This window comes from Bacteroidota bacterium, from assembly GCA_018266835.1.
Taxonomy (GTDB): Bacteria; Bacteroidota; Ignavibacteria; order Tepidaquicellales; family Tepidaquicellaceae; genus JAFDZO01.
Map to the genome: position 1 here is coordinate 1,580,204 of JAFDZP010000002.1, position 57,671 is coordinate 1,637,874.

General features: G+C 35.9%; 46 protein-coding genes (2 of these 46 running past the window's edge). 25 read left to right on the forward strand and 21 right to left on the reverse strand.

Going from position 1 to position 57,671, the window contains the following annotated elements:
* Positions 1–168, reverse strand: partial view of a tetratricopeptide repeat protein gene (locus tag JST55_08710; protein ID MBS1493578.1) — the start only. Its footprint begins 1,761 nt before the window's first position; 168 of the gene's 1,929 nt are visible here — the first part of the coding sequence; the start codon lies at positions 166–168; its stop codon lies off the left edge, out of view.
* 18 nt (positions 169–186) lie between these two features.
* On the reverse strand, positions 187–2,007 hold the full coding sequence (locus tag JST55_08715) for a hypothetical protein (protein ID MBS1493579.1): 1,821 nt from the start codon (positions 2,005–2,007) through the stop codon (positions 187–189).
* A gap of 59 nt (positions 2,008–2,066) precedes the next feature.
* Here JST55_08715 and JST55_08720 point away from each other — a divergent pair, with 59 nt between their 5' ends.
* Positions 2,067–3,230, forward strand: a complete 1,164-nt coding sequence (locus tag JST55_08720) for an NAD(P)/FAD-dependent oxidoreductase (GenBank protein MBS1493580.1) — start codon at positions 2,067–2,069, stop codon at positions 3,228–3,230.
* Positions 3,231–3,451: 221 nt separating this feature from the next.
* Here the strand turns inward: JST55_08720 and JST55_08725 are convergent, their stop codons facing one another.
* Positions 3,452–3,970, reverse strand: a complete 519-nt coding sequence (locus tag JST55_08725; protein MBS1493581.1) for an NADH-quinone oxidoreductase subunit J — start codon at positions 3,968–3,970, stop codon at positions 3,452–3,454.
* A 338-nt stretch (positions 3,971–4,308) separates the two neighbouring features.
* Here JST55_08725 and JST55_08730 point away from each other — a divergent pair, with 338 nt between their 5' ends.
* The 6 genes from JST55_08730 (at position 4,309) to JST55_08755 (ending at position 10,894) form a co-directional block, all read left to right on the forward strand.
* The gene (locus tag JST55_08730) at positions 4,309–5,982 is read left to right on the forward strand and encodes a tetratricopeptide repeat protein (GenBank protein ID MBS1493582.1); all 1,674 of its coding nucleotides are present in this window, start codon (positions 4,309–4,311) and stop codon (positions 5,980–5,982) included.
* Positions 5,983–6,019: 37 nt separating this feature from the next.
* Entirely contained in the window at positions 6,020–6,967 is a 948-nt protein-coding gene (trxB, locus tag JST55_08735) for a thioredoxin-disulfide reductase (protein MBS1493583.1), read from the forward strand.
* A gap of 2 nt (positions 6,968–6,969) precedes the next feature.
* A complete protein-coding gene (locus JST55_08740; protein ID MBS1493584.1) occupies positions 6,970–7,515 on the forward strand; it encodes a hypothetical protein in 546 nt (181 codons plus the stop codon).
* Complete coding sequence (locus tag JST55_08745; GenBank protein MBS1493585.1) at positions 7,508–7,765, forward strand: hypothetical protein; 258 nt, start codon at positions 7,508–7,510, stop codon at positions 7,763–7,765. Before JST55_08740 ends, JST55_08745 begins: the two co-directional genes overlap by 8 nt.
* A gap of 34 nt (positions 7,766–7,799) precedes the next feature.
* Complete coding sequence (locus JST55_08750; GenBank protein MBS1493586.1) at positions 7,800–8,987, forward strand: homogentisate 1,2-dioxygenase; 1,188 nt, start codon at positions 7,800–7,802, stop codon at positions 8,985–8,987.
* Between the two features lie 251 nt (positions 8,988–9,238).
* Positions 9,239–10,894 carry an SBBP repeat-containing protein gene (locus tag JST55_08755; GenBank protein ID MBS1493587.1) on the forward strand — a complete coding sequence of 552 codons (1,656 nt, stop codon included), beginning with the start codon at positions 9,239–9,241 and terminating at the stop codon, positions 10,892–10,894.
* A 61-nt stretch (positions 10,895–10,955) separates the two neighbouring features.
* Here the strand turns inward: JST55_08755 and JST55_08760 are convergent, their stop codons facing one another.
* From JST55_08760 to JST55_08775, 4 genes are read right to left on the reverse strand one after another with little or no spacing between them, the layout of a single operon-like run.
* Positions 10,956–11,255 (reverse strand): hypothetical protein, encoded by a 300-nt coding sequence (locus tag JST55_08760; GenBank protein MBS1493588.1) that lies wholly within the window; start codon positions 11,253–11,255, stop codon positions 10,956–10,958.
* Entirely contained in the window at positions 11,255–11,545 is a 291-nt protein-coding gene (locus JST55_08765) for a hypothetical protein (GenBank protein ID MBS1493589.1), read from the reverse strand. The genes JST55_08760 and JST55_08765 overlap by 1 nt, the downstream gene beginning before the upstream one ends.
* Before the next feature lie 50 nt (positions 11,546–11,595).
* On the reverse strand, positions 11,596–11,892 hold the full coding sequence (locus JST55_08770) for a hypothetical protein (protein MBS1493590.1): 297 nt from the start codon (positions 11,890–11,892) through the stop codon (positions 11,596–11,598).
* A gap of 12 nt (positions 11,893–11,904) precedes the next feature.
* Positions 11,905–12,270, reverse strand: coding sequence for a hypothetical protein (locus JST55_08775; protein ID MBS1493591.1), 366 nt, complete (start codon positions 12,268–12,270; stop codon positions 11,905–11,907).
* A gap of 475 nt (positions 12,271–12,745) precedes the next feature.
* Here JST55_08775 and JST55_08780 point away from each other — a divergent pair, with 475 nt between their 5' ends.
* Positions 12,746–14,380 (forward strand): (2Fe-2S)-binding protein, encoded by a 1,635-nt coding sequence (locus tag JST55_08780; GenBank protein ID MBS1493592.1) that lies wholly within the window; start codon positions 12,746–12,748, stop codon positions 14,378–14,380.
* A 61-nt stretch (positions 14,381–14,441) separates the two neighbouring features.
* Here JST55_08780 and JST55_08785 read toward each other — a convergent pair whose 3' ends face one another.
* The 4 genes from JST55_08785 to typA all read right to left on the reverse strand — a co-directional run bounded on the left by JST55_08785 (position 14,442) and on the right by typA (position 20,583).
* On the reverse strand, positions 14,442–14,873 hold the full coding sequence (locus JST55_08785) for an NUDIX hydrolase (GenBank protein MBS1493593.1): 432 nt from the start codon (positions 14,871–14,873) through the stop codon (positions 14,442–14,444).
* 10 nt (positions 14,874–14,883) lie between these two features.
* Positions 14,884–16,590: a M3 family oligoendopeptidase gene (locus JST55_08790; protein ID MBS1493594.1), complete on the reverse strand. Its 1,707-nt coding sequence runs from the start codon at positions 16,588–16,590 to the stop codon at positions 14,884–14,886.
* Positions 16,591–16,636: 46 nt separating this feature from the next.
* Positions 16,637–18,676, reverse strand: a complete 2,040-nt coding sequence (locus tag JST55_08795; protein MBS1493595.1) for an aminopeptidase — start codon at positions 18,674–18,676, stop codon at positions 16,637–16,639.
* A 62-nt stretch (positions 18,677–18,738) separates the two neighbouring features.
* On the reverse strand, positions 18,739–20,583 hold the full coding sequence (gene typA / locus JST55_08800; protein ID MBS1493596.1) for a translational GTPase TypA: 1,845 nt from the start codon (positions 20,581–20,583) through the stop codon (positions 18,739–18,741).
* Between the two features lie 957 nt (positions 20,584–21,540).
* Between typA and JST55_08805 the strand changes: the two genes are divergently transcribed.
* The 4 genes from JST55_08805 (at position 21,541) to rsgA (ending at position 27,328) form a co-directional block, all read left to right on the forward strand.
* Complete coding sequence (locus JST55_08805) at positions 21,541–23,460, forward strand: ABC transporter ATP-binding protein (GenBank protein MBS1493597.1); 1,920 nt, start codon at positions 21,541–21,543, stop codon at positions 23,458–23,460.
* A gap of 58 nt (positions 23,461–23,518) precedes the next feature.
* Positions 23,519–25,345 (forward strand): ABC transporter ATP-binding protein, encoded by a 1,827-nt coding sequence (locus JST55_08810; protein MBS1493598.1) that lies wholly within the window; start codon positions 23,519–23,521, stop codon positions 25,343–25,345.
* An 83-nt stretch (positions 25,346–25,428) separates the two neighbouring features.
* The gene (locus JST55_08815; protein ID MBS1493599.1) at positions 25,429–26,205 is read left to right on the forward strand and encodes a class I SAM-dependent methyltransferase; all 777 of its coding nucleotides are present in this window, start codon (positions 25,429–25,431) and stop codon (positions 26,203–26,205) included.
* A 31-nt stretch (positions 26,206–26,236) separates the two neighbouring features.
* The gene (gene rsgA / locus JST55_08820) at positions 26,237–27,328 is read left to right on the forward strand and encodes a ribosome small subunit-dependent GTPase A (GenBank protein ID MBS1493600.1); all 1,092 of its coding nucleotides are present in this window, start codon (positions 26,237–26,239) and stop codon (positions 27,326–27,328) included.
* Positions 27,329–27,334: 6 nt separating this feature from the next.
* On the opposite strand, the gene JST55_08825 is transcribed toward rsgA, so the two are convergent.
* Complete coding sequence (locus tag JST55_08825; protein ID MBS1493601.1) at positions 27,335–29,188, reverse strand: DNA primase; 1,854 nt, start codon at positions 29,186–29,188, stop codon at positions 27,335–27,337.
* A gap of 502 nt (positions 29,189–29,690) precedes the next feature.
* The gene (locus JST55_08830) at positions 29,691–31,004 is read right to left on the reverse strand and encodes a T9SS type A sorting domain-containing protein (protein MBS1493602.1); all 1,314 of its coding nucleotides are present in this window, start codon (positions 31,002–31,004) and stop codon (positions 29,691–29,693) included.
* A gap of 389 nt (positions 31,005–31,393) precedes the next feature.
* Here JST55_08830 and JST55_08835 point away from each other — a divergent pair, with 389 nt between their 5' ends.
* The 8 genes from JST55_08835 (at position 31,394) to JST55_08870 (ending at position 40,451) form a co-directional block, all read left to right on the forward strand.
* The gene (locus tag JST55_08835) at positions 31,394–32,410 is read left to right on the forward strand and encodes a CDP-glycerol glycerophosphotransferase family protein (protein MBS1493603.1); all 1,017 of its coding nucleotides are present in this window, start codon (positions 31,394–31,396) and stop codon (positions 32,408–32,410) included.
* A 129-nt stretch (positions 32,411–32,539) separates the two neighbouring features.
* Positions 32,540–33,361 (forward strand): glycosyltransferase family protein, encoded by an 822-nt coding sequence (locus JST55_08840; protein MBS1493604.1) that lies wholly within the window; start codon positions 32,540–32,542, stop codon positions 33,359–33,361.
* A gap of 14 nt (positions 33,362–33,375) precedes the next feature.
* A complete protein-coding gene (locus JST55_08845) occupies positions 33,376–34,233 on the forward strand; it encodes a transketolase (protein MBS1493605.1) in 858 nt (285 codons plus the stop codon).
* 15 nt (positions 34,234–34,248) lie between these two features.
* A complete protein-coding gene (locus JST55_08850; protein ID MBS1493606.1) occupies positions 34,249–36,381 on the forward strand; it encodes a tetratricopeptide repeat-containing sensor histidine kinase in 2,133 nt (710 codons plus the stop codon).
* A gap of 16 nt (positions 36,382–36,397) precedes the next feature.
* The gene (locus JST55_08855) at positions 36,398–37,294 is read left to right on the forward strand and encodes a transketolase (GenBank protein ID MBS1493607.1); all 897 of its coding nucleotides are present in this window, start codon (positions 36,398–36,400) and stop codon (positions 37,292–37,294) included.
* Positions 37,295–37,343: 49 nt separating this feature from the next.
* Positions 37,344–38,687 (forward strand): aminotransferase class III-fold pyridoxal phosphate-dependent enzyme, encoded by a 1,344-nt coding sequence (locus tag JST55_08860; protein ID MBS1493608.1) that lies wholly within the window; start codon positions 37,344–37,346, stop codon positions 38,685–38,687.
* Between the two features lies 1 nt (position 38,688).
* Positions 38,689–39,495, forward strand: a complete 807-nt coding sequence (locus JST55_08865) for an SDR family oxidoreductase (protein MBS1493609.1) — start codon at positions 38,689–38,691, stop codon at positions 39,493–39,495.
* An 83-nt stretch (positions 39,496–39,578) separates the two neighbouring features.
* Positions 39,579–40,451, forward strand: a complete 873-nt coding sequence (locus JST55_08870) for an N-acetylneuraminate synthase family protein (protein ID MBS1493610.1) — start codon at positions 39,579–39,581, stop codon at positions 40,449–40,451.
* A 12-nt stretch (positions 40,452–40,463) separates the two neighbouring features.
* On the opposite strand, the gene JST55_08875 is transcribed toward JST55_08870, so the two are convergent.
* Complete coding sequence (locus tag JST55_08875) at positions 40,464–41,915, reverse strand: hypothetical protein (GenBank protein ID MBS1493611.1); 1,452 nt, start codon at positions 41,913–41,915, stop codon at positions 40,464–40,466.
* Entirely contained in the window at positions 41,916–43,370 is a 1,455-nt protein-coding gene (locus JST55_08880) for a hypothetical protein (GenBank protein ID MBS1493612.1), read from the reverse strand.
* A 139-nt stretch (positions 43,371–43,509) separates the two neighbouring features.
* On the opposite strand from JST55_08880, the gene JST55_08885 reads away from it, so the two are divergent.
* The 3 genes from JST55_08885 (at position 43,510) to JST55_08895 (ending at position 46,062) form a co-directional block, all read left to right on the forward strand.
* Positions 43,510–44,037 (forward strand): GNAT family N-acetyltransferase, encoded by a 528-nt coding sequence (locus JST55_08885; GenBank protein MBS1493613.1) that lies wholly within the window; start codon positions 43,510–43,512, stop codon positions 44,035–44,037.
* A gap of 72 nt (positions 44,038–44,109) precedes the next feature.
* Positions 44,110–45,033 (forward strand): hypothetical protein, encoded by a 924-nt coding sequence (locus tag JST55_08890; protein ID MBS1493614.1) that lies wholly within the window; start codon positions 44,110–44,112, stop codon positions 45,031–45,033.
* A gap of 63 nt (positions 45,034–45,096) precedes the next feature.
* Positions 45,097–46,062, forward strand: a complete 966-nt coding sequence (locus tag JST55_08895) for a sterol desaturase family protein (protein MBS1493615.1) — start codon at positions 45,097–45,099, stop codon at positions 46,060–46,062.
* Between the two features lie 12 nt (positions 46,063–46,074).
* Here the strand turns inward: JST55_08895 and JST55_08900 are convergent, their stop codons facing one another.
* From JST55_08900 to glgB, 6 genes are all read right to left on the reverse strand, one after another.
* Positions 46,075–47,484, reverse strand: coding sequence for an NAD(P)(+) transhydrogenase (Re/Si-specific) subunit beta (locus tag JST55_08900; GenBank protein MBS1493616.1), 1,410 nt, complete (start codon positions 47,482–47,484; stop codon positions 46,075–46,077).
* Entirely contained in the window at positions 47,485–47,799 is a 315-nt protein-coding gene (locus tag JST55_08905) for an NAD(P) transhydrogenase subunit alpha (GenBank protein MBS1493617.1), read from the reverse strand.
* Between the two features lie 28 nt (positions 47,800–47,827).
* A complete protein-coding gene (locus JST55_08910) occupies positions 47,828–48,931 on the reverse strand; it encodes a Re/Si-specific NAD(P)(+) transhydrogenase subunit alpha (GenBank protein MBS1493618.1) in 1,104 nt (367 codons plus the stop codon).
* Positions 48,932–49,008: 77 nt separating this feature from the next.
* Complete coding sequence (gene malQ / locus JST55_08915; GenBank protein ID MBS1493619.1) at positions 49,009–50,841, reverse strand: 4-alpha-glucanotransferase; 1,833 nt, start codon at positions 50,839–50,841, stop codon at positions 49,009–49,011.
* A gap of 21 nt (positions 50,842–50,862) precedes the next feature.
* Positions 50,863–52,416: a DUF3536 domain-containing protein gene (locus JST55_08920; protein ID MBS1493620.1), complete on the reverse strand. Its 1,554-nt coding sequence runs from the start codon at positions 52,414–52,416 to the stop codon at positions 50,863–50,865.
* A 30-nt stretch (positions 52,417–52,446) separates the two neighbouring features.
* On the reverse strand, positions 52,447–54,930 hold the full coding sequence (glgB, locus tag JST55_08925; GenBank protein ID MBS1493621.1) for a 1,4-alpha-glucan branching protein GlgB: 2,484 nt from the start codon (positions 54,928–54,930) through the stop codon (positions 52,447–52,449).
* A gap of 347 nt (positions 54,931–55,277) precedes the next feature.
* On the opposite strand from glgB, the gene JST55_08930 reads away from it, so the two are divergent.
* Both JST55_08930 and JST55_08935 read left to right on the forward strand, forming a co-directional pair.
* The gene (locus tag JST55_08930; GenBank protein ID MBS1493622.1) at positions 55,278–55,814 is read left to right on the forward strand and encodes a TIGR00730 family Rossman fold protein; all 537 of its coding nucleotides are present in this window, start codon (positions 55,278–55,280) and stop codon (positions 55,812–55,814) included.
* Between the two features lie 1,168 nt (positions 55,815–56,982).
* On the forward strand, positions 56,983–57,671 hold the beginning of the coding sequence (locus JST55_08935) for a hypothetical protein (protein MBS1493623.1). 748 nt of this gene lie beyond the right edge of the window; the window shows 689 of its 1,437 coding nt (coding positions 1–689); its start codon is at positions 56,983–56,985; its stop codon lies off the right edge, out of view.

Sequence of the window (57,671 nt, forward strand, 5' to 3'; positions counted from 1 at the left end):
TTTTATCCTTCCTTCATCGAAGTCATTTTTATTCGCAAGGTCATAAGTATCCTGAGCCGAAACCAGGGCCTTCCTTGGATTCGATTTCGTCAAATCCTTGTACGAATCTATTAAATTTGAAACTTCGTTATTATTCATGTATGAAATGTTTCCCGCTAAAACTTCCATCTCGGTAAAATACGAATTTTATAATTCAATATTAAGTCCGCCAAGTTTCATTATCCTCAGGGCGTTAGTGGTCGGACAGGGGCCTGAGTAAATTTTGTAATCAAAAACCATCATATTACCAACAATTTCCTCTTTAAAATGCATATTCCTGATAACATCAAATTCCTTGCCAAGATTTACCAGCTCAAGGTCGTGTGTAGAAATTGCCCCGCAGCCGTTTTTGCCGATAAGCGACTTAATATACTCCCTGCTTCCGATTAACCTTTCACGATTGTTTGTCCCTTTAAAAATTTCATCTACAAGAAAAAACAAAGGCGGCTCGTCGTATTTTAAGATGTTATCATAAATTGATTTAAGACGCTGAACCTCCGAGTAAAAATAAGAAAGACCTTCGTTGAGACTATCGCTTATTTTTATGCATGTGAAAATTCTGTAGATGGAAGTGGAAAAATATTCACAACAAACGGGGGCTCCGCTGAATGCCAGACACAGATTAATGCCGAGTGTTTTCAGAAAAGTGCTTTTACCGGACATATTTGAACCTGTTATTATTATAATCTCATTATTTATGATTGAAAAGTCATTAGAAATTCTTTTCTCATAAGAAAGCAGCGGATGACCTAAGCTTTTTGCTTCAAGTTTTGAATTCTTCTCTTTTGAAATTTCAGGGAAAGAAAATTCAGGATTTGTATATCCGTACTCTGCCAGTGAAATCAATCCTTCAAATTCGTAAAGTTTTTCTAACCATACAGGCAGAACAGTTTTTAATACTTCTTTCTGCTTTGCAAGCTGATTTGAAAGAAAAACATCGTAAGGAATAATTGAGTTTGCAAGGAAACGGAATATTGCATTCTCCCTGAAGCTCAGTAAATTTATTAAGCGGTTTATTTTTTTAGAGAACGTTACAGGATTCGTTTCTTTATTATGAAACGGCTCGAGAAATTTTTGCAGCTCGGGACTGTTGCTGAAATCGGTTTTGGAGATAATTTCGAAAACATTGTACGCTTTCAGATATTCGTCAAAAATAATTTCCGAGGGTCCTATTATCAGTTTAATATTTTTTTCCTGTAACCCGTAGATAATTAATACGAGCAGATACCCTCCCACCCAGTAAGATGGAGTTATATTGTAAAAGTTTAATATGAAGAAAACTATATTGAACAACGAAACGAGTGAATAAAAGAACAGAACGAAATTAGAAATTTTTAAAGTGGAATCTTTCTCAAGCCAGTTGATAAGCTGCGTGCCTTCAAATTCGTTTTGCTTTAAGTAAGAAAATCTGAGAAATAATTTTTCGCGGAAGCTTTTGAAAGGAATTAACTCACGAACAATGCTTTGTCTGAAAGTCAGCTCGTTAAAATCTTTTAAAGGATTAAGCAGCCATGATTTTAATTTTATGTAGCCTTCTTTTGAAAAAGTGCTGTTTAAGATTCTTAGCAATGAATACTGCCCGGTGATATCTAAGTCAATCTCGAAAGGATGATGCGAGTCGCGGTATTCTTTTTTTGCTTCGGGAATATTCTCCCATTGTAAATTCATCTTTGCAAGTCGTACACTCTTTATCTTAATCCATTTTTTTGCTTTATCTATAGAGTGAATTACTTTGCTCTGCCGCGCTGCCAGGATTGAGAATAGAGCCAAATCAAGAATAATAACAACCCAGCCTGTAAGAGTGCTGATATAATTGAATGCAACAAATGCCAGCGCAACGCCTGCAATAATTGTGATGAGACGGTAGTAAGAAAGAGAATTACTTTTCTTATTTAAAAAGTTTATTCTTTCCGTTAGTTTGTTGATTATCTTTTCTTCGTGAACAAGAATTTCATTTCGTGTTGTCATTGCGGAAAATTACCTATTTCTTTAAAAAATTATAATAGTAATATAATTGCTGGAAAACATTGAATAGTTATGATGTAATAATTATCGGCGGCGGGGCAGCGGGACTTTTCTGTGCTTCTGAAGCAGGCAAAAGAAAAAAACGCGTATTAGTAATAGAGCACGAAGAGAAAGTCGGCAAGAAAATCCTCATCTCCGGAGGTGGCAGATGTAACTTTACAAATATGTACGCCTCACCTGAAAATTATATTTCACAAAATCCTCACTTCTGCAAATCTGCACTTGCAAGATACACTCAGCACGATTTTATTGAGTTAGTTGAAAGTTATAAAATATCTTATCACGAAAAAAAGTTAGGACAGCTTTTTTGTGACAGCACCTCGCGTCAGATTGTCGAAATGTTACTTGAGGAATGCAGCAAGTCAGACGTTCATGTAAAAGTAAACTGCAGCGTAAAATCACTCGATAAGAAAAATAACTTTATAGTTAAGACAAACCTTGGTGATTTTGAATCGGGAAGTGTGGTAATTGCATCAGGCGGACTATCAATCCCCAAGATGGGAGCGACATCATTCGGATATAAAATTGCTAAACAGTTTGGAATAAATTTAACAGAAACAAAACCGGCGCTCGTTCCGCTTTTGCTATCAAAAGAAGATTTGAACAAGTTCAGATTTTTAAGCGGAGTTTCGATTGATACGATTGTTTCAAACAATGAAATAAGCTTCAGGGAAAATATTTTGTTTACTCATAAAGGGCTCAGCGGTCCCGCTATTCTGCAAATATCTTCTTATCTGAAGGAGAATGAAGAAATAAAAATTGATTTAATTCCGGATAGAAATCTTGATGAAATTAAAAATTCAAAAGAGAAAATAGAATTAAAAACGTATTTGAAAAATTTCTTTGCCGAGAGATTTACTCAAGTGTTGAACGAAAATTATATTCCATCTAAACCTTTGTATCAGCTTAACGAAAAAGAAATTGATAACATAAATCATTTACTCAAAAATTTTGTGTTGAAGCCTGTGGGAGATGAAGGATACGAGAAAGCGGAAGTAACATTGGGGGGAGTAGATACAAATGAGCTTTCCTCAAAGACCATGATGGCAAAGAAGGCAGAAGGATTGTTTTTTATTGGGGAAGTCGTGGATGTAACAGGCTGGCTCGGTGGATATAATTTCCAATGGGCGTGGTCAAGCGGGTATGCAGCCGCAACAAATATTTAGATAATTACTATTTATTTTACCGCTAAGATGCAAAGTTCTGATACAATGAACGCAAAGATATTTTAAAATATTATAAATTTTATCTTCATTTGTTCTGCGTTTCTTTGCAGAAATTTTTCGCTTATTTGCGGTTAAATTCAGAATAAAGTTTTCAGTAAACAAAAAAGCCTGTCAGAAAAATCTAACAGGCTTTTATACTTATAAAATTATTTTAAAACCTTTTATTCAAATTTCTTTTTAGCAAGCACCACTGCTCCGATAATTCCTACAATAAGCAGGAATGAGGCGAGCTCAAAAGGAAGCGAGTAAGTGGTGGTCAGCTCTTTTCCAAGAGATTCTGCTGTACCGAGACCGAGTGCGCTTTCGCTTATCTTGTCAAATTTTCCGTAAAATCCTGCAAACACCGTAAATCCAAGCAAACACATTAATAATAAAGAAAGCAGAATAGCAGTCAGTTTTTTGAATCCAAGCACTTCCGACATTTTTCTTTCGTCACCCAGGTTCAGAAGCATAATTACGAACAGAAATAAAACCATGATGGCGCCCATGTATACAAGCACCTGAATAATGGCAATAAACTGAGCTCTGAGCAGTAGATAAATTCCTGATGTGGTGAAGAAATTTAAAATTAAAAACAGCGCGCTGTTAATCGGGCTTTTGCGGGTTATCATCATAACAGCTGAAAAAACAGCAAGTATTCCGAGTCCCCAAAACAGAAAAGTTTCTAATGTAAATGGCATAAAGAATAGTAAAGTGTAAATATACTCTTTCTAAAATAAAATTGTAATTACAAATTTTGGGTGAATTTTTATGAGAAATTTATTTGTTTAAACGCAAAGAGCGCAAAAATTATCGCAAAGTCCGCGAAGAGAATAAATAATTTGAAGAGTATTAATAATTTAAAAAGCGTTATTTTTGATTCTGTATTACTTTGCGTGCTTAGCGTAAACTTTGCGTTCTTCGCGTTTAAACCTGAGTGCGGGTTACCAAAGGAATTTTACCGCAATAAAATCCGTTGTAATTACTGCAATTCATTATTCGTTGAATATGCCAATCATTAAAAGTATTTTTATTTCGTATGCCTAAAAAACTCGCCCTTATTTTTTTATTTCTTCTTGCAGTTACAGATGTTTTCGCTGTGAATGTTTCCGGAGATACTACAAACGGAAAAAGAAAAGCTGAAGCCCTCTTTATAGAAGGAAAGACCCTCGAGCTTAAAAATAATTATCTCGGCGCAATTGAGGATTATAAAACAGCTCTTCAATATGATAAAGCCCCCGGAATATATTATGCTCTGGGAAATCTGTATTATTTTCTCGGAAAATATGAAGACGCTTTGACTTATACAAAGAAAGCAGTTGATATAGACCCGAATGAAACTGAGTATCTTGAGCGGCTCTCTTCTATATATATAGGCTTAAGCGACTATCCGAAGGCAGCTGAAATATTTGAAAAAATAATTACTGTTGATTCGAATTATACATACGGACTTTATACTCTTGCGCGGTTGTATCAGGAAATGAAGATGCCATCAAAGGCGATAACGATTTACGAAAGAATAACCGATAAGATCGGCTACGACTACGAAGTGCTGAGAAAGATGTACGATATTTATGTCGGATTTAAGGAGATGGATAAGGCAACTGAAACACTTGAGGCAATTTTAAAATTAAATCCGTTTAACTCGGAAATAAAGGGATTACTTGCTGCGCATTACAGGGAAATTGGCAGACTTGATGAAGCGGAAAAATTATATGAAGAAGTATTTGCTATAAGCCCCAAAGATAAAAATATTCAGGCAGAGCTTATAAAAATTTATTTTCAGAAGAATGATAACGATAAAGGATTTCAGAAATTCAGCCAGCTTCTCGGAAAGGATTCATTAGACTTCTATGAAAAGGTACAGGTCGGCGAAGTTTATTACAGACTGATCAACAACGATAAAGGCGCATTAGATATTACGACAAACATTTTTACAAGTCTGAACAATGAATATCCCGGCGAGTGGATTCCTTATTACTACCTCGGCGCAATTGATTTAATAAATCAGAATGAAGGCGCTTATCAGGAGAAGTTCAATAAGGCTATGCAGTACGGCGATACTGCAAGACAGGTTTTTTTACTCGTGGGTGTTTCATATTTTCAGAAGAACAAAATGCAGGATGCAAAAACTGCACTGGTAAAAGGACTTGAGAGATTCCCGAACGATTTTGATTTTTTAAATCTGCTTGGCAATATAGAGCAGACTTTAGGCAATGCATCAAATGCATTAACATATTATGAGAAGGCGAACGAACAAAATCCGGAAGATGTAAATAACTTAGTCGCTCTTGCAGGATTGTATGAGACATTCAAGCGATACAAAGAATCAAACGCTGCCTACGAAAAAGTTTTAAGTATTGATCCTGATAACGCATTGGCTTTAAACAACTATGCTTATTATTTATCAGTAAGAGGCGAGAGACTCGATTACGCAATGAAGATGTCTAAGAAGTCACTGGAAAATAATGGTGACAACGCTTCATACCTTGATACATACGGATGGATATTGTTTAAGCTCGGAAAAAATGAAGAGGCAAGAGATTATATACTGAAGTCACTGAAGGTAAACGGCAACTCAGCAGTTGTGAATGACCACCTGGGTGACATCTACGATGCACTTGGCGACAGGCCAAATGCAATGAAGTACTGGAAGAAGGCGTACGAACTTGCGCCGGATAATCAGGAATTCAAAAATAAGATTTCAAAATAATTTTTATAAATATAAAATATTCAAAATAATTTAACCTATGTCTAACCACCACAAAGTAATAATAATAGGTTCGGGACCGGCAGGATTTACTGCCGCATTATATACAGCACGGGCAAATTTAAATCCTATAATATTCGAAGGTCATCAGCCGGGCGGGCAACTGATGATAACAACTGAAGTTGAAAATTTTCCGGGTTTTGAACACGGAATACAGGGACCGGAACTGATGGATGTAATGAGAAAACAAGTACACAGGTTCGGAGCGAAATCGATTTATAAATTTATTACTAAAGTAGATTTTAATGTAAGGCCGTTTGTGCTTACAACAGATGATAACGATACTTATACAGCAGATACAGTGATTGTTGCTACAGGTGCTACAGCAAAATTGCTTGGACTTGAAAGCGAACATAAATTCATGGGATACGGAGTTTCTGCATGCGCTACGTGTGACGGATTCTTTTTCAGAAATCAAAGAGTGATAGTTGTCGGCGCAGGTGATACTGCAATGGAAGAAGCAAACTATCTTACAAGGCATGCATCGGAAGTCACAATTATTCACAGAAGCCAGAATTTCCGCGCATCAAAGATTATGCTTGATAGAGTAAAAGAAAATCCGAAAGTAAAATTTATCACCGATACAGTTATAGATGAAGTTGTAGGAACGGAAGAAGATTTTAAGAAAACAGTAACGGGAGTAAAATTAAAAAATGTTGTTACAGGCGAGATAACTGATTATCCCGTAGAGGGAGTGTTTATTGCAATCGGTCATAAGCCGAACACAGATATCTTCAAAGGAATTTTAGATATGGATGATGTAGGTTATCTGATTACAAAGAAGACAAGCTCAGAGACAAATATTCCCGGAGTGTTTGCATGCGGCGATGCGCAGGACAGCATTTACAGACAGGCAGTTACCGCCGCAGGCACAGGCTGCATGGCAGCAATTGATGCTGAAAGATATTTAGAAGCGAACCATAAGTAGAAATGGAAACTTCTCAGCTAATAGTATTACAGGATGTCGCTGATAAGTTAACTTCTATTGGAGTCGATTATATGCTGACCGGTTCTATGGCAGGATTTATTTATGCAATGCCAAGAATGACCAGAGATATAGATATTGTTATTAAAATTTTTCATACAAATAAGGAAAAAATAATCAACGCCTTTAAGAATGATTATGGAGTCTCCGAGGAAGATATTGATTTTGCTCTTCAACATAATCTGATGTTCAATTTTTTTCATAAGGGTACAAAAGCAAAAGTTGATTTTATTGTTCAAAAAAGAACTGAGTACAGATTGAATGAGTTTGACAGAAGAAAGTTCTTTGAGTCTGAAACCTATAAGGGGTATGTTGTTTCTAAGGAAGATTTGATTATTTCTAAGGTTGAATGGGCTAAAGATTCATTTTCTGAGCAGCAAAAAATTGATATTAAATATTTGCTGCAAACAGGTGTTGATGAACAATACCTTCGCCATTGGTTAAGTGAATTAAACTTATCAGAAATTTTTAATAAGTTAGCATATGAATGACACATTACCGCACATACAGAAACGATATGAGGATATGATCATGGAATTACCATGGGAAAAGCGACTTGAAATGGGAGCAGAAATGTTCGATACAGGTTTAGCTTTATTGAGAATGGGTTTACCAGATGGACTTACTGAAAAAGAAAAAGAATTAGAGATTTTTAAAAGAATGTATCAGCCGGATTTCAATTCTGAAAAACTTGAAAAATGGATGAAGATGTACAAAGAATATTTAGATTCAATCGAATAAGTTATTATTAATTACAAATTATTAATTATATAAAATGCCTTTCTATCATAAGCTGGGAAAATTCCCGCAAAAAAGACATACACAGTTCCGTCAGCCCGACGGCTCTTTGTATAAAGAAGAATTGTTTTCTACTATAGGCTTTGATAGCATTTACTCAAATGCTTATCACATAAATTCTCCCGCTAAAATAAACGGTGTAGAAGATAAAGTAGAAGTGTTTCATATTGAAGAATGGGAAAACGCTCCGCTAAAACCGTATCACTTCAAAACAAAACCGCTTACACCAGAAAGCGATATCATCTATGGCAGAAAGCCCGTGATGTATAACAACGATGTTATAATGAGCATGTGTCTTCCTGCATCGCAGCCCGATGCATTTTTTAAAAATGCATTGTATGATGAAGTTTATTTTGTGCATGAAGGCGAAGGAACACTTGAAACTCAGTTAGGATTTATGAAATTCAGAAGAGGAGATTATATTGTTATTCCAAGAGGAATAATTTATAAATTTAATTATACAACTCAGCCGAGACTTTTAATATTTGAATCTAACGGACCGGTTGAAACTCCGCGCAGATACAGAAATCATTTCGGACAGCTTCTTGAACACTCTCCTTATTGCGAGAGAGATATCAGAGTTCCCGAAGAGATGGTTACAATAGATGAGAAGGGTGACTTTGTAATTAAGATTAAAAAAGGAAAACAGATGACGGCTATTCATTATGATTTCCATCCTTTCGATGTTGTCGGTTATGACGGATATTACTTCCCTTGGATTTTCAACATAGAAGATTTTATGCCTATCACAGGTAAAATTCATATGCCGCCGCCTATTCATCAGACTTTCCATGCGCCGGGATTTGTAATCTGTTCGTTCTGCCCGCGACTTCTTGATTATCATCCGCTTGCTGTACCGATTCCTTACAATCACAGTAACATTGATTCAGATGAAATGCTTTATTATGTTGACGGAAATTTTTCAAGCAGAAAAGGTGTTGAGTATGCTTCAATAAGTCTGCACCCCAACGGTATTCCGCACGGCCCGCATCCCGGAACTGTTGATGCTGCATTGGGCAAAACAGAAACTCTTGAAACTGCTGTTATGATGGATACGTTCAGACCGTTAAAGCTTACAAACTTTGCAAAAGACTGGAGCGCTGAAGAATATTACTTAAGCTGGAGAGAAGCAGAGCCGAGTGAACTGATTAACGAAGGACAGTAAATATAATTTTCATATTATTATACTAAAGGCGGTTTCATTTAATGATGCCGCCTTTTTTGTTGTCATATATTTTAAAACCCCATTCTATTATACTAAAATATTAATACTTATTTAAGTTGACAATGTAGTTTTATTTAATTAAGTTATAATAAGAAAAAAAACATTATTCATATCTCTACAATTCTTCTAAACAACTCCGGAATCTTGAACAAATAATATACCTCCTTCAAATTAAACTACAAGGAGTAACTATGTTGTCAAAAAAATGTTTCAAGTATTTTTTACTGTACATTCAAAAAATTCTTATAAGCCTTTCATTCTTAATTACACTTACTCAAATTGTCTGTGCTCAGGTTAACCAGGAATGGGTCAGTCTTTATGACAGAACCGGAAACGGAAACTTAGGAATTATTGCAATGAAAACTGATAACGCCGGAAATATTTACATTACCGGAGCAACTTATTTTACTCAATTCAGTCCGGACTATGTAACTATAAAATATAATTCTGCAGGTGTTCAACAGTGGACTGCTACGTATAACGGCCCGGGAAATTTCAATGATGAACCGTCCTCTATAGCTATTGACTTAGCAGGTAATGTATATGTTACGGGTGGAAGTTATGGGAATAACTCTAATTATGATTATGCAACTATTAAATATAATTCAAGCGGCGTTGAACAATGGGTTGCAAGATACAACGGATCCGGCAATAATATAGATGAGGCAACCTCGATAGCTGTGGATAATAGCGGAAGTGTTTATGTTACAGGTTGGAGCAGGGGAAGTAATTCTAATGATGATTATGTTACAATTAAATATAATTCTTCAGGTGTTCAGCAATGGGTCGCCTTATATAATGGTCCTGCTAATAGTAGTGATCAGGCGTCAAGTCTTATAGTAGATCAATCAGGAAATATATATGTTACAGGAGGAAGTGTTACTTCGGGAAAATTTGTAGATTGTGTGACCATTAAATATAACTCAGCGGGTGTTCAGCAATGGAGAGCTGTTTATGATGGAGCAGTAAATCAACCGGAAACGGGAAAATTTGTAGGACTGGACATAGCAGGAAATGTGTATGTAACGGGTTCAAGTTTTGATACAACTACCGGTCCAGATATTTTAACTATTAAATACAATAGTTCAGGAATTGAACAATGGGTAAGAAAATATAATAGAACCGGAAATATGATAGACGAAGCTGCGGGGATGGTAGTTGATGGCTTGGGAAATACCTATATTACAGGAAATAGCGTTGATGATTACATTACTCTCAAATATAATTCGGCAGGCGTTCAGCAATGGGCTTCATTTTATAATGGAACCGGAAACTTTATAGATGAAGCTAAGTCGATAGCTACTGATAAAATCGGGAATGTATATGTTACGGGCGAAAGCCTGTTAACAGGCTCAACATCAGAGTTTGCTACACTTAAATATAATTCCAACGGAACTCAGCAATGGATTAAAAAATATTCAGGAACAGGAATGTTTTTTAATAGAGTGCCCATCCTAAGTGCTGATACCTCCGGAAATGTAGTGATTTCAGGAATAAGTAATGGAATAAATAATAGCTCATATTATACGACCATAAAGTATTCTCAGTTTGTAGGGATATCGCCGGTTTCGTCGAATCTACCTTCCGGATTCTCATTATCGCAAAACTATCCTAACCCGTTCAATCCTTCAACTAAAATAAATTTTTCGTTACCGTTCAAGACATTAGTTAAATTATCTGTCTTTAATTCACTTGGTAAGGAAGTAAGTTCTTTGGTAAACGAAAATCTACCCGCAGGAAATTATGAATATCAGTTTAATGCAGAAAATTATCCCAGTGGAATATTTTTTTACAAGCTTGAAACTGAAAGTTTTACAGAAACAAGGAAAATGATTTTGTTAAAATAATTTAATATCGGGGTGTAAATCAAAATCTAACCTGAGAGGATTAAAATCCTTTCAGGTTTTTTTATTTATCAGAGGCAAAAGCAAGTCCTACACCTTTAAGTGCATTTTCAAGTTTGGGAATTGTGCTTGGTCCGAAACCGTGAAGCTTTAACAAATCTTTCTTAGAGTATTTTGAAAGTATTTTAAGAGTTGTAATCTTCTCTCTTTCAAGTGCTCTTCTTGCAGGCGCACTGATAGTAGATAAAAATCCTTCCTTAGGCTTCTTTTCTTTTTCACATATGGGGCAAACAGGGCAGTCACTGCTTTTATAATAAGTGTGTCCTTTACTGCATATTCTTTTATTCTTTGATTCCTGTTTCATTATTTTCGGAAAAAAGTTACTCTGTAATTTTTTATTTCAACCGAAATTATTCCTGCTTTTACGGCGGGGTCGCTATAAATCATTTCTTCAGCTTCTTCACGTGTATCGGCTTCCCATACACTTACTCCCATACTGCGGTCTTCGCAGGGACCTGCAATTAAAACTTTTCCTTCGTTAAATTTCTGCTCAAGATAAAGAAAATGATCGCTCATTAACTCCTGCTCGCGTTCAGTCATTTCGTTGATGGTCCAGTCATTGAGGGGTCTGATAATTCTCAGAAAGTGCGGCATGTTTGTAAATTAAATTTTATGCGGCTGTACAGGAATATGTGAAAGAATATTTATTTTGAATTACGCCACAATGAAACTCTGTAATCTTTTATTTCAAGAGTTACAATTCCTGCTTTTACTGCGGGGTCATTGTTTCCGATTTCCTCGGCTTCTTCGGGTGTATCCGTCTCAAGTATTCCTATGCCCATGGTAGTATCAACGCAGGGACCGACCATCATAACTTTTCCTTCATCAAATTTTTGCTTGAGGTAAGCGAAATGCTCTCCCATAAGTCTTCCTTCTTCTTCCGTGAAGTTGCCTGTGCTCCAGTCGTTTACAGGTTTTATTAAATATAAAAAGTGGGGCATGATGTTTTTCAATTAAAATTGAAGAATGTTTGAAACAACTCTTTTGAACTCTGATGCTTCCATTATACTATCACAGCCAGCCTTAAAAACTTCATCACGGTTTATCTCTCTGCTATAAAAGCAGAGTATTTTTTTCTTTTTAGAGAGCTCATTGCTTCTCACATTTCTGATAAGCCCAAGCGGCTCAGTTTTTGTAAAATCCAGGTCTAAAAAAATTGTATCTAAGTTCTGGTCAGTTGAGTTTTTTTCTATAACTGCTAAGTTATCGGAGATTATTAACTCTACCTGTACATTCAGTTTTGTAAGTGTGAGAGCGGAGATGCGCACGTATTCGGATATCTCTCTGTTATCCGTTACGAGTAAAATTTTTCTTGTCATATTCATAGCATGAATTTACCTATATTTCATCCCTATAAAAATAAAAATATATTTCCCAATTCGCGGCAAAAGCAGAATGTATTGTGTCAAGAAATATTTTTTTTGCAGCCACTACTAATAGGGAGGATATTCTTTGAAAAAAGTTTTTAACTTTGTATTTTGTGTAAGTTCTTTCTTATAGAATAAAATTTTTTCTCAGCAAAATTTACCGACTGGATCTATTCTAAATTATATAAATTAAACGAAATATCCGGTATTAATAAATCAATAATTTGACTCAGAACTTACGAGGGGGCGTAAGTTTCACCTTATGTTTTTACATTATTTATAACTCACAAAATTTTTTTATAAATATCTGAACAGGATTAAAAAAGTGGAAAATAATGACGGGAATTCTGAATTGAAAAACCCTCTAAATAATACTAACTTAAAACCACTAAAAAATCGATAAAATTTTCTTCATTTTTATACCAATATGCCTAAATTAACAATTGATAATCAGGAAATAGAGTTTAAACCGGGACAGACTATAATAGAAGCTGCGCGTCAGGCCGCAATTGATATTCCACATTTTTGCTGGCACCCTGCGCTTTCGGTTTCAGGAAACTGCCGTATTTGTTTAGTTGAAGTTGAAAAAATGCCGAAGCTTGTGATTGCATGCTCTACTCCCGCCACTGACGGAATGGTTGTGCACACAAAATCAGAAAAAACTATTCACGGACAAAATGCCGTAATGGAATTTCTTCTGATAAACCATCCGCTTGATTGTCCTATCTGTGATGAGGCAGGCGAGTGTAAGCTTCAGGATTATGCTTATAAATATTCTGTAGGAACCTCACGCTATGATGAAGAAAAAAATCATAAAGAGAAAAGAGTTTCACTAGGACCGAATGTAATGTTCGATGCAGAAAGATGTATATCATGCTCACGCTGCATAAGATACTGCGATGAAGTTGTAAAAAATCCACAGCTCACTTTTGTTCAAAGAGGCGAGCACGTTACGATTGAAACTTTCCCCGGAAAAGAGCTTGATAATCCTTACTCAATGAATGTGATTGAGATCTGTCCTGTAGGAGCGTTGACTTCAAAGGAATTCAGATTCAAAGCAAGAGTATGGGATATGTCGTTCACAGATACAGTATGCCCGGGCTGCGCAAGAGGATGTAACACAAGAATGGGTGTAAGAAATAATCAGGTGCTCAGAATTGAGCCGCGCGAAAATTTAGGAGTGAATGACTACTGGTTATGCGATTACGGAAGACTTGAAACAATAAAAGATATAAACAACAAAGATTTAAGAGTTAACTCTCCAATGTTAAGAACCGATTCCGCCAATGAATTACTTGCTGTTGACTGGGATGAAGCAGTTTCACATTCGCTATCAGAATTAAAAAAATATCAGAGTTCAGAGATTTTATTCTTAGCTTCTCCGTACTCAACACTTGAAGATAATTATGCATTAAAGAAATTTGCAAAGGACGTATTTGGTTCAGAAAATATTTTTTACATTCCGAACATTGATGAAAAATTCGGGGATGATATGCTGAAGAAATCAGATATGACTCCGAACTCAAACGGATTAAAGTTACTCGGAATAAATCCTATAGGCGGCAATGCTTCATCTGCAAAAGCAGTTGTAGTTTTAAATGATGATTTAAAAAGATTAGCGGGAGCTGCAAACTTTGAAACAATAATTGAACTGGCTTCTTATAAATCAGAACAGGCGAATACAAAAGTAGTAATGCCTGTCTCGACCTATGCAGAAATTAACGGAACGTTTGTAAACTTCCAGAACAGAGTTCAGAGAATAAGACCTGCAGTTGCTTCACTTGAGCAGGAAAGACTGCCGGGTGAATTCTCTATGTCACGCTTAGATAAATTCGGCGCGCATAACGACAGATGGACTCACGGCACAAGATTCAATTCAAGACCGGGATGGAAAGTAATTAAGCAGCTTGCAAAGGCATTCGGCAGCAGCTTCGCTTTTGAAAATTCAGAGGAAGTATTTATGGAGCTTGCCAATACAATAGAAGGTATGAACGGTTATGATTATGATTCAGTAGGTCATGAAGGTGTGGTAGTCGGTTCAACTCCGCTTGTAACAGCATAAGATTTTTTATTAAAGTTATATAGATGTATAAAAGAAAAGGCGGGTGATTAACCCGCCTTCTTTATTTTCTGTTTGAAAGTATTGTCTGAAGCGTCCACTTAGCCCATCCGTGATGGGAGATTTCCTTGTCAGGGGGCAAAACATTTACATCGAACCAATTAAGTTCGGCAATATTATCTCCTGGCTTAAAATCATAATTCTCACCTGTATAAACATAATGAAAAATCACATGCCAGCTTTTATCCATACCTGTGAATGATTCGACGTGGTCAATCTTAACGGATTCAGTTTCAATTCCCAGCTGCTCTTTCAAGATTCGAATTGCAGCATCATCGGGGTGTTCACCTGTGTTAATCAAATCATCGGGAATAAACCATCCCTGCTGTCCATTGTAGTTATCTGAGTTTTTGTATTGTACCAGTACAGTTTTGTTGTTAGATGACTCTCCCGATAAAATTGTAACGTCGGCAACAAGTTTGATTTTTTGCTCCATAGAAATTTATTTATAATGCTGTATCATCCACTGAATCAAGATAAGCAATGATTGGCTTGATAGCTTTCTTCACTGTATCTTTTTTGAATGGTGATTCAAGGTTTGCATATTTTAATAAATCTAAAAAGGACTGGCTTCCGCCTGCTTTGCAAAGCTTAATGTAATCTTTAAGCGCAGCTGTGTTTTCTTTTTTTGAACCTGCGTTAACTTTTTTCCAGAACTGAAATGCGCATACCTGAGCTAAACCGTAATCAATGTAGTAAAAAGGTTTTTCGTAGATATGTCTTTGCTGCTGCCAGTATCTTCCTTCTTCAAGGAAAGCATTATCATCGTAATCTTTGTTCGGTAAATATTTGCGCTCAATCTCTCTCCACTTTGCATTACGCTCTGCAGGAGTTACGTTAACGTTTTCATAAACCCAGTGCTGGAATTCATCCACTGAAACACAGTAAGGTAAAAATTCAAGCGACCTGACCAAATGAAAATATTTGAATTTATCTGTATCTTCTTTAAAGAATAAATCCATCCAGTCCCATGTAATAAACTCCATACTCATAGAATGGATTTCACATGCTTCTAAAGTTGGATTTAAGTATTCGGGTATTTCAAAGTCCCTGCTTGAGTATGCCTGAAATGCATGACCGGCTTCATGGGTAAGAACTCTTATATCGTCTTCAGTTCCATTGAAATTTGAAAATATGAACGGGCTGCCGAACAACTTTAAGAATGTACAATATCCACCAACTGCTTTACCTTTTTTGTTTTCAAGGTCCATCAATTCACTTGAGTACATCAGCTGAAAAAATTCTCCGGTCTCAGGTGAAAGTTCTTCATACATCTTTAAAGTACTATCAAGAGTTTCCTGTAATGTTCCTTTTGGAGTAGCGTTACCGGTCGGGAAGTGAATGCTCTCATCGTAATAATGAAGTTTATCCAGTCCAAGTCTTTTCTCCTGTTTTTCTCTGAGCTTCTGAGTTACAGGAACAATTGTTTCCAGAATTTGTTTTCTGTATGCTGCAACATCGTCTGCATTGTAATCAGTTCTTCTGAGATTTGTATACGCCAGCTCTATATAATTTTTATAACCGAGCTTCTTTGCCATAGCATCACGGACTTTTACTAAATCGTCATATATTCTGTCGAACTTCTCCGTATTATCTTTAAAGAAACTCCATTTAGCTTCAGAGGCTTTTTTTCTCATGGCTCTATCTTTAGATGTTGTGAAAGGTCCGAATCCTGATAGGTTCCTTTCTTCACCTTCAAACATAATTTTTGCAGAAGCCATCAGCTGTTTGTATTCAGTGGTAAGGTCGCTGGCTTTTATCATATCACTCTGAATTTCAGGAGAGAATGTTTTAATTGCTGCTTCGGCGAGATTAAATAAGTGCTTGCCGATTTTCTCTTCGAGTTTCTTTCTGAACTTGGAATTTAAAAGAATTTTATAAAATCTTGTATCGTAATCTTTAAGTAACGGCATCACAGAGTCCAGAAATTTTCTTTCATTCTGATAAAATTCATCGTTGGTATTAATTGTATATCTTACATTCGCAAGTCTTCCCATTGTATCGAATTCATCTCGCAAAATATTTATTTCATGTAATGCTTCTACCTGTGCTTCGAGGTTCATTGCATTTTCAAGTTTTATCAGCTGGTTGTCAAAATGCTCTTTGTATTTTTCTATATCCGGTCTCTGGTAAGTAAAGTCTTTAAATTTCATAGGTAAATGTAATTAGAATAGATTCTGTTATTAAATATTATTTAGATTAATTTAAAAGCGCATGGTTTAATTCTTCCGTGCCCTCTACGACAAATATTCCGTCTTTAATTATATAATTTCTTGTTCCGTCTTTTTGAACTGATGCAATGTACTCAATGCTTTCATAAGGTAACGTCATATCGGTGTGAACGTTAGTATATGCCTGCATGATATCTTCTTTTCTCAAGATAGATTTTTCATTATCTTTTGCAATCATTTCTTTATGATCAATAACGTTGTAAACTTTGTGGTCTTCCTGCCACATGAAGCATGTATCACCAATGGCAAAGTGCGGTCCCATTTTTTCAATGATAAGAATAGGAAGGATATTAAGTATATCAAATTCTTTAGCAAGTTTGTAAGCTACAGTATTAGTTCCGATAGCAAATTCTCCTATAGGAAGTGTTTTATGCGGGAAGAGTAAATTCTCTTCAACAAATTTTTTGTTCTCTTCTTCGTTATCAAAATTTGTGCAGCTGTATTCTTCGATGAATCCGTCTTTGAATTTTAATCTTAAGTTTTCAAACTTCAGACTTCTTAAGAAGATTTCTTCAAAGTGAAGTATTCCATTTGTTCCGCTGAGTTTAGGAGATGTGAAAACTTCTCCAACCGGAATATTCTTATCGGCTCCGATATTTAAGAAGTTTGTTTCCTTCTCAGGATTTTTTAATTCATGCATGCTTACGCGAATAAACGTCTCATTGTTATCTTTTCCTTTTACTTCTACATATTCAGCAGTATCAAGAACATCTATAATATTTTTCTGAATTCTTTCCTGGTGGTCTGTATCCATCATGTTGATTTCTACAATGCCGTCGAATATCTTTTCAAAATCTTTACCGATTTCAGGAGAAGGCAGCGAAACAGCTGTAAAGCTTGTTTCGTTTGACCTCACATATTTATCCATGCTTGCTCTGAAATTCGTAACGAAAGTTCTGAACAACTTTGTCTTTTCTCCGTCAAGTTTTATTGTAGAAGGTTTGTTTACAGGTGCAAATGGTTTCTCACCGAACCTGTCGAACATAATTACACCTGAAAATTCGCTCAGCAAATCCTTAACGGATTCTGATGCGCTTTCATATGCTCTTTTATTGTTCTCTATATATTCTTCAGTGAGATATAGTGCAATATCAAATCTGTGATCATAACGGTACTGTTTATTTGAAGATGTTGTCTGTATACTTGAAAGAAGAGCAGTCAGGTTATTTTTCTCCAGCTCTTTAATTATTTCAACAGATAGTCTTTCCATTCCGATATTTGAAATGTAGTTGACAGTCTTCTTCTTTGATAAATCTTTTTCTTCGAGTTCAAATCCGCGCAGGTAAGCTTTTACAATTGAATGCGCCTGAGCTTTTATCTTTTCATCGGGATATTCTAATAAGTGCTGAGCAGTTTTTATTTCGTTATCCGTAATGTGTTTGCCGTATCTGAATAAATATCTTAAGTCAGAAAAATCACTCTGAGAAAAAATATCTCTCAAAGGATTCATTTCCGGGTCGTATTCCTGATTCAAATTGAATTTATAATTCTCAGTCTTATCGTTTGTTTCGGGTGAAGTCATCACAGCATATAATTCATCATAAGAGAAATTATCTTTTAATAAAATTTCTGCTGCCTTTATAAATACTGAGTTGTATTTGTGAAGCTGAAGCAGCCTGTGCTCAAATGCGTACTCTATGTATAATTTGAAATAGGTAGAAAAGAAAGTAATAAGCTGTCCTGTCTTCACACCGAAAGTATTAACTGCAAACTGAGGATTAACATAGCTGCACACGTAATTATCAGGGTGAAGATCCGAATACAGGTCTTTATTTATTTCGTAAAGTTCATCGAAGCTTTTTTCTGTAAAATATTTTTCGTCTTTTATGTCTTCCTCAAGCTTTGCTATTTTTAATATCCAGCTGCTTATAGTATTAACATAAGCTTCATATTCATTTTTTCTTCCGGAAGTTTTTGAGTTTAGTCCGGAAATCTTATCTAATGTTTCAAGATAGCCGCCCCTTATTGCTTCGTTTTTTTTAGTATATTCTTCTTTGTATTCAGACATATGTTAATTTCTTTTGATTACCTTATTTTTGTTTACCGTATTAAATTTGTTTTTGTTGCGTTTTACTCTATAGGATTTGCAAATGCTTTTCCTCTCATTGTGTGTCTCTTCTGAGATGATAAAACAAGTTTTCTCAATCTTATATTTTCAGGTGTAACTTCAATAATCTCATCGTCTTTAATGAACTCAATTGCTTTTTCAAGGGACATTGGAATTACCGGAGTAAGGATCATGCTTTCATCTTTTCCCGATGCTCTCATATTTGAAAGCTTCTTTCCTTTTGTTGCATTCACGTCTAAATCGTTATCTCTGTTATGTTCACCGACAATCATACCTTCGTAAACCTGAGCATTCGGAACTACGAATAATGTTCCGCGCGGCTCAAGATTGTACAGTGAGTATGAAAGCGCAACTCCGTCTCTGTCTGAAACGAGTGAACCTGTTAATCTTGTCTGGAAATCTCCTCTGTATTCTTCGTATCCCTGCAGATAAGAATTCATTAATCCCGTACCTTTTGTATCGGTAAGGAATTCGTTTCTGTATCCGATAAGTGAACGTGAAGGGATAGAGAATTCAATTCTCACTCTACCTGTTCCGTGATTAACTAAGTTAATCATTCTTCCTTTTTTGCGAGAAAGCTTTTCGGAAACTATTCCGATAAACTCTTCATCGCAGTCGATGAATAAATGTTCGATTGGCTCTAGAGTTTTTCCATCCTGTTTTCTGAAAATAACCTGAGGTCTTCCAACGCTAAGCTCATATCCTTCTCTTCTCATAGTTTCGATTAAGATAACCATCTGAAACTCGCCTCTTCCTTTTACGATAAAGCTTTCGCCGTCTTCGGAATCTTCGACTTTTAATGCAACGTTTCTTAATGTTTCTTTATGAAGTCTTTCTTTAATTTTATTTCCCTGTACAATTTTTCCTTCTCTTCCAGAGAGAGGTGAAGTGTTCAATGAGAATTTCATTGAGATAGTCGGCTCATCTATTGCAATTCTTTTTAATGCCTTCGGACTTTCCTTTGTACAAATCGTATCGCCGATATGAACATCTTCAATACCCGCTATGATAATAATATCACCCGGATCTGCCTGCTGAATATCGCCGTACTTCACGCCTTCATAAGCCTGAATTTTTGTAACTCTTAAATTCTTTGCTTCACCCGCTTCATTGAGACATACCATTTCCTGATTTCCTTTTACTGTACCGTTAACAACTTTACCAATAGCAAGTCTTCCCAGAAATTCCGAGTAACTTAAGTCAGCAACCAACATCTGGAACGGCTCATTTTCATCGTACATAGGTCCGGGAATCTGGTCAATGATAGTCTCAAACAAAACTGAAAGGTCTTTGCCCGGTTCTTCCAAAGTTTTCTGAGCAATTCCTTCTCTTCCGATTGCATACAAAACAGGAAATTCAATCTGCTCTTCAGTTGCGTCAAGGTCGATGAATAAGTCGTAAACTTCGTTCAATACTTCCTGCGGACGCGCATCTTTTCTATCGATTTTGTTTACTACAACTATAATCTTTAATCCGCCTTCGAGGGCTTTTTTCAATACGAATCTTGTCTGCGGCAATGGACCTTCTGATGAATCGACAAGAAGCACTACTCCGTCAACCATCATAAGAGCTCTTTCAACTTCGCCCCCGAAGTCTGCGTGGCCCGGAGTATCAAGAATGTTGATTTTTGTATCTCCCCATTTTACAGAGCAGTTTTTTGCAGCAATAGTAATACCTCTTTCTCTTTCGAGGTCCATATTATCCATAAGTCTGTCTTCAACTTCCTGGTTTTCTCTGAACATACCGCTTTGTCTGAACATATGGTCAACAAGCGTAGTCTTTCCGTGGTCAACGTGAGCTATAATAGCTATATTTCTAAGGTTTTTGTTTTGTGTTAAGTTTTTCATTAAATGAATTTATTTATATAAAAGTCTGATTGTTGTTCGCAAGATGCTCCCTGAATTTCCAACTTTACCAACGGGGGTATAAAAGCGGTAATATTTATAACGGGGAAAAAATGGATATTTAAGTTACCTAATTTATGCCTTAACATAAATGTAATTTCTTCCCCTTTTCACTGCAAATTAAGAGGGAAAATGGGTCTTTTTTGAATACAAAATGTTATTGTTTAGGAACACAGATAATTATGATTTTTATGATGACACAGATTTTTTAATATTATTCGGTTTGAATTAACCCCATCCTTCAGGATGGGGACCAGTACACAAACAAATAGAGCCCCCTCCTTACTAAGGAGGGGGAAGGGGGTGGTTAACAATTAAATTTAGCGCAATCATTTTGGTTATCAAGTGCCGATACTCATGCGTCAGAATTTACACCTAAATTTTATGATTCAAACCGCCCCCTCAGTCCCCCTCCTTCGTAAGGAGGGGGAAGCAGTATAAGAAAATTTTCTGTGACACCATAAAAATCATAGCTATCTGTGTTCCTTATAATCATAAAAAATTAAGGTCATTTTGCAACTTTTACCTATGAAATTCGTTCATATAAAATGAAAGTCTCGCGCTAAAATCTCCTGCTGTTTGACATTACCAAAAAAAATTTATATTTTTGTAAACCATGAAAATCTAAATCACGGAGATATTACTTTTCAAAAATGACAAAAAATAATTTACATATTATCTCAATGTTTGTAGCAGTCGCCCCGCAAGGATGCGATAGAGCGCAAAGTCCGTGGTTTAAGAGGAGGAATTTAGTCAGCTAAATTCAGAACATACCCAACAAGTTTAAACCGCGGCATTTGAAAAAAGTGACCGCGGTTTTTTTTTACCCTCCGCGGCACAACAAGACAAAATACGATTTCTAACTATATTTTATAACAGTAGTTTAAATTCATAAGTTTTATGGAAAACCTGAAAAGACTTTTCGGAATTCTTGGCAAATGGAAGGGATATTATATTCTTTCAGGGCTGCTTCTTATTCTTTCAACACTCATAAGAATGCTCGAACCCAAAGTTTTGCAAATCACAGTTGATAAGCTCGTGCTTTTATTGCAAGGGGCAAACGGAAACATAAAGGTCTCCGGAGATTCAATTTCAAAATATTTATTTGATCTGCTTCCGAAAATGACCGGCAATAATGTTGTGAACGTTCTGATGACTATTGCCGGAATATTTTTAATTCTTTCTTTTTTCCGCGCAGCGTTCTGGTTTATATCAAGCACGATAACGGCTTCTTCAACTGAGAATGCAATTAAAGAGCTGAAGGATAAATTGTTCACGCACATTCAGTTTCTGCCGATGACTTATCATTCGCAGATATCAACAGGACAGCTTATTCAGCGATGTACCGGTGACGTGGAAACAATCAGAAAATTTGCCTCGATGCAGGTAGTTGAAGCTTTAAGAATGGCAGTGTTGTTTATCGGGGCGTTTGTAATGATGCTTTATATCAACGTTCCTTTTGCATTCATAGCAATAGCGCTTTGCCCCCTGATAATTATAGGCGCAATTTTCTTCTTCAAAAAAGAAATGTTCATCTGGGATGAACACGAAAAAAGGCAGGACAAGCTTGCAGTAACTGTGCAGGAAAATTTATCAGGCATCAGAGTTGTAAAAGCATTTGCTAAAGAAAAATTTGAGATTGATAAATTCACTGAGCAGAACGAAGAGAAAAGACAATGGGGATTTAAGCTGCTTAAGCTTCACTCCTACTTCTGGCCTTATTCAGATATTGTAATGTACACTCAGCTTGCAATATGTATTTTCATGGGGGGATATTACACTCTTAACGGAATTATTTCAGTCGGTGAGCTTACGGCATTCTACACTTATTCAATGTTTGTTATCTGGCCTTTAAGAAGACTCGGCCAGCTTGTTAGTGAAATGGGAATGACATCGGTTGCAATCGACAGAATTTATTCGATACTCGGAAGCATCCGTGAAGAAGATAACGGTGAAATAAAAGAAGCTGAAAAATTAAAAGGCGAGATAGTTTTTGAGAACGTTACTTTTAATTATGAAGGGCACGATAAGAGTGCGCTCGAAAATATTTCGTTTACTGTGAAACCCGGAGAGAAAGTTGCGTTGCTCGGTCCTACGGGAGCAGGGAAATCAACAATAATCTCACTGCTTGTAAGATTCTTTGATATTCAGAAGGGAAAAATTCTTTTAGACGGCAAAGATATTAAAAGCTATACGAAAGAATTACTTAGAAAAAGAATCGGAGTTGTGTTACAAAAGCCGTTCTTGTTCTCGACTTCGATAAAAGAGAACATTGCATACGGCAACAGAGATGCAGAGACAGAGGACATTATTGACTCTGCAAAAACTGCAAGCATACATGAAATTATCAACGATATTTTTCCTGATGCTTATAAGACTGTCATAGGAGAAAAAGGAATAAATCTCTCCGGCGGTCAGAAGCAGAGAGTGACGATTGCGAGAACATTGCTAACTAAACCTGATATACTTGTGCTTGACGATTCTACTTCAGCAGTTGATACTGAAACTGAATATGAAATCCGCCATGCGCTTGATAAAAAAATGAAAGGCAAAACAACTTTCGTTATCACACACAGGATTAACGCAGCAATGGACTGCGATAAAATAATCGTTCTGAACAAAGGTCATATTGTTGAGATGGGAAATCACGAAGAGCTGATAAAAAATAACGGCTTCTATAAAAAGATACATGATATACAAATCACACTTGAAGAAGATATCACAGATGAAATAGAAGCAATAAAAGAAGACAAAGATGACGATAATGATATTGATGAATTTGACGGACGACAGGAAAAACTTGAAACAGAATTAGTATAAAATTATTTATTACTTGTCCTGCTTTAGCAGGATTCTTTACTAATTATTAATTGATAAAATGAGTAAGCTTAAAGAAGTTAAGTTTGAGAAAAAGGAATCGATATTTCCTTTTCTATTCAGGATGTTAAAATACAGCATGCGCTACAGGAAGAATCTGTATTTATTTATTTTCTTCGTTATGTTAGTAGCAGGCATTGAGGCGCTTTTTCCTATAGTATGGATGAAATTTCTGGACACTGTAATAGTGCCGGGGATTGAAAGTCACAACGGCGGGAATCCGTTTGATAACTCAGGCCTCGTAAAATTTTTTGGGATATATATGCTTTTAGCATTATGCTTATCTACCTTCGTTCATTTATTTATAAAGAACTGTGGGAAGATACAGGAAAATGTTATGTTCGATATAAGACAGGATATATTCAGAAAATTTCAGGAGCTTTCATTTTCATACTACGATAAATCTGCCGTAGGCTGGCTGATGACGAGAATTACCTCCGATACTATCAAAGTAACGGAACTTATCTCATGGAACTTCATCGAAGTTGTCTGGGGAACATTTATGATAATCTTCTGCCTTACTGCAATGTTCATTTACAACTGGAAACTTGCAATGATAGTAGCAGTTACAATTCCCGTGCTTGTACTGGTATCTACTAAGATAAGAGAGCTGATATTAAAATATTCCAGAGAGTCAAGAATGTATAACTCTATCATCACAGCCGCATACAATGAGCACATTAACGGAGTAGAAGTAAATAAATCTCTTGTGCAGGAAGAAGTAGCAAGCAGGGAGTTTGAAAAGCTTTCACAAAAAATGAAAGTTGCTTCATACAAATCTGCTTACTACAATGCAATGTTTCTGCCATTGGTAATATTTATCGGTTCGATAGCAGCTGCGCTGATAATTTACTATGGAGGATTCATGGTTCTAACTCCTGAGTCAGGCGTAACGGTTGGTATACTTGCAGCATTCTTCGGATATGCTACATTAATATACGAGCCGATTACAGACCTCTCAAGATTTTATTCACAGGCGCAGGCATGTATGTCTGCAGGTGAAAGAATTTTCACTTTGCTTGATACAAAGCCGGAGATTCTTGACAGAAAAGATTCGAAAGAATTTGAAAGAATTAACGGTGAGATTGAATTTGAGAACGTTACTTTCTACTATGAAAAAGATAAGCCGGTTCTTGAAAGCATCGATTTAAAAATCAAAGCCGGACAGTCAGTCGCACTTGTCGGTGAAACAGGAGGAGGAAAATCTACATTCATTAATCTGATATGCAGATTTTACGAGCCTAAAGGTGGTAAAATAAAAATTGACGGAATAGATTATATGGATATGACTGTGGAAAGTCTGCGAAGCCAGCTTGGTGTAGTATTGCAAACTCCGCATTTATTCTCAGGCACAATTCGCGAGAATATTCAATACGGAAGAGAACTTGCAAGCGAAGCAGAAATAATCGAAGCATTGCGCTTAGCAGGCGGAGAGGAATTTGCAGATAAGCTTGATGAAGATGTCGGCGAAGCAGGCGAGAATTTATCACTCGGTGAAAAGCAGCTGATATCTTTTGCAAGGGCAATACTTGCCAATCCGAGAATTTTTATAATGGATGAAGCGACATCATCGGTTGATACTTTGACGGAAGCAAAAATCCAGAACGGTATTCACGGAATTATGGAAGGCAGAACGTCGCTTATAATTGCTCACAGACTTTCCACAATTAAGAACTGCGATAGAATTCTCGTGGTGAAAAAAGGAAAGATAGTAGAAGACGGAACGCATAGAGAGCTAATGAAAAAGAAAGGTTATTACTATCAGCTTTATACAAAGCAATTGCGTGATGAAAAGGAAAAGGAATTTGAAATGCAGGAACAACAATAATACACATCTACAATAAACTAATTCGCACCCTTCCTGCTATAGTTTTGCAGGGAGGGATTTTATAAACAACTAAATAAAAGCTTATGCTGGAAAACTACAACGAAAGAAATTACAATGAGTACCCTGAGACGATGGCTAAGTTTTATGATATAGTTTATGCAGGAATAAGAGACGGCGTGGATAAAAAATTTTACGTAGATAGAATTCTATCTGCTGAGGGACCTGTGCTTGAAGTCGGTGTGGGTACCGGAAGACTATTCCTTGAAGCGCTTAACAAAGGCGCAGATGTTTATGGAATAGATATCAGCGATAATATGTTGAATGTATTGAAGAGTAAGCTTGAAGAGCATGAGCATTACAGGGTTACCCGCGCAGATATGAGGGATTTTGAGCTGGATAAAAAATTTAAGTTAATTATTTCTCCGTTCAGAGTTTTCTCACATATGTACACAGTTGAAGATCAGCTTGCTGCTTTGCAATGCATTAAAAACCATTTAGATGATGACGGCATTTTTATTTTTGATTTGTTTGTTCCGAACCCTTATATGATTTCAAAAGACATTGATGAGTTTCTTGATTTTGAGGGTGAATACGAGCAAGGAAAAATGCTTCAGCGATTAGCTTCAGTGAAAACGGATTATATTAACCAGACAAATCACATCACCATGAAATTAAAATGGGAAGATGATAATGGTTATAACATTGTAGATAATAAATTCAGCATGAGGTACTACTTCCGCTATGAACTTGAGCATTTAATTAAGGAAAGCGGAATGAAAATAAAAAATATGTACGGAGATTATAATTACTCTCCACTGACAAATAAATCAAATGATTTTGTTACTGAATGTACAAAATAGTTGATTTAATTTTACAAACTTAATTCATTGAATGAATTTAAACAAACTTGGTTACAATTCTTTTTTTGAAGCTTACTTTAACGAATATGCTTCAGAGGGACAAATTCCCGGAAGAATAGCTATACAGAATTTATCAAACTTCATAGTCTATACGGAGCTTGGCGAACTTCTCGGAGAGGTATCCGGCAAGTTCCGTTTTGAAGTGGAGAACGGTACGGCAGAAGTAAACGGTTTCCCCGCTGTAGGTGACTGGGTATTGCTTCGCGCTTTCCCTGAAGAAAATAAAGCTATCATAGATAAAATTCTTCCTCGTAAAAATAAATTTTCGCGAAAGGAAGCGGGCGAGAAAACTGTTGAGCAAATCGTTGCTGCTAATATTGATATTGTATTCATTGTGAATGCTCTGAATCATGATTTTAATCTCCGTCGACTTGAGCGTTATCTTACAACTGTAATGGATAATGAAATAAGACCTGTTATTATTTTAAGCAAGGCTGATCTGGCTTCTGACTTGGACACAAAGATTGAAGAAGTAAAAGATGTTGTTGGCGTAATTCCTATTCACGCAATCAGCGTAAAAGAAAATTTCGGACTTGAAGAGCTTGAACAATACTTTGTTAACAATAACACCGTGGCAGTACTTGGTTCATCAGGTGTCGGTAAGTCTACTCTGATAAACACTCTAGCCGGCGAAGAAAAATTCTTTGTTCAGGAAGTGAGTGACTTCTCCAATAAAGGAAAGCATACAACTACTCACAGGGAAATGATAATTCTTGCAAACGGCGGACTTATAATCGACACGCCCGGAATGCGTGAGTTGCAGCTTTGGGACGGCGGCGAAGGTGTTGCCGAAACATTCGATGACCTGGAAGAGCTTGCGCTCCAATGTAAATTTTCAAACTGCCTTCATGCAGATGAGCCCGGGTGCGCAATCCGTGCTGCAATAAATAACGGGGAAATAGATGAAACAAGATTAAAAAGTTATTTAAAGCTTATGCGTGAAGTAAAGTATATCGAATCAAAGCAGAATGTAAAAACGGCAATTGAAAATAAAAAGAAGTGGAAACAGGTTCACAAATCGTTGAAGGATTTTGATAAGAAGAATAAGGGAAAGCGTGGTTAAAAGAAATTAATGAACGGTCTCTAACTTTATCATCTGATCAAGTTTTCTTTTTAGGTCAACATATTCCTGCAGGCGTTCTTTATCTTTTTTAATTTCATCAAGTTCGCGTTCGATTTGTTTGATCTTAAATTTACGTATTACTCCCATAGCTTTCTCCATGAAATTAATTTTCATGTTTGAGTTGCGGGCAATAAGACTGTTCTTATCCGCCTTTACTAAAGGACTTATCTCGTCCTTCTCTAAAACGGCAAGAGTTATTATATATTGTACCTCTTCATCTTCAATATCGTTAAGCGCTTTTGAAGGATTGATTTTCCCTTCCTGAATAAATTCATCAAGGAAGTAATGCACTGCCTTCATTATCTGCTGCGTTGTAATAAAATCAATTTCAAGATTCGATTCAAGATATCCTATAACATCATCGCCGCCTCTTACAAAAATTTCAATAAGTTCAAGTTCTTCCTGCGGAATTCTTTTTCTCTCAACATCATTTTTTATTTTTGCTCTTTCGGGCAGTACAATCGATGACTGAGGAAATGAAGGCTTCTTATCGTTCTTTAAAAATTTGTTAAGCTCGACTTGCAAATCACTTTCACGAAGCTCATACAATGAGGCAATTTCTTTTAAATATAATGAGCGTTTAATAGCATCTGGAATCTTTCCTATGTATGTAATAATCTCTTTTATAAAATCCGTCTTCTGCGCAATTGTGTTCAGCTTATTCTCTTTGGTATATAATTCTCCTATAAAATTTATAATCGACTTCTTTTCAAATATTACATTCTTAAACTCTTCGACACCTTTCTTAGTTATAAAGCTATCGGGGTCATCTCCTTCGGGAAGGGTAACAATATCTACATCAAGTCCGCCTTCAAGAATTAATTCTATACCACGCTTTGCTGCTTTTATTCCTGCAGCGTCAGCATCAAATAAGAATATAATATTTTTTGTATAGCGTGAAATTAATTTTACTTGTTCTTCAGTCATTGCAGTGCCACTTGTTGCAACAACGTTTTCCACTCCTGCCTGGAAGAGTGAAATCATATCCATGTAACCTTCTACAAACAGCGCATAGTTGTTTGCTATAATGCTGTCCTTAGCAAAATTCAATCCGTAAAGGACTTTGCTCTTGCTGTATATTTTTGTCTCAGGTGAGTTAAGATACTTTCCTGTCTTATCGTCTTCAAATAATTGTCTTCCGCCGAAGCCTACAACTTTCCCTGACTCGTTAAAAATCGGAAACATAAGTCTGCCTCGGAATCTGTCATAAACTCTGTTCTCATCGTTATCACTTTTGCGGACTAGCCCCGCATTCTCAAGATCTTCATTGGTAAATAAGTCCTCTTCTCTGAAGTAACTGAGCAGACCGTCCCAGCGATTATAAGCGTAGCCGATACCAAATCTTGTAAGTGTGCCCGGTTTGAGTTTTCTTTTCTTTATATAATCATGAACAACTTTGCCTTCGTTGCCGCTCACATCTTTAAGCGCTTCTACATAAAATCTTGCTGCCTTAACATTTATATCGTAAAGCTTTGCGTACTCATCGTAATTGGCAATTTCTTTTTTATTGTACTGAATATCTATACCTGCGCGTGATGCAAGTTTTTGAGCAGATTCGAAGAAGGAGATTTTTTCAAAATCCTGAATGAAGCGAAACATATTGCCGCTGGCTCCGCAGGAAAAGCAATGATATACTTTTTTTTCCTGTGAGATATTCATTGACGGATTTTTATCGGGATGGAAAGGGCAGAGCGCAAGGAAATTTTTCCCGCGTCTTTTAACGTTTATGTATGTTGAAATAACATCTACTATATCGTTAGCATTATTAATTTCGTCAATCTTTTCGGGTGGTATTCGCATTATTCAATTTAACGTTTCTAAGAAATATTATTAATATATAAAAAATCCCATTGTGTTTACTTTAATGTTACGAAGCCGGAGCATCGTAATGAGTTATGGAAATTTAATTTTCGGTCAAATATATGAGCAATTTTTAACAGCTATAAGTTCTGAAAAAACATATACCGAAACTTACGCCCTCTCGTAAGTTATGAGCTAAAAGATTGTTTTTACAGTTATGATTTTTTGCGAAACGAGGAGTTATATCTTGTCAAAAGCTATTCATATTTCTTAAAATCAACCAAGATTTTTCATATAAAAGAACCTATACAAGATAGTAAGTAATAAACTTTTTTCAAACAGAAGTTTTATTATTTCCCTATATGTGAGTACAATTTTTATTATTGGCTTGACAGAATTTTCCTGTTATAAAAATATTTTTAAAGAAGGAAGGACATAATTCCGGCGAAAGAATTATGTCCTTTAGCAGATGCTTAAGCAAGGCAGGGTATAAAATACACTTTTATTTTACAAGTACCATTGATTTTGTAATTGTTGTGCCGTTAGTCATAAGTTTATAGAAATAAATTCCGCTGTTTAGACTTGCACCATCGAATTTTAGCTGATAGCTTCCGGCTTCTTTTACTCCATTGAATAAATTTTGAACTTCTTTTCCTGTCATATCATAGACCTTCAGAGAAATATATCCTGATTTAGTTAAATCGAATTTAATTGTTGTTTCAGGATTGAAAGGATTAGGATAATTCTGATATAAATTTATTGAAGATGGTACTGTTGTGCTGATTTGAGTGACTGCAACTATGTTGTCTTTTTTGTAGATGACTCCGTTTGCCCCAACGGCAAAACCTTTCAGGTTACTGTTTTTAATATCTGAAAGGGGAATAGACGCAGGAATATTCTCATTGTTCCAGGTAACACCTCCATTAGTTGTTTTAATAATGAACCCACGGTTTTGAGATGAAGGAGCACCATTAACTGAACCGCTTGCATAAATTACCGATTCGTTTACAACCGTGATAGAATTAATCATTGTTGCGGAATTATCATTTAAAATATAATTCCAGTTTGCTCCTGAATTAGTTGTCTTTATCACAAATCTATTCTTGTTAAGAGTATCAAGATAATATCCTCCTGCGGCAAAACCTGTAACTCCATTTATAAAGACAATATCAGAAACTACATTGTAATAACTTCCTAAATTCTGATAAACAAGATTCCAGTTATTTCCGCCGTTTGGAGTTTTATATATACAATTCATAACACCTATATATCCGATTTCATAGTTGATAAATTTCTGTGAGGTAATAGAGCCATTTATACCGGTCGGAATTTCCACCCAGGAGTTTCCGTCATTTGTAGATTTAAAGAATTTATTCGGACCAACAGAATAAAGTCCGCCCGACATATAACCCACTCCGTCTGCAAACTCAATATTTTTTAAAAAAACATTATTAATCCGTGGATTATCAACAAACCAGTTATTTCCGCCGTTTGTAGTTTTATAAATTTTTGAATATAGAGTGTCATCCGGGATAGGACTGTTTGCTAAAATAAATCCTGTTGACTGGTCCTTGAAGTAAATTTTTTTAAATGTAAAGGTAGGATTATTAAGATCTATGTTCTGCCAGCTTGCTCCCGTATTCCGTGTTATTAAAAGTGTTCCTCCGGTACCCGTACTAAACCCTGTATTAAGGTTTGTAAAAAAAACAGATGTCAGTAAATTACTTGTTCCTGAATTCACCTGATACCACCCTGTTTGGGAAAAGCACAGATTTGAGAATAGAAAAATGAAGAGAATTACCCTGATATTTTTCATTTTAATTTTATTTAGGTTAATAAATAAGAGACTAAAGAATAAAACTAAAATGTAGAGTTATTTCGTATATTATGTGTATTTGATAAAGTAGAGTGTGGAGTTATAGTGTGTTTTTTACGTAGAAAACGTGTATGGGCTTATGATTTTTATAAACTTACATAAAGTTTGCCTGCACATTAAAGGTAAAATTCCGTCCCCATCAAAAACAGGAACATTTTTCAGCCCCGATTGTTTATAAATACTGAAAGTGGATTATTTGGTATATAATTGAAATTCTTGAAAACTATTATTAAGTTCTAAACGTAGAGATTTTTAGCTGAAATACAATACTTGTTAACATTTATTTAACGTCTTTTTCGTATTGTTGTAAAACCCTCAATATTGAGCCAATGAAGAAAAAAATTTTGTTTATCTGCGGGTCAATCAATCAGACATCTATGATGTACAAGATTTCCAAACAGCTGCCTGAATACGACCAATATTTCACTCCTTATTATGCCGACGGTTTTTTAAAAATGCTTTTAAAAGCAGGCCTGGTTGAATACACCGTGCTGGGCGGCAAATTCAGAAAAAATACAGAAAAATTTCTTTCCGAACATAATTTAAAAATGGATTACGAAGGCAAACAGAATGATTACGATTACGTCTTCACCTGCAGTGATTTGTATATTCAAAAAAATATAAAAAAGAAAAAAATAGTACTGGTTCAGGAAGGGATGACTGACCCTGAAAAACTTAATTATTATATAGTAAGATATCTCGGCTTGCCCCGCTATCTGGGCGCAACTTCACTTACGGGACTCTCACATGCTTATGATTTATTCTGCGTTGCCTCAGAGGGATACAAAGACTTTTTTGTAAAGAAAGGCTGCAATCCCGATAAAATTGTTGTGACGGGAATACCTAACTTCGATAACTGCAAAGAAAGTCTTAACAACAACTTCCCCCATAAAAATTATGTATTAGTCTGCACATCCGATGCCCGCGAGACTATCAGCTATGAGAACAGAAAGAAAACGATTCTTGATGCTGTGAAAATTGCAGACGGCAGACCAATGATTTTCAAGCTTCACCCGAATGAAAAAGTCGAACGCGCAACAGAAGAAATAAATAAATATGCTCCGGGAGCATTGGTGTTCGATTCCGGAAATACTAATGAAATGATTGCAAACTGCGATGTGCTTATTACAAGATATTCAACGGTAGTTTACGTAGGCCTTGCGCTCGGTAAAGAATGTTATTCATATTTTGATATTAATATGCTGAAGCGTTTAACTCCTATGCAAAACGGAGGAAACTCGCACAGGAATATTGCAGATGCATTCCGAAAAAGAATTGTGCAGGAAGAACATGGAGATTTCGTACCTGATTATGCAGGAGATTATGAAACTGCCGGTACCATGTAATAAAATTCTGATTTTACCTGTTTTTACCTCCGAATGCAGATATATTCAGTTATCTCTTTGGATTTTTAATATCAATAGAAATCATTAATTTGTGTGCTTAGTTCGTTTATTATTTTAGATAATTTTTAATTGGATTCCGACGGTAGTTTAAATATATTGATTGTTGTACAGGCACGAACAGGTTCATCCAGACTGCCTGATAAAGTTATGCTCCCCCTTTCCGGCGAACCTCTCCTGGTCAGAATGATGGAAAGAGTAAAGGCTTCTAAAGCTGCTACAAATTTCGTTGTTGCAACTTCAACCGATGATGAAGATGATATTATTGAAGAGCTTTGCGATGATTATGATTTTAATTGTTTCAGAGGCAGCCTCGAAAATCTTCTCGAAAGACATTACCTTGCAGGGCTTAAATACAATGCAGACGTTGTTGTAAAAATTCCATCTGATTGTCCTTTAATAGACCCTGCTATAATAGATAAAGTAATTAATTTTTATGTCCGTAATAAAGATAAGTATGACTTTGTAAGTAATTTACATCCGCCTACATATCCTGACGGAAATGATGTTGAAGTTATTCCGATGCCGGTACTTAAAATCACCTATGAAAATGCGCTGCTGAACATGGAGCTTGAACATACAACGCCTTACATATGGGAGCGTCCCGATGAATTCAGAATAGGGAATGTTCTCTGGGAAACAGGGCTGGATTATTCCATGACATACAGATTTACAATTGACTACAGGGAGGATTACGAATTTATAAAAGCTGTTTACGATGAGCTGTATGAGGAAAATCCTTTGTTCGGGCTTGATGATATTTTAAAACTGCTTGAAGAAAAACCTGAGTTAAAAAAAATAAATGAGAAATACGTAGGTGTTAACTGGTACAGAAATCATTTAGACGATCTGAAAACAATTTCACCTGATGATACAAAACATATAGAATTTTAAAGTTCAAAAATTTAATGGATTCAAAAAAACTTAACGAATTAAAACAACGCGCTTACAATGTCCGTGAACATATAATAAGAATGTCCACAGACGGCGGATGTTTCATAGGAGCATCGCTTTCATGCGCAGACCTAATTGTGTATTTATATGATTCATATCTTAATGTTACTAAAGATACTTTAAAAGACCCGAACAGAGATTATTTTTTCTTATCAAAAGGGCATGACGTTCCTGCGCTTTACGGAACGTTTGCTGAAATAGGATGGATTGAAAAAGACCGATTAAAAAATCATCTTAAGCCTAACGATTTCATTTACTGGCATCCGAACAGAAATATTCCCGGTATTGAATTTCATTCAGGTTCACTCGGACACTTATTAAGCGTTGCCATAGGTGTAGCTCTTGATTGTAAGATGAGAAAGCAGACTAACAAAGTTGTAGTAGTATTGGGAGACGGTGAGCTTAATGAAGGCACAATATGGGAAGGCGCTTTAGTCGCCGCGGCAAAAAAACTTGATAACTTAGTTGCAGTTGTAGACAGGAATCAGTTTCAGGCAAATATAAGAACGGAAGAACTGATACCGCTGGAATCCATCGAAAAGAAATTTGAAGCTTTCGGATGGAATGCGCACAGAGTTGACGGACATGATTTTGAAGCAATGGATAGCGCTTTCAAATCAGTAAAACAAGGCGAAGGTAAACCAAACGTAGTTATCGCAGATACAGTAAGGGGCAAAGGTCTTCCTAGCATTGAAGCGAGAGCTGACAGATGGTTTGTAAATTTCAAGCATGATGAAATTGATATGCTTTTAAAAGAGTTACACGGGGAAGAGGCAGCAAAGCTGACTTCCGAAACCATTGTGGCGAGATAATACCAACAAAAAAATTTGATTCAAAACCCCCTGAATATTGAAACTGATGATGGTGCAGTCACCATTGAAAAAATCTATGCTCTGAATAAATCGGCATGGGATTTAAAAAACAGTGACGTACGCCTTGCAATGGATAATGCTCAAAAAGCTGTGCGTATGGCATTGGGTTTAAAAGCTGATGATGATATTTATACTGCAATTATTAAGAATACAATTTCTCCTATAGAAAACAAAAAACTGCTGGGAGATTGTCTGCACATTTTAGCATGGCTCGATGTAGAGTTTTCTAAATTTGATAACGCGATTGTTTCTCTTTTATTTGCAAAAAAATTATTTGAAGAGATTGATGATAAAGATGCCTTGTGTAGAGTACATGTAATACTTGGAAGTGTTTATGTTTTAAAGGGAGAATTTAAAACTGCAATACAATATAATCTTGAAGGGTTAAAAATAGCTGAAGAAGATAATAATAAGGAAAATGCTACTGTCCTTTTAAGCAATGCAGGACTTACATACTGGAACCTTGGAGATAATAAAAAAGCATTTGAATTTATTTCAAAGAGTCTCAGAAATAAACGTGAGAAGGGTGATAAACTTGATATAGCAAAATCTCTTAATAACATCGGACTAGTTTATAATGCGATGGGAGATTACTATAAGGCGCTTGAGGCATACAATGAAGCATATAGAATTGTTGAAGAGCTGGATGAAAAAAAAGGAGTCGGTATTCTTTATATGAATATCGGTCTTATATATGAAAGACTTGGCGAGCCGGATAAAGCAGAAAGTTTTCTTTATAAAGCGCTTGAATCATACAAGGCTGTTGATTACAAAAAAGGAATAGGCGAGTGTCTTGTAAATTTAGCTCTTGTAACGCGCATTGCCGGCAGAACTGAAACAGCATTAAGATATGCGTATGAAAGTTTTGAAGTCGCAATCGCTATAGGAGATAAGAAAGTAATTGCATTCACTTATCAGGAGATAATGAATGTCTTCAAAGATAAAAAAGATTACAAAAAAGCTTTAGATTTTGCACTGAAATGTTATGACTTACGAAGAGATATTGAGCATAAGGCAGGAGTAATGGGTATCTGCGGAGATATTGGTGAGATTTTAATTGAGATGAATGAAATTGAAAAAGCGCTGAAATATTTAGACGAAGGAATTACTTTAGGAAATGAAGTCGGTTCAAAAGCAGAGTTGTTAAATCTTTATAAAAATATTTCAAAGTGCTATGAACTTACAGGAAATTTTGAAAAAGCTGTTGAGTCTTTAAAAAAACACATCGAGCTAAGGGATATTGTTTCCAACGAGGAAACGAAAAGAAGGATACAGAATGTACAGGCACAGTTTGAAGTTGTACAGGCGCAAAGGGAATCGGAAATTTACAAACTAAAAAACATTGATTTAGCCGAAGCGAATAAGAAGCTTGAGGATATGAATCAGGAGAAGAATGAATTTTTAAATTTAGTCTCTCACGATTTAAAAAATCCTCTGAATTCCATTTACGGTTTTTCAAATCTTCTTGTTGAAGATATTAATACTTTATCGATGGAAGAAATTTCGGATTTTGCTTCGAACATTAATATAAGTTCGATGGCAATGCTTGACCTTGTGAATGAAATTCTTAATTCTGAAATGATGGACTCAGGCAGATATGAACTGAACAACGAGCTGATCGATTTAAACGTGCTGATAAAATCTCTTATAAGTATGAATAAATTTCAGCTAAGACAAAAAGAGATTAAAATTATTTTTGACGAGAAGATTGTTTCTCATGTGTTTAACGATTCAAATGTAATAAAGCAGATTATTAGCAATCTGCTTTCAAATGCTATAAAGTTTTCACCCGAAGGCAAAAGCATTTTTATAACAGTAGCTCATAACAAATCTGATTCTTCTACATGGGTTGGAATTCAGGATGAAGGACCAGGGCTAACTGAAGAAGACAGAAAAAAATTGTTTACGAAATTTGCAAGACTTTCGGCAAAGCCCACTGCAGGGGAATCGTCAACGGGACTCGGGCTTTCAATCGTAAAAAAACTTGCAGATATAATCGGCGCAAAAGTTGTATGCGAATCTGAACCGGGCAAAGGCGCAAAGTTTATTTTACAAATACCTACTACACCATTAAAAATTAAAAAATAATTTATTAAATATATTAATGACTTACGAAGAAATACTTAAAAAACTTGTTGACGAAGACGAACGGTTTATAGTAATGACTGCTGAAAACAGAGCAGCAATAAGAAATCTTCCAAATCAGATAGGTGACAGATTTATAGATACAGGAATTACAGAGCAGACGTTAGTCGGTTCTGCTGCGGGGCTTGCGTTTAGAGGAAGAATTCCTGTGATACACGCGCTTGCAACATTTTTAACAATGCGCGCTTTTGAATTTATAAGAACAGATGTGGGTATAGGCAATTTACCTGTGAAAATAGTAGGCGGTTTTTCGGGATTTATGTCCGACGGTAACGGAGCAACACACCAGTCACTCGAAGATGTATCTTTAATGCGATGCATTCCAAATGTAAATGTATGGTGTCCTTCAGATGAAGAAGATATGCTTATCGGACTGGAGACAGTTTTAAAAAGTGAATCACCCTTTTATATCCGTTATAATAATACCAAGCCTTCAGTTTCTCATAATAAAAATTTTGAGATAGGGAAAGCCGAAGTGATTTCAGAAGGGACTGATGTTGCAATATTAGTTTACGGATTTTTACTCGGTGAAGCAGTTAAAGCAAAAGAAATACTTGAATCTCAGGGAAAATCTGTAAGACTTATAAATCTCAGAACAGTAAAACCTATTGATGAAGAGGCAATTTTAAAAGCAGCAAAAGAATGTAAAATGATTCTCACGCTTGAAGACCATTTTTTAACAGGAGGATTGTATTCTATTGTTGCTGAGATATTTTTGCGAAATCAAATCACAGCTAAAGTCGTTCCTGTAGCTATGGATAATAAGTGGTTCAAACCGGTACTTGGCCAGGACTTGCTTGAATACGAAGGCTTTACAGGAAAACAGATTGCAGAGAAAGTTTTAAAAAATTTATAAAAATTTTAACATTAACTAAACATACGATTCTCATATTTATTTTATTAATATGCCAAACAAAGTAGAATTTAATAACAGCTATCCCGATATATCTAAATCAAACGAAATTTTTTCACGAAGCGAAGGATTGATTCCTGCACATACACAGACACTTGCTAAAGGTCCCGGACAATGGATAAAAGGCGTTGCCCCCAAATATCTTGTGAAAGGTAAAGGCTCGCATGTATGGGATGCTGACGGCAATGAGTATATAGATTACAACATGGGCATTGGTCCTATTTCATTGGGATATTGCTACGATAAAGTTGACGAAGCGATTAAGAAGCAGCTTGAAGACGGAATAACATTTTCATTAATGCATCCGCTTGAAGTTGAAGTTGCCGAGCTTGTGAAGTCAGTTGTTCCCAATACAGAATCAGTCCGTTACTCAAAAACAGGATGCGATATTACAACAGCGGCTGTTCGCTTAGCGAGAGCATTTACGGGAAGAGAAAAAGTTTTATGCTGTGGTTATCACGGCTGGCATGACTGGTATATTTCAGTTACCGATAGAAATAAAGGAATCCCTGAAGCAGTGAAAGATTTAACATACACAATAAGCTACAATGATATTCAGTCCGTTATAGATTCTATTGATAAAGATACTGCATGCGTAATACTAGAACCGTTTGTATTTGAAGAAGAGAAAGATAACTTTTTGCAGGATTTAAGAAAAGTCTGCGATGAACACGGAACACTTCTGATCTTCGATGAAATGTGGACGGGATTCAGAATTGCAAAAGGAGGCGCGCAGGAATATTTCAATGTGAAAGCTGACTTAGCATGCTTCTCAAAAGCAGTCGCCAACGGTATGCCGATTTCAATATTAACAGGAAGAGCAGATGTTATGAAGTTACTCGAAAAAGATGTTTTCTTTTTCACAACTTTCGGAGGGGAAGCATTATCACTTGCCGCAACAAAAGCGACTCTGAATGAAATTGTTGAAAAAAATCTTCCCGATGTTTTAGACAGACAGGGAAAGAAATTAAAAGACGGATATAATAAAATTGCTTTAGAGCTTGGAATGAATTACACATCATGTTCAGGATATAACTGCAGAACGATAATGACTTTCAACGGAGATTTATCAGGATGCAATCCACTTGAAATGAAATCACTCGTTCAGCAGGAAATGATTAAGCGGGGAGTATTATGGGGAGGATTTCACAACATGTGCCTTTCACACACAGATGAAGATATTGAATATACATTGAAGGCTTATAAAGAAGTTCTTCCAATTCTGAAAAAAGCCGTAGATGAAAAAAATGTTAAAGGGTATCTGAAAGGCGAAGCAGTTGAACCGGTATTCAGAAAGACAACGAACTTCAATATGAAACCAAAAAAGGCAAGCTAAGATGTCAGATTTATTTTCATTAAACGATAAAGTTGCGATTGTAACAGGCGCGCTGGGGCTCATAGGGAAAAATCATTGCTTTGCGCTTGCCGAAGCGGGCGCAAATGTTGTTGCGTGCGATCTGAACGGAGAGATGTGTGACGAGTTTGCAAAAAATTTACAGAATGATTCCATTGGTGTTGGAGTAGATATAACATCACCTGACTCTTTAAAAAATTTACGTGATGAAGTTTTAAACAAATTCGGAAAGATAGATGTGCTTGTAAATAATGCTGCGATAAACGACATGTTTGAAAATCCTTTGGCTGCACTTGAACAATCAAAGTTTGAAAATTATCCGCTTGAGATGTGGAAGAAATCTTTAGAGGTAAATGTTACCGGAATGTTTTTATGCTCGCAGATAATAGGAACTGAAATGGCTATGAGGAAATACGGAAGCATTATTAATGTTGCTTCCACTTACGGAATAGTTGCCCCTGACCAGTCACTTTACAAAAACGAAGAGGGTGAGCAGACGTTTTATAAATCGCCTGCATACCCAGCTACAAAAGGCGCAGTGATTTCATTCACAAAATTTCTCGCTGCCTATTGGGGAAATGTTGGTGTACGGGTGAATACATTATCTCCCGGCGGAGTAGAAAATTCACAAAATGAGTTTTTCATTAAAAATTATTCTAAACGAACTCCACTTGGAAGAATGGCTGCTCCCACAGATTATAAAGGTGCAGTAGTGTATCTTGCGTCAGATGCGTCAGCATACATGACAGGAGCAAATTTAGTTATTGACGGCGGCTGGACTGCCTGGTAACAATTTGTTAATGCGAATTTAATGAAACATTATTTGTATTTTTGCAGTTTAAGTTATAGGTTATTTTAAATAAGGAGAATATCATGGCGAAAGTTAAAATAGCAGAGAGATATATCGGTGACGGCGAAAAAGTTTTTGTGATTGCCGAGATAGGCATAAACCATAACGGCTCATTGGAAAATGCTCTGAAGTTAATTGACGGAGCAAAATATGCGGGATGCGATGCTGTGAAGTTTCAGAAAAGAACTCCCGAGCTATGTGTACCTAAAGACCAATGGCTTATAGAGCGAGAAACTCCATGGGGAAGAATGACCTATATAGACTATCGCCACAGAGTGGAATTTTCGAATGATGAATACAAAATTATTGATGCATACTGCAAAGAAAAAAATATTTTATGGCTGGCTTCCTGCTGGGATGAGCTTTCAGTAGATTTTATGGAGCAGTTCAATCCGCCTTTTTACAAAGCAGGCTCGGCATCATTAACAGATATTAATTTACTCAAAAAGAAAAAATCCACAGGCAGACCATTGATGATTTCAACTGGTATGTCAACAATCGATGAAATAAAAAAAGCTGTTGATATAATCGGCACTGATAATTTAATGATTGCCCACTCAACATCAACTTACCCTTGCAAGCTTGAAGAGCTTAACATAAAAGTAATTACTACATTGAAAGAAATGTATCCTGAAGTTCCGATTGGCTACTCAGGTCATGAAACAGGACTTGCGCCAACATGGGCTGCAGTATCTTTGGGAGCTACGTTTGTTGAAAGACACATTACATTAGATAGAGCAATGTGGGGAACTGACCAGGCAGCATCAGTTGAAGTTGTCGGCTTTAAACGCCTTGTAGAAAATATCCGCGATATAGAAGTAAGCTTAGGTGACGGAGTGAAAAAACTTTACGAATCCGAACTGGCACCAAGGAAAAAATTAAGAAGAGTTTCTTAATTTGATTTAACATTAAATAAGCTCTTCCATTTTTTCGATAAACCAGTCCTTACTCCAGAAGTTTGCATGTTCATCTTTTGCTTCTTTATAAACTGCGTAATCTAATTTCTTGTTATTAATTTTTGCCGATGTAATTTTTGCAGCAAAGTATAAAGCAAGCTTTGCCCTGTTTGCCAGCATATCCGGTATATCTTTGTTTTCAGATAGAAAGTGTTTGAAGGAATCAATTAAAGAGTTTACTGATTCGAATGAGTTCGTTTCAAAATAATTCATAAAATAGTACATTCGCACCCGCATTTTTGTAACCACATCTTTTAATTCCACTTTGCTCAGAGTATTCAAAGATTTATGATAATTTTTTTTATAAAAATATATGATAGCTCTGCATAAATTTATTGTGTTCTCCTGTTCTTCAGGCGAAAGCTTTGTGTAGTTCTCTTCTGCAAATTTCTCAGCGAAATCAAACTCTTTACAGGTAATAGCTATAGTAAAAATGTTCTCAAATTTACTTGTGAAAAAATATCCGCCTTTCTCCAAAGGCAAGATATTCAATTCCAGAAAAAACTTATTCAGTTCAAATGCTTCGCGTATATATTTAGCGTCCTTAAAACGAAGCCCGCCGTTAATTGCGTTTATAAGTGCAGTCCATATATTAAACTTTTCAAGCTTGCTTAAGTTTTTATGATATTTATATGCCAGCTCTTTAAGGTTAAAAAAGTTTTCATCGTTTCCATAATCTGTCCTGGCAACGTACATATAATAAAAAAGCGCCAGGTATGGATAGTGGGAATATTCTTTTTCTTTGGCTTTATTTAAAAATTGTTTAACATCAAACGTCTTAAGGAATTCCTCAGTAACTTCGTAATCAGATTTGAAATTGAAAACTTCTTTTTCATATGAAATTTCATTCACGGCAACGAATAATTCACGGTAGAAAAAATTAAATAAACTATCACCCAGCTCAATTGAGTACTTTGAATAATTTTTCATTTTTGAAATTCTATAAACGTCTATCAGTTCTTTCACTAAACTGAGTTTTTCATAATAATCTATTTCAGTATCTCTTTTGTTTTCAATCTTCTGCATCATTTCCAGAATATATTTTTCGGCGAGCTTGTATTTTTTTCTCATTTTTAATTCCGAAATTATATTAAGTCTGCTGTGAAATTCATCCTTTTCAAAATGGCTAATTGAAAAATATTTTTTTATAAGTTCGGTTAATTCTGACATTCTTGTACGCAGGCTTGTCTGGCTGAAACTCTTTCCGGGATATAGTTTTTTAAAAAGTTGTTCCCTGTAAAGTGCTTTATCTTCAAATTCAGGAGCATATTTTTTTAGTATGTCAAATAAACTGCCAACGGTTTTATTTGTATTGTGAAAAGGAGATTTTATAAAGCTTTCAAATCTTTTCAACTCATCTTTATCTAATGTCTTTAAAAGCTCAATTGCAATATTGTTATGCATTTAAATTAACTCTCCCATCTTTTTAATTATCCATTCCCTGCTCCAATAGCCTGTTTTATTTCCATTTGCTTCCTTGTAAATAGCATAATCCAGCTTTTTATTATTAATCCGGGCATTAATAATAGAACTGCAATATTTTAAAGTTGAATTAACCCGTTCGATCAGATATTCCGGGATTTTTTTGTTTGACTTTAAAAAATGTTTAAAGGAATCCATGAGTGAGAGACATGCCTCAAAAGATTCTGTCTCATAATAATTTATGAAATAATATAGTCTCACCCGTATTTTTAGAACTGTATCTGTGAGTTTAACTTTGCTAAGATAATTTAATGATGCATCGTAATTTTTTTTGTTTAATTCCAATATTGCCTTACAATACATTTCTGAGTTTTCCCTCATCTCCGGCTGCAGCAAATGTAAATATTCTTCCAAAAATTTTTCGGCAAAATCAATTTCTTTACATGTAATCATGTTTGTAAAAATATTGTCAAAAAAGCTTTGAAAAAAATAAGACCCCGGATACAACGGAAATATTTTTAAACCTACAAAAAATTTGTTTACTTCAAACAGCTCATAATTATACTTTGAATCAATATATTGAAGGCTTCCGTTTATTGCATTGGATAAAAACACCCATAGATTAAACAAACCGATTTTATCAAACTTTCGATAATGTTCAAAAGAAAGTTCTTTCAGGATCTTAAAATGTTCAGGATTATTTTTATCAATTCTTGACATGTACATCCTGTAATACATTTCCATTATCGGCTGATTCTCATAATTGTGCTTTTTAAGCCGCATTAAAAAATTTTGAAAATCAAAAGCGTTTATGAATTCTTCTATAATGTTAAATTCAGGTTTGTGTTTGAAGATAGCTTCATTGTAAAGCATATCATTTGCAATCTGAAAAAAATATGAATAGAAATAATTCAGCAATGCATCACCTAGTTCCATATTTCTTTCGGACGTATCTCTGTTCGCATCGCCTCTGTAAGTTGTCATAAGTTCGTTTACAAGTTCGCTTTTTTCAAAAAAAACAGGAGGGTCAACATTATTTCGTTTCTTATTCTCATCCAGAAGCTCGAGTAAAAATTTTTCAGCTATTTTATATTTTTCTCTTTTATTCATTTCCCTGGCAAAATAAAATTTCTTGTAAAAGTCATCCTGCTCAAAATACTGAATAGAGATAAATTTTCTAAGCAAGTCGGTAAGTTCTGATAATCTGGTCCGCAAACTAAGTTCACTATAATCTTTCCCCGGATATACTTTAGTGAATAGTTTTTCTCTCGTCAAAGACTTATCAATAAAATCCGGAGCATGTTTTTTAATTGCATTAAAGAGGCGTACAACTGCTGCATTTGTATTGAAATAAGGCGAGTTTAAGAAGACATCGAACTTTTTTAATTCCTCCTTGCTGAGAGTTTTCAGCAGGTCTATTGCAATATTGGAAAACATTGGAGAAGATTTTTACAAAGATATGGTTTTTAAGTGAGAGTGTAAAATAAAATTTATCAAAATTGTTAGATAAATAATCGAAGGAATTTATGATTTAATTTTCAGTTTTTCATTATAAATTATCTTTACATATTTCGTAATGAAAATCGAAGCAATCACAAGAAATACACTCAATCTTGTTAATGAAATTGATTCTGCATTCACAGTAGATTCAAAGCTGAACATAAAGTTATCTGATAATACATTTGCTTACGAAATTGAGAAAGTAACACCCTATGAAAAATCATACGGATATGATAAGACTGATTATTCGACATACATAAATAACAAAGAAAAAATAATTTTCTTATCGTTTGCGGATAATGAGTTAGCAGGACAGGTTATTATTGTAAAAAACTGGAATTATTACGCCCGCATAGATGATATCAGAGTTGAAAAAAAATACAGAGGAATGGGAGCCGGCTCTGCACTGGTTAAGAAAACGATTGAATGGGCTAAAGCAAATAATTGCATCGGTGTAGAAGTTGAAACACAGAATGTGAATGTTAACGCATGTTTATTTTACAGGAAGAATGGATTTGTTTTGGGCGGAGCAAACACCTTTATTTACAGAGCTTCCGAATTAGAAAAAAATGAAATACTTCTGAACTGGTATTTGTTGTTTTAGCAGTGCACGTTTTGAATTTCAAGATAAATATATTTAAGTTTCCACTCTCACTGCAACTTCACATATTGTTCTATGAAAATTAAAAAATTTACCTGCATTAACTGCGGAGCGCCAAAAGTAAATGAATACACCGAGCCATACATAATGTGCGATTACTGCGGTTCGTTCACGGATATAGATTATACCCTTGGTTTGAAATTCTGGACTGCAGCACCCAAAAAGACTCAGCGATATATGAAGGAGAAAATTGATTTTACTCAGAAGCTCGATGCCGCTTTCAAAAAGAAAGATAAAGTCACTTATAAAAATTTGCAGTACGCCTACTGGGATGAGTACTATAAATTCTATCCTGAATACATACCACCTACAATAGATAATGACGAAAAATATAAAAAATATCTTGAAGTCTGCGCTGACTCAACAACAAACTATTCATTTGATCCTGAGTGGAAAGGAAAAGAAAAAGAACTTGCCATAACTCAGCAGAAGCTTTCTTACTATGCAGAAAAAGACGGTTCGTCTAAGGTAACAACTGCTTCGTTTTTTCCTATGGCAGAGTTTTATATTAATTATATAAAAGATTCTTTCAAAGATTTTTATGAAAATCCTGATTATGCTATCATGTACGACTTACTTCCTCCTGCCGTACATCTAAAAATGAAAATATCCATGTTTGTGCAGTTATGGCTGCCGTATCTCAGTAAACAGGATGGCGAAAGATTTTTATCAATGACAGGATTTACCTTGCAATATGTAGAGCTCGAGAAGCCAAACGGTGATAAGGCAAAATGCGAACATTGCAGCGCTGAGATTTTCGTTCCTGAAGGTTCATACAAAGTTTATTGTGAGAAGTGCCATAAGACAACCAGAGTCCAATCGAAATTCAAATGCATGTCATGCGGCGCGGAAAACGATGTGCCTGAAAATCCGGGCAAGCCGATTGACTGCGCTTTCTGCGGAGTGGAAAACCGATTAATACAGCCTCTGTTCGGGTAAGTCCTTTTTGCATTTTACATTTTTTGCATTTTAAAAGGGATGAAAAATTTTTAATTTTCATCCATGTCATTACAAATCGCTTCCACTATTATAATTGTTTTAGCAGGGCTGCTAATGGTAATTCTTGAACGACTCTTTCCGTACACCAAAGGGCAAAGATTTTTCCGCGAAGGCTTTTTTAATGATTTTATTCTCTACACAATTGTTCAGAGTTATGTGCTCGGGCTCATAATTTTCGCATTCCTCAATTACATAAAAACACATACAGGTTTATACGAGTACAGCGTTGTCGGTAACTGGCCTGTGTGGCTTCAGGTTATATTCTTTCTTGTTATTCACGATTTTTATATCTACTGGTTCCATCGCTGGATGCATAACAATGCTACACTATGGAGAATCCATGAAGCGCATCACTCACCGCGCACTGTTGACTGGCTCTCGGGTTCACGTTCGCATGCACTTGAGATTTTAATCAATCAAACCGTTGAGTTCGCTCCGATAATCCTCCTTGGCGCCGCGCCTGAAGTTGCTATCTACAAAGGAATGATAAGCGCAATATGGGGAATGTTCATTCACTCTAATATAGATGTCCGACTTGGAAAGCTGCAGTATATTATCAACGGACCCGAAATGCATCGCTGGCATCACTCAGATGATGAAGGCAGGGAATATCAGAATAACTACGCAACTAAATTTGCTTTCTGGGACTGGATGTTCGGCACAGGATTTTTACCGAACCCCGATGAAAAAAAACCGAAGCAATACGGACTTCGCGATACACCTGATTATCCGCTTTCTCCTATAGAATACGATAAGGCTCATCCTAAACATATCGCAAAAGTTACGTGGGTAGATACCGTTGCATATTTCAAGCAGCATTATTTTGCTTTCAGAAGAAGAACATCTTCAGATGCCATTAAGGAATATATGAAAGATAAAAAAACTGAGAAGGAAAGTGCGAGAGAAATGCAAAGAGGAATTGAAATAGAAAAGGGAGCGAAAAATCTTAAACACGCTCCCCAGAAATAATAAATATAAATTTTAATTTGCTTTTACTTCTGCAACTAATTTCTGCAGAACACTTTTCGCATCGCCGAAAAGCATTTTTGTTTTCGGATCGTAGAATAACTCGTTATCTATACCTGCATATCCTGCATTCATACTTCTTTTATTGATAATAATATTCTTTGCATTTTCTACGTCAAGAATCGGCATTCCGTATATTGGTGAATCTTTATCATTCTTGGCAGCAGGATTTACAACGTCGTTCGCACCGATTACAAGAGCAACATCAGTTGTAGAAAACTCAGGATTTATCTCATCCATTTCAAGAAGCTTAGGATAAGGAACATCTGCTTCAGCTAATAACACATTCATATGTCCCGGCATTCTTCCCGCAACAGGGTGAATAGCATAAAGCACTTCAACACCTTTTTCTTCAAGAGTTTTTTCAAGCTCATGGCAGATATGCTGTGCCTGCGCAACTGCAAGTCCGTAACCCGGTACAATAATAACTTTCTTACTGTAGCTCATAAGCACTGCGCAATCGGTAACAGAAATTTCTTTTACAACTTTCTGCTCGCCGCCTGCATCAGCTTTTTTAGTCTTCGGATTAGAGAATGCGCCTATGATTACATTCGTTAACGAACGGTTCATAGCTTTGCACATTAATATTGTAAGTATCGTTCCTGATGAACCAACGAGAATACCGCCCGTAAGCATTGCCTGATTATTATATAAAAATCCGCCGCATGCCGCTGCAACACCTGTGAATGAATTCAGCAGGGAAATTACAACAGGCATATCTGCACCACCTATAGGGAATACAAAGAGAATTCCATAGATAAGCGATATTGCGCTGATGATTAATAATAAGTTAAGGTTTGCCGACGGCTGCATCATTAAATAAACAGAGACACCGATAATTGAAAGCATCAGCACAATGTTTATTAACTGATTAGCAGGTAAGTAAATATCTTTTATTTTTCCTTCAAGTTTTCCCCATGCAATAATACTTCCGGAAAACGAAATGCATCCGATTATTGAACCGAGAATTATTGTAAGTGTTAATCCGTTGAAAAGAGAATCACCTGTGTGAGTTGTATTGTAATGTGAGAATTCTACGACTGAAATTAAAGCTACGCATGCGGCGCCGACACCATTGAACAATGAAACCATTTGAGGCATTGCCGTCATCTGAACTTTCTTTGCCATCAGAGTTCCGACTATGCTACCTATAATAATACCGCCAAATATCCAGACGTAGTTGCCGAGAGGTTTGCCCTCCGGACTTTTATATAAAAAAATTGTAGTGATAACAGCAATGAACATACCTATTGCTGCGATTATATTTCCTTTCCTTGCGGATTCAGGATGCCCTAAGAATTTAAGCCCGATTATAAATGCTATAGAAGCAATGAGGTACGAGATTTCTAAACTATACTGCGCCATTTAATTTTTAGGTTTTTTCTTAAACATTTCAAGCATTCTGTCAGTTACAACAAATCCACCGACTACATTTAATGTACCGAGTATAACTGCAATGAATCCGAGAACAAGAGATAAATAATCATTGCTGTCTGCCAGTCCCATCACGATTACTGCGCCTACTATAACAACGCCGTGGATTGCATTTGCTCCCGACATTAAAGGTGTGTGAAGGATGGATGGTACTTTAGAAATAACTTCTATGCCTAAAAATATTGAAAGGATAAGAATATAAAAAACTTTTATGTTTGCGCCTATAAAAGAAATTATAGTTTCCATAAAGTAATTTAAAAAAGTAATTTTGAATTTATTTTTTCAGGAAATTTTCACCGTTATGTGTTACACACATTCCCTTAATAATATCATCTTCGAAGTTGATGTTAATATTGCCGTCTTTGATTAAAATTTTCAAAAGCGACAATGCATTCTTGCCGAACATCTTGCTTGCATCATAAGGCATGGTGGATTGTAAGTTGGAATTTCCTATTATTGTAATACCGTTGTAGTTCACCGTTTCATTATCCTTAGTCATTTCGCAGTTGCCCCCTGTAGAGGAAGCTAAGTCAACTATCACAGAACCTTTTTTCATGTTGTTCAGAGTCTCTGTTGTTATAAGCAGCGGAGCTTTTCTTCCCGGTATCTGTGCTGTTGTTACAATTACATCAGATGCCAGTGCATGTTTTTGAATAAGTTCACTTTGTTTCTTTTTGTATTCCTCTGTTTGTTCCACAGCGTAACCGCCTGCTTTTGAGGCATCGGCTGCACCTTCTACTTCTACAAATTTAGCGCCCAAGCTTTTTACTTCTTCCTTCACTGCAGGTCTTGTATCGAATGCCTCTACTACTCCGCCTAATCTTCTGGCAGTTGCAATTGCCATAAGTCCGGCAACGCCTGCGCCGATTATTAAAACTTTAGCAGGGGGAATACTTCCTGCGGCAGTTGTAAGCATCGGAAAAAATTTCGGCAAATGTGTTGAAGCAAGTAAAATAGATTTGTATCCCGCAATTGTAGCCTGTGAAGAGAGTACATCCATTGTCTGTGCGCGTGTTGTTCTGGGAATCATTTCAAAACTCAGTCCCGTAACTTTTTTCGCTGCAAGTTTATCAGTAATGTTCGGTTGTACCAATGGTTGTAAAAATGAAATCAGAGTCTGGCCTTCGCGTAATTTATCGATCTCATCATCCGACGGAGGATTGATTTGTAAAACTATGTCGGCTTTTTTTAATAAATCTTCTCTTGAATATAGCTCTGCTCCCGCCGAAGAATACATCTCGTCGCTTGCATAGGCTCTTTCACCTGCGCTTTTTTCTACAATAACTTGAAGATTTAATTTTTTGATTTGGTCAACTAATTCAGGAAGGATAGAAACTCTATTATCGAATTGCGGCTCTTTTGTAATCCCTAGAATCATATCATTTTAAAAATAGTGACATTTTTGTCGAATAAAAATGTATTTATCGGTACGGACTATTTTACAGAATAATCAGATTAAACTCTTTCTGTCTTTTGATTTATTTCTTTTAAAACTTTATGCACATTTTTTTTCTTAAGCTGCTCAAGTGAGTAAGGCATTCTTAATCTCCAGTTGTTATCTGACATCAAGCCCGGATAATTTATCCTGTTCTCTCTTAATTCTTTACTGTTAAAAATATCTTCGTCGAGATTTAAATATTCATTCATTAACTGAATTGAAAATATTGACGAACTGAAACCGACGGCTTCAAATGTTTTTTTAATTATCTCCATATTGAGCTGCTGGCTTCTTTCAGTATAACCTATCATTTTCAGAAACTTTCCTTTTTCATCAAACGAGCTTAAGTATATATCAATAAAATTCCAAGCTTCATGCCACTGCAAACGAAGGATACCAATCATTACGTAAACATCACTTATCTCTTTTTTCCAGCAGAGTTTATGCTCAGTGCATTTTTCCTTATCACAGAAAATTTCTATAATTTTTTCAATGCTGCTTTCCGGGTATTCCTTGCTTCTGCATATCTGAATAAATCCTTCTTTGTCAATCATCCCTGCTTCATTGCTGTACCAGTCGCAAAGAGTGCTGGAGTCATGCGTTGAAATCATAGCTGCGGAGTTTGCTCTGTACTTGAACGGATTTATAAAATCATAGTTGCCATTGTACTCACGCATCCATCGCATAACGTCTGTTCCGGGAATTCCGTATTCTTCTAACACTCTATAAGATACGGGAGGAACTGTACCCAAATCCTCTGCAACGGGAAGCATTTCGTTTCCGCTCGTCATAGCATTAATTATTTTCTCTGCCTGCTCAACCCACTTGCCTTCATCTTCGGGATAAAATTTTCCTTTCATTCCGCCGAATTCTTCAGGCGTATCTTTATCTATCGTCCACACTCTGAATAATCCCACGAAGTGGTCGATGCGGTACATGTCGTAAAAATTGGTAGCGTACTTTAAGCGTTCTTTAATATATTTGAATTTCTCTTTCTCAATTACTTCCCAGTTGTAAACGGGCATTCCCCATCGTTGTCCCTTTGCAAAATACATATCGGGCGGCGCGCCGGAGAGCTTATCCATCTTAAAATATTTTTTCTTCTGAAAACACCATACATCTGCGCTATCGCGTGAAACAAGAAAAGGAATATCTCCCATCAAAAAAACTTTCTTTTCAGCGGCATATTTTTTTACTTTTGTAAATTGTTCATACAGCTGCCACTGAATCCAGAAATAAAATCTTAATCTCTCTTTATATTCTACTTCAATTTTATCTAATTCTTTTTTATCGGCGCGTTTATGTTTCGGCTGCCACTCTTCAAATCCTTTTAAACGATTTACTTCTTTCAGGACTTTATACATCGCATAATGCTTCAGCCAGAAAACATTTTTCTTTCTGTAGCTTTGGAAATCATCCGAGTCCTTAAAGTCAGTCTGAAATATTTTCCAGAGCAGATTTATTTTTTCATCCTTAATATTATAATCAACTTTATAATTTCCTTTGGGGAATTTTCTTTTTAATTTTTTTATGTCCGGTTTATATTTATCAGTATCTATATTTTTTAAATCAGATAAGCGGAGATACATCGGTTCAAGAGCGAATGTGCTTATAGAATTATAAGGCGAATGGTCATAACCTGTTTCATTCATAGGAAGAAGCTGCACAATACTAAGCCCCGACTTTTTGCACCAGTCTATTAATAATTTCAGATCCGGAATTTCGCCTATACCCGTGCTTTTTCGTGAGTATAAATAAAAAAGCGGCAGAGCAGTTCCTGCTCTCCGCTTAATCCCAATCTTAGCCCATTTATCAGATGTTTTAGAAGTATGAAATGAGTTGTAAGCCAATACGTTTTTAATTTTATATATCTAAATAATACCTTTAAAATAATCGAACTTAATTTTTCCTGCCAGCGGCTTAATTTCTTTTAAATACATTACAGCTGCATCAGGATATTTTTTATCGTTCGGAATTGCATTCTTTAATATTGCAAGGAAACTCTCTTCGTAATCTACTCCCGTAATATCATTCAGGTATTCAAGTGTACGGCAGGCGTATTTTAAAATTTGTTTTGCTTCAAGCCCTGCAATATCACTGAAGAACCATCCGCAGCTTGAGAACATCAGCAGGGAATATTTTTCCATCTCGAGCATTTTGAATACAAGCTCGATGCCCTTATTATCAACGTTTACCCGCCCGTGTCTTGCAAAAAATTTTATTATGTTGTGATGACTTTTCTCGTGCATTAAATCAATGTAATCGTTTCGTGCGCTCCAGACATCTTTCAGATATTTATTTCCCTCTGCTTCAAAAACTTTTGTACATTCATCGCGAAGCCAGTTAAGAGAGTCTCTCAATGGAGTTCTCCATTTCTGATTCCATCCTGCTTCTCCTCCGGTAGAGTCGCCGCAATCCTCTTTCCATCTTTTTACACCGTGGCCGCAGCTCCAGGAAGTGCCTAAACCTTCGGGACCTTTTTTAATTTTTACTTCCCATTTCGGAGGATGAGATTTGAGGTACTCGCCGTAGTTACAGATTTTAATTCCATTCTGAGGCGCAAGTTCTGAAAGTAAATACGCTATAGTTCTGTCTGCAAATTTTTTGTGATGACCAAACGTCTCTCCGTCAGTAGCTATGCTTATAAGCTGAGGCTCGCTTCTGTTTTTATCGCGCGACTCGTTTATTTTGTCAAGCAGCTTGCCTGCATCGTTCAATAAATCTTCGAATGCAATTGTCTTTGATAGCGGACCGTCGTAGAAAAATATATCAATATGTTTTTTATGATTAAGCTGTGAGTAACATCTGTAAGGGCGTTTTGTATCAATGCTGTTATCTGATACATCGTGCCATCTTCTTTCGCCGATACTTCGCACACACTCTGCCTGACTTGCATCGAGGATAATATATTTTATTCCTTCATGTATAAGGACTTCTATTGTTTCGTAATCGCAGGCAGTTTCGGCAAGCCACATGCCTTCAGGTCTGCGATGAAAATTCAATTCAAAATCTCTTAAGCCCCATTTTATTTGTGTAAGCTTATCACGGAGATTTGCAAGCGGCATTATAATATGATTATACACCTGGGCAATTGCGTTGCCGTGACCGTGTCTGCGTTCAACACTTTTTTTATCGGCGTCAATAATTCTGTGATAAAGGTTGATGTGCTTCTCTTTGATCCAGTTGAAAAGCGTGGGACCGAAATTGAAATTTAAAAGCTCGTAATTATTTACTTCGCGGATGAGAGTTGTATAGTTTTCATAAATTCCCGCTTCTGAGTTCGGCAGATAGCACTCAGAATAAATTCTCTCGTTCCAGTTATGGAAAGGTGCTGCGCTTGGTTCATCGTCAATTTCATTAGTCCATGGATTTTCACGCGGCGGCTGATAAAAGTGCCCGTGAATACATAAATATACTTCTGACATTTTATTTCTTACTTCCTTCCTTCTAAAATTTTAATTTGGCTGTTCAGTTTCTTTGTTAATTGTTTCCGGAGCGTCAGTTTCATTACTAACTTCTTTTTGAGTTTCTGTTTGAATTTCTTCCGGGGATATAGTTTGTGTTTCTTCGTTTGTTGTTTCGTTTACTTCTTTGTTTATTTCTTCTTGCTTCTCTTCATTTGTCTCTTCACCTGTTTCTTGTTTAGTATCTTCTATCTGTTCCGTTTTGTTTTCATCTGTTTTAACTTCCTGAGTAAATTCATCTTCCAGTTCATGTATAAAAATATTTACGGCAAGAGGAGGAAGATTTACTTTAATAGTATAGGGCCATTGAAATTTGTATCTGTCTTCTGTGTGAATTCCTCCCAAGTTTCCTTCACCTGTCCCGCCGTATTCAACTGCATCGCTGTTTAGAATCTCCCTATAAAAACCTGCACGCGGTGTGCCGAATTCATAATCTTTTCTGTGTACGGGAGTCATATTAAATGTAAAGAGCAGCATTTGTTTTTTATCTGCCGAGTATCTTACAAAGCTTAAAACACTGTTATCGGAGTCCGTAAAATCCAGCCAGTGAAATCCGTCGCTTCTGAAATCAATTTCGTAAAACGCCCTGTATTGATGATAAATTCCCGATAAGTCTTTAAAATATTTCTGCAGCTTTACATTTAGGTCTTCATTCAATACATCCCATTGCATAGCAGTATCGGCATTCCATTCGTGAAACTGCCCAATATCATTCGTCATAAAATTTAATTTCTTTCCCGGATGACCGAACATAAATCCGAAGAAAGTTCTCATGTTAGAAAACATACTCTTAAGCTGTCCCGGCATTTTGCTTACCAATGCTTTTTTCAGATGAACAACTTCATCGTGTGAGATTGGCAGCAGATAGTTTTCATTGAACGAATACCAGAGAGAAAATGTAATTTTATTATGAAAATATTTTCTGTAGATGGGGTCTTTTGAAAAATATTCAAGCACGTCATGCATCCAGCCCATATTCCATTTCATGTCGAACCCGAGTCCGCCCAGGTAAGTAGGCTTTGTAACTCCCTGCCAGTCAGTGGATTCCTCTGCAATCATCAAAGTGCCTTTGTGATATTTATGCACCGTGTCGTTCAGCTTTTTTAAAAAAGCGACTGCTTCAAGATTTTCTTTTCCGCCAAGTTCATTCGGTTCCCATTCGCCTTCATTCCTGCAGTAATCTAAGTACAGCATAGAAGCAACTGCATCAACGCGTAAGCCGTCAATATGATAAACCTTCAGCCAGAAGAGAGCGTTTGCGATTAAAAAATTTGTAACCTCAGTCTTTGCATAATCAAAAACATAAGTGCCCCATCCGTTATGAAATCCTTTTTTAGGATTTGTGTAAGCGTAAATTTGTTTACCGTTAAAATTGTTTAAGCCGTGTTCATCGGAGGGGAAATGTCCGGGTACCCAGTCGAGTATCACTCCGATATTATTCTGGTGGCAATGGTCAACGAAAAGCATAAAATCTTCGGGTGAGCCGTAGCGGCTTGTTGGAGCAAAAAATCCCGTAACCTGATATCCCCATGAAGCATCAAGCGGATGCTCCATTATAGGAAGCAATTCTATATGGGTGTAACCGTAAGTTTTGCAGTGCTCAACAAGTTCGTATGCAAGCTGCTTGTAGCTTTTATATCCCCAGTCATTTTTGAAATCGGGATTATCGTAATCTTTTTTCCATGAGCCGAGATGAACTTCGTAAATATTCATGGGCTGATTTCTGTAATCATATTTTCTTCGCGTCTTCATCCATTCGTTGTCTTTCCATTTGTATCTATCTATGGCGGCAACTTTAGAAGCATTGCCCGGTCTTAGCTCTGCACTGAATGCATACGGGTCGGATTTATAAATTACTTTTGTTGGTGATTTTGTTTTGATAGCATATTTATAGAGGTCGCCTTCTTTTACTCCGGGGAGAAACAAAGTCCAGTAACCTGTATCGCGGCAGTTTTCCATAGGAAGAAGCCCCTCAGTCCAGTCATTGAATTCACCTGTAATGCTCACAGCTTTCACATCGGGAACCCATACACGAAAGATAGTACCTCTTACTCCTTTAATGCTTGTTTTATGCGCGCCGAGTTTTTCATAGCTCTTAAAATGATTTCCTTCTCCCAGCAGATAAACATCCATATCGGTTATTTCAGTGCGGTAATAGTAGGGATCTTCGAACTCAGATTTGTTTCCGTTTGATTCAATTACAATTTTATAGGGAAAGAGTTCAGTGGTATTTTCAAATTTGGCTGAGAATATTCCTGAAGAGTTTACTTTTTCCGCTTCAGTTAATTTTTTGCCTTTGCGTTTAATCCATACTTTTTCAGCAAAAGGGAGATAACAATTTATTGACAATTCTTTTTTATCTTCATCTAGCTGCGGACCGAGAACGGAATACGGCTTATCTTCTTCAAAAGAAATTATTCTCTGAAAAGGATTTGCTGCTTTTTTATTTGACTTAACTGCGCTTTGCTTTGCCATATTGTGTAATCATAAAATTGTTAATTCTTTTTTAAAGTTAAATACATTAATGTTGTATTGAATAATTACATATTCCTACTAATAGGGAAGATTTAATTGCTTAAGGAATTAGTAATAATTATTTTGTGTGTGTAATAATGCGATGTGGCGCCGCGACCACAAGCTTCCCCCTCCTTTACAAGGAGGAGGATTGAGGGAGTGGTTAAATTTATCTAAAGCTATGATGAATTTTAAAAACTCTCAGTATTGTTTTTACAATACCGGGTTGAACAAAATCCGTCAAAAATCCGTCATTTCAAAGAAATTTTTCAATCGTGTCATCATATTAAATCATAAAAATCTGTGTTATGAAATCTATCTGTGTATTCTGCGGCTCAAGTATGGGAAACAATCCTGACTTCAAAAATACGGCTGTACAAATCGGAAAATATTTTGCTGAAAATGATATTATGCTTGTTTACGGCGGGGGCAATGTAGGGCTAATGGGTGTGCTCTCGCATTCAGTCATGAATAACGGCGGGAAGGTAACGGGAGTAATTCCCAATTTCATGATGGAAAAAGAATGGGGCGACGAATCTGTAACAAAGCTGCACAGAGTCGGTTCGATGCACGAGAGAAAAAAACTGATGTCAGATATTGCTGACGGATTCATTGCAATCCCGGGAGGAATAGGAACGCTTGATGAACTTTTTGAAATTTTTACATGGAAGCAGTTGAATCTTCATTCAAAGCCGATTGGTTTACTTAATACAAACGGTTACTATAATTCAATGATTGAGTTTCTGAATAACGTTGTTGCGAATGGATTTATGAAAAAGGAAATCCTTGACTACTTAATTATAAAAGATAATATTGAAGATTTAATTGAGTCGTTATTTAACTGAGTTATTTCAGAAGTGGCTTTCACGGGAGCTACTGTTTTGCCAGCTCCCGTGAAAGATTTGGAAGGTATTACATGAGGTAATAAGTTTTTGCGTATTGGCAGATACACACTCTTTTTTTAATGAACGTTGTAGTTCTAAACTTTTATGGTTTCCCCCGGGATGAGCCCTTATTACCTATTCCTATAATAAGCGTCACCCCGGATTTTTAAGGAATTCTCTTTTCCTGCAGGCATCCCGTTTCCGGCTCCCTTGATACCATACAGAAACTCTTATAAACTTCTTAAACTTTTTGAGATATATTCCTCACCGGAAAAATTCTGTTCGGCTCGCTTGTATTCCGGTGAGCATATATTTGGCTTTAGTTAATGCTAACTCTTTTGCTCATTTTTTTAGCCGATTTATTGAGCTATATAAAATTTAATTTTACCTGACAAAACAACCCACTAAAACCATAACAAGTAATAAGCCCATTCCCGTAAATCCGATGTATTCAAATTTTGTTAATTCTGCTTTGTTGTTTTTGGAGTTTTTCATAAAGTTAAATTAAAATTAATTTTTAAAATTATTGAACTTTTGTTTATCAGATTAAGAATCAGATTAAGAAAATTGATGTAGTCATGAGAACTAAGAATGCTGTATAGAATCCTATCACTTTTAAATCCTGACTATTGAACTTTCTGTTTTCTGATTTCATTTTACTATTTGAAATAAGATTGTGAAAATAATTAAACCTGTTATCACTGCATCAAATCTGTTAAACTCTGTCTTTTTTATTTTCTGTATCATTTTGTATCCTTGCTTTCAAATCTTAACAAAGTTACAAACTAATGTTTAGCTCAGCAAAGAGGTTTTAAAGGAAAAATCGGTAAGAAAAATATTGCATTTTCTTGTAAATCCCCTAAAATAGCACTTAAATGTACAATTCTATGCAGAGTTGCTTTGTTAAAAATCGGTAAAAAATACAACAGGAAATTTTGGTTTTAAAATCGAGCATATTTTTAATGAATTTTTTCAAAACATGATATAAAATGCTTGTTTATGGTGTTTTTTTACAGAAAATCCTTGGAAGCAAAACAGCAATAATCGGTAATAAAAGGGTTGTATTATACATTTACAAAAAGTATCTTAGTCGAATAAAAATCTGCTGTTCAAACAAAAATTTACTCCCTTGCTTCAGGAATTCAAATTTATAAGGATTTTAAAGACTCTATCTACAAAAGAACTGAAAGGATTTCGTGATTTTATTGAATGTGCTTACTTTAATAAGAATGAGAAGCTTGTAAAATTCTATGATTATATATTGAAATTTAAACCTGACTTTGAAAGCAGAAATTTTACAAAAGAAAAACTTTTCAAATATACTTTTGGAAAAGAGGAATTTGATTATGCAAAGCTTAAACATTATTTCAACTATGCTTTCGAACTTCTTGAAGATTACATTGTTTACAACCAGACAATCAAAAATGAAAAAGAGAGAGACTTTACTCTTCTGACTTTTTACAGAGAGAGAAAGCTTAACAATTACTTCATTAACCTCACAACAAAAATTTCAAACGAACACAGCAACATAAAATATAAGGAGCCGGAAGATTTTAAATACGAGAACAGATTATCCAACGAACTTGAAATATTCTATTATCAGAATGAATTTAAAGAAGATAAAATTTTCAGCGCTCAATACAAAGATCTTTTCAGTATGCGTGATAATTTTTTCCTGGAATTCTTTTACAGACTGAGTACATTACTGGAGCAGAGACGCGGCTTCAGATATGAACTTGAGAAAAATTTCCCGTATCTTCAGGGATTGCTTGATTACATTGAAAATAATTCAGCAGAGGTTGACAGGTCTCTGCTTCT

Bases quoted from the DNA above. Each gene is read 5' to 3' on its own strand.
- JST55_08830 (MBS1493602.1), bottom strand. From the start codon at position 31,004: ATGAAAAATATCAGGGTAATTCTCTTCATTTTTCTATTCTCAAATCTG.
- JST55_08845 (MBS1493605.1), top strand. From the start codon at position 33,376: ATGGATTCAAAAAAACTTAACGAATTAAAACAACGCGCTTACAATGTC.
- JST55_08865 (MBS1493609.1), top strand. From the start codon at position 38,689: ATGTCAGATTTATTTTCATTAAACGATAAAGTTGCGATTGTAACAGGC.
- rsgA (MBS1493600.1), top strand. From the start codon at position 26,237: ATGAATTTAAACAAACTTGGTTACAATTCTTTTTTTGAAGCTTACTTT.
- JST55_08725 (MBS1493581.1), bottom strand. From the start codon at position 3,970: ATGCCATTTACATTAGAAACTTTTCTGTTTTGGGGACTCGGAATACTT.
- JST55_08900 (MBS1493616.1), bottom strand. From the start codon at position 47,484: ATGGCGCAGTATAGTTTAGAAATCTCGTACCTCATTGCTTCTATAGCA.
- JST55_08770 (MBS1493590.1), bottom strand. From the start codon at position 11,892: ATGCCCCACTTTTTATATTTAATAAAACCTGTAAACGACTGGAGCACA.
- glgB (MBS1493621.1), bottom strand. From the start codon at position 54,930: ATGGCAAAGCAAAGCGCAGTTAAGTCAAATAAAAAAGCAGCAAATCCT.
- JST55_08885 (MBS1493613.1), top strand. From the start codon at position 43,510: ATGAAAATCGAAGCAATCACAAGAAATACACTCAATCTTGTTAATGAA.
- JST55_08880 (MBS1493612.1), bottom strand. From the start codon at position 43,370: ATGTTTTCCAATATTGCAATAGACCTGCTGAAAACTCTCAGCAAGGAG.
- JST55_08930 (MBS1493622.1), top strand. From the start codon at position 55,278: ATGAAATCTATCTGTGTATTCTGCGGCTCAAGTATGGGAAACAATCCT.
- JST55_08835 (MBS1493603.1), top strand. From the start codon at position 31,394: ATGAAGAAAAAAATTTTGTTTATCTGCGGGTCAATCAATCAGACATCT.
- JST55_08920 (MBS1493620.1), bottom strand. From the start codon at position 52,416: ATGTCAGAAGTATATTTATGTATTCACGGGCACTTTTATCAGCCGCCG.
- JST55_08910 (MBS1493618.1), bottom strand. From the start codon at position 48,931: ATGATTCTAGGGATTACAAAAGAGCCGCAATTCGATAATAGAGTTTCT.
- JST55_08860 (MBS1493608.1), top strand. From the start codon at position 37,344: ATGCCAAACAAAGTAGAATTTAATAACAGCTATCCCGATATATCTAAA.
- JST55_08785 (MBS1493593.1), bottom strand. From the start codon at position 14,873: ATGGAGCAAAAAATCAAACTTGTTGCCGACGTTACAATTTTATCGGGA.
- JST55_08760 (MBS1493588.1), bottom strand. From the start codon at position 11,255: ATGAAACAGGAATCAAAGAATAAAAGAATATGCAGTAAAGGACACACT.
- JST55_08895 (MBS1493615.1), top strand. From the start codon at position 45,097: ATGTCATTACAAATCGCTTCCACTATTATAATTGTTTTAGCAGGGCTG.
- JST55_08905 (MBS1493617.1), bottom strand. From the start codon at position 47,799: ATGGAAACTATAATTTCTTTTATAGGCGCAAACATAAAAGTTTTTTAT.
- JST55_08855 (MBS1493607.1), top strand. From the start codon at position 36,398: ATGACTTACGAAGAAATACTTAAAAAACTTGTTGACGAAGACGAACGG.
- JST55_08775 (MBS1493591.1), bottom strand. From the start codon at position 12,270: ATGACAAGAAAAATTTTACTCGTAACGGATAACAGAGAGATATCCGAA.
- trxB (MBS1493583.1), top strand. From the start codon at position 6,020: ATGTCTAACCACCACAAAGTAATAATAATAGGTTCGGGACCGGCAGGA.
- JST55_08780 (MBS1493592.1), top strand. From the start codon at position 12,746: ATGCCTAAATTAACAATTGATAATCAGGAAATAGAGTTTAAACCGGGA.
- JST55_08730 (MBS1493582.1), top strand. From the start codon at position 4,309: ATGCCTAAAAAACTCGCCCTTATTTTTTTATTTCTTCTTGCAGTTACA.
- JST55_08740 (MBS1493584.1), top strand. From the start codon at position 6,970: ATGGAAACTTCTCAGCTAATAGTATTACAGGATGTCGCTGATAAGTTA.
- JST55_08765 (MBS1493589.1), bottom strand. From the start codon at position 11,545: ATGCCGCACTTTCTGAGAATTATCAGACCCCTCAATGACTGGACCATC.
- JST55_08815 (MBS1493599.1), top strand. From the start codon at position 25,429: ATGCTGGAAAACTACAACGAAAGAAATTACAATGAGTACCCTGAGACG.
- JST55_08790 (MBS1493594.1), bottom strand. From the start codon at position 16,590: ATGAAATTTAAAGACTTTACTTACCAGAGACCGGATATAGAAAAATAC.
- JST55_08795 (MBS1493595.1), bottom strand. From the start codon at position 18,676: ATGTCTGAATACAAAGAAGAATATACTAAAAAAAACGAAGCAATAAGG.
- JST55_08715 (MBS1493579.1), bottom strand. From the start codon at position 2,007: ATGACAACACGAAATGAAATTCTTGTTCACGAAGAAAAGATAATCAAC.
- typA (MBS1493596.1), bottom strand. From the start codon at position 20,583: ATGAAAAACTTAACACAAAACAAAAACCTTAGAAATATAGCTATTATA.
- JST55_08870 (MBS1493610.1), top strand. From the start codon at position 39,579: ATGGCGAAAGTTAAAATAGCAGAGAGATATATCGGTGACGGCGAAAAA.
- JST55_08755 (MBS1493587.1), top strand. From the start codon at position 9,239: ATGTTGTCAAAAAAATGTTTCAAGTATTTTTTACTGTACATTCAAAAA.
- JST55_08825 (MBS1493601.1), bottom strand. From the start codon at position 29,188: ATGCGAATACCACCCGAAAAGATTGACGAAATTAATAATGCTAACGAT.
- JST55_08750 (MBS1493586.1), top strand. From the start codon at position 7,800: ATGCCTTTCTATCATAAGCTGGGAAAATTCCCGCAAAAAAGACATACA.
- JST55_08805 (MBS1493597.1), top strand. From the start codon at position 21,541: ATGGAAAACCTGAAAAGACTTTTCGGAATTCTTGGCAAATGGAAGGGA.
- JST55_08810 (MBS1493598.1), top strand. From the start codon at position 23,519: ATGAGTAAGCTTAAAGAAGTTAAGTTTGAGAAAAAGGAATCGATATTT.
- JST55_08745 (MBS1493585.1), top strand. From the start codon at position 7,508: ATGAATGACACATTACCGCACATACAGAAACGATATGAGGATATGATC.
- JST55_08875 (MBS1493611.1), bottom strand. From the start codon at position 41,915: ATGCATAACAATATTGCAATTGAGCTTTTAAAGACATTAGATAAAGAT.
- JST55_08890 (MBS1493614.1), top strand. From the start codon at position 44,110: ATGAAAATTAAAAAATTTACCTGCATTAACTGCGGAGCGCCAAAAGTA.